Below are 57,671 nucleotides of genomic sequence, written 5' to 3' on the forward strand. Positions count from 1 at the left end.
GGTGGGGGCGGCATGGCTGGCCATGGTCAACTCCCTGCTCCAGTCCCTGGTCTTCCGGCTGCTCTTCAGCCTCCTGCTGGAGCGGGGCCTCAGTCTGGGCCGCCTGGGGCTCTACTGGGCGGAGTGCCTCTCCCCCATCGTCCCGGCCGTCATCGGCGGCGTCTTTTTCTACAGCGGCTACTGGCGCCGCCACCGGCTCCTCCCCCGCTGAGCATCCACATTCCGTTGTCCCCATGTGTACAAGAGAGCCCCGCATCGTCTGATGCGGGGCTCTTTGCCGTCTATCAGTTGGACTCGGCGCTGTGTTTTTCCTCCGCCGGGGGCGGGGGTGTGACCGGCTCGTCATGCTCAAAGACCTCGAAGTAGTCCTCGTCCTGGAGCACCGGCCTGCGCCGCCGGAAGACGGCGGTGATGACCGGGAAGAGCACGATGGCGATGAGGCCGCCGGAAAAGCCGTTGTTGTAGAGGTTCATCCCCGCCACGGGGATGCCCGCATGGAGCACCACCGACGCGTGGAGGAACCCGGCCAGGAGGCCCACCGGCCACCCGAAATAGCCGGAGATGGGGGCCAGCGTAGTACAGAAGAGGCCCGCAAGCTGGAGGGACGGGGTGTTGACCTGCCCGCCCATCACCAATCCGCCCAGCAGCACACCCGCCATGATGGGCAGGATGTTCCGCGCGTGCTTGCCGAAGGCGGAGAACCCCATGATGGTGAGGATGCCCCCCAGCGTGGGGCCGTTCAGGTCCCCTCCGGTGAGCAGGATATAGGCCGTGGCGATGAGGCCGTTGACCCCGGTGTTGATGAGCACCGGCGCGGCCCCGAACATCCGCAGGTAGTCCTCCGGCGCCCGGCCGGAGGTCTGGAGGAGGCGGCGGTACCCGGCCCAGGCCGCCCAGACGGGGCGGTTGCCGAAGAGGAGTCCGGCGGCGATGAGCACAACACACAGCAGCGTCAGAATACAGGTGAAGAAGAGGTTATACCCGGTGGCCCAGAAGTGGACCTTCTCGGGCACTTTGCCCAGGGAGTTCATCACCGGCACCAGCAGCATGGCCACCAGCCCGCAGGCGAAGCCCATGTTGTAGAGGTTCATGCCGTTTTGGATGCGGAAGGTGTACCCCGAGAGGGGCGGCAGGATGAAGCCGATGGATACCCCCACCAGCACCGCCGCAGGCAGACTGGCCCAGTGTCCCCCCAGGCCCACGAAGCTCACCACCGGGGCCAGGGCGGTGGACAGGAGGGCCACCCCCGCATACTTGCTGAAGGGCTCCCTTTTCAGTCTGGCATAGAGCCAGGTGCCTAGAATGATGGGCCAGATATTGACAAAATTCTTGCCGAAGAGGGCAAACCCGGACATGAGGCCGATGTCGACAATGGTATAGCCGTTGGGCGGGTCCTTGGCAAAGTAGAGGATGGCGATGGAGATGTAGGTGACGATGGCGGCGTTTACAAAGGCGGGCCCCAGACCCGCCAACTGAATGTAGTCGGTGATGAGGGTATCCTCATTGATAATGATGGTCCACAGCCCCGGCAGCAGCTCCCGGATGTCCCCGCTCAAAAGCCCCAGCAGGAGCAGGGCGGCGGCGTAGATCAGCAGTATTCCGTACGTCTTTTTGTATCGTATCGTCTCCACCTCCAGGGCACGGCGCACGCCGAGCTGCAAAACGCCCCTATGTTCGGGCTGGAATAAAACAAATTATACCATACCAAAATTTCCGTTACAACAAAAATACGCCGCGCTTCGCTCACTTTTTATACCGAAAAGGCCGCAGGCCGGGAAATTCCCCGGCCTGCGGCCTTTTATGGCAAAACAATGCGGAGAGCTGGCAGCCGTCTCACCCGGAAAGCCCGGCCGCTCCCCGGGTCAGTCCTGCATATTTGCCACCAGCTCCGCCAGCGCGTCCACGGCCTCCCGCTCGTCCTCGCCCTCAGCGGACAGCGTGGCGGTCTCCCCCTGCGCAAGCCCCATCGTCATCAGCATGATCATGGACTTTGCGTTGTACTGCGTCTCCTCCCCGGCGCGCTGAAGCTGAATTCTGGATTGATATCTCCCGGCAAGGGTCACGAACTCCGAGGCAGGCCGGGCGTGCAGGCCTGTGGCGTTGACAACGGTAATCTCTCTCCTGTACATCCAAACGCTCCTTTTTTATATGATGCCCTTTTCTTGCGCAAATGCCTGCAGGCGGGCGCGGATTTCCCCGTGGGTCCCCAGCTGCAATACTTCCGCCGCCAGCGCCCTCGCCTCCGAAAGTCTCATGGCGCGGACAACCCGCTTCGCCCCCGCCAGGGACGCGGCTCCCATGGAGAGCCGACAAATCCCCATGCCCGCCAGCGCGGGAATGGCCAGCGGATCGCCGCCCAGCTCGCCGCACACGCTGATGTCCTTACCGGCGCGGCGGCAGACCTCCGCCAGATGCGCCAGCAGGCGGAAGACGGCCGGGTGATACTCCTGATAGTACTGCCGGACCGCGGAATTCATGCGGTCCGCGGCGCACAGGTACTGGGTAAGGTCGTTGGTCCCCACGCTGATAAAGTCCACTTCCCTGACCGCGATATCCGCAATCAGGGCGATGGAGGGGACCTCCACCATAATTCCAAGCGCAAGCCCGTGGTCCCAGGGGATGCCCGCCGCGTCCAGCGCGCTCCCCTCCTCGTCAAATACCGTCCTGGCCGCGCGCACCTCGTCCAGTCCGCCCACCATGGGCATCATAATTTTCAGGTTCCCATAGGCCGAGGCCCGGAGGGCGGCCCGTACCTGGGTGCGAAACAGGTCCATGCGCCCAAGGGACAGCCGCAGGCCCCGGACGCCCAGAAACGGGTTGGACTCTCTGGGCAGATCCAGTGCGGGAAGCTGCTTGTCTCCGCCAATGTCCATGGTGCGCAACACCACCGGCTTTGTGCCAAAGGCCTCCAGCACCTTTCGATAGGCCTCAAACTGCTCTTTCTCACCGGGCAGATGGTCGCCGTTCAGATAGAGAAATTCCGTGCGGAACAGGCCGCATCCATCGGCATATGCCGCGCCGGAGAGCTCGTGCCCGGTGGCCGCCGCCACATTGAGGCGGATCTCCAGCCGAACGCCGTCCAGGGTCACCGGCTCCGTGTCCAGACAGATTTTCTCCGCCTGCAGCCGGGCGGCCGACTGCACCGCCCCGGCCCGATAAGCGGCCATTTCCTCCGCCGACGGCTCCGTCACGACCACGCCCTCCACGGCATCCAGAATGACCGTCTGCCCATCCGCCAGCTCCTCCATGGCCCCGGCCACGCCCAGAACCGCGGGGATACCGTAGCTGCGGGCAATGATGGCGGTGTGGGAGGTGGCGCCGCCCACCTGCGTGATGAGGCCCTGCACATGGGTGCGGTCCAGCGCCGCCGTATCCGACGGATACAGATCGTCCGCCGCCACGATGACCGGCCCGGGCAGCGCGGAGAGCGTCCGTTCCGGCGCCCCGGCCCAGCAGCGCAGCAGCCGGGCCCTGACGTCCAGCAGGTCGGACGCCCGCTCGCGCATCAGCTCGTTTTTGGATTTGGCCAGTATGTCCGCATAGGCGCCGTAAACCCGGTCTGCGGCCGCGTCCGGGCTCAGCTTCAGGCCGCTCACCAGCTCCCGGATTTCCTGGTCCATCGCCGGGTCCAGTAATATGTCCCGGTGGGCGGCAATGATTTTGGCCTTGTCCTTGTCCGTGTTCCTCAGCCGCGCCTCCAGCACATCCAGCTCGGCCTGAGCGCGCCTTCTCGCCTCTTCATACCGTGCCAGGGCCTTGGGGACGTCCCCGGCCGGGATTGGCGACTCCCTGATCTGGGGGCAGAACGGCTCGTACCGCATCACCCGGCCAATGACAATGCCCCGTGAGACGGGATTTCCAACTAATTTCACACCATTCACCTCAAAGCCGATTTGTCATCCGGGCGTCTCCGGTCAGAAGGCGCTCCAACTCACCGGCGGTATGCACCACCGCAGCGGCGCCGGCCCTGCTGAGCTCCCCCGGATCGGCGTAGCCGCAGAACTCAACGCCCACGCAGGGTATCCCGCATTCCCGTGCGCCGCAGACATCCACCGCCCGGTCTCCAATCATGAGCGCCGTCCCGGCGTCCGCATCCAGGAGTCGCAGCGCCTCCCGGATGACGGCGGCCTTCTCCTCCGGCACCCCGTTGTGGCAGCTGCCGGCCACCGCCTCAAAGCAGTCGGAAAAGCCGCACAGCTCCAGGGTAGGCCCGCAGTAGGCCCAGGGCTTGCAGGTGGCGATGGCCAGCCGGAAGCCGGCGGCCTTCAGGCGGGCAGTCAGCTCCGTCATGCCCGGAACCGGGAGGGTCGCGCGCAGGCCGTGGTCGCGGTAGTGGGCCATGTAATGCTCCCGCACCCGGAGCGCCGTCCCCTCATCGCAGCCAAACCGCTTTTGCAGGACTTCCTCCAGGGGCGCGCCCAGGAAGTGGCGCACCTCGCTGCGCAAAAGCTCCGGACCGCCCACGGCTTCCAAGGCGCAGCGCAGGGAGCGGTAAATTCCCTCCGCCGAGTCGACCAGAGTGCCGTCCATGTCGAACAGCAGCGTTTGATACATGATGGCTCTCCTCACCTATTCAATGGTGGCGTACAGGTAATCATCGATCCAGCCGCCCACATGGTCGATGAGCAGATCTTCCGCCCGCAGAGGAATCTTTCCCGCGCGGACGCGCTGAAATTGGGCGGGCAGATATTGGCTGAGCAGCGCCAGGGGAATACCCTCCCGATCCAGGTTGGCCAGCAGCGTGGACGCGGCCGCGGAGACGCGGGGGACGGGGAGATAGTAGCGCGCCCGGTCAGAGAAGCTGAACGCCCTGGCGTAGCACCGGTCCGCCTCATGGCCGTGATAGTAGCCGCCCCAGTATTTATGATCCCGCTGCATCGCCCACTCCAGGGTGGCGCGGAAGCCGCTGGCGGGAAAGGGCCGCAGCTTCAGCAGCTCGGCCTCGATGCGCTCCAACGCGAATAGCCCCTCCCGGAGCGCGAACGTGAGGGCGGGCCCCACCTTGAGAATGGCGATGCCGTCCTCCGCCATCTCCCGCAGCTGCTCTCTGGGCTGATAGTCGGTGGAATGCCCCTCAAACACCAGGCCGGGCCAGCGCTCCAGGCAGGCGGTGAGGGGGCGCGCGGCGGCGCGGTCGTATTTTACCACGCTCTCATCGGCGAACTCCACGCCCGGCTGGACCACAAGGGCGACCACACGGCCCCATGCCCTGTCCAGCCCACGGGCCGCGAACGCGGCCCGGAAGGCCTCCAGGGTGGCGCGGCAGTCCTCCGGCCTGGTTACGGCCACGCAGTCCTCATTCTCCAGCGCGCCGCCGGGGATGGGCACCTCGCTGCCGATGACGTAGACCGGGGCGCTCGCGCCGGGATGGGCGGCGGTGTATGCGGTGAAGGCGTCCTCGGCGGCGGCGCAGAGCTCCGCTCCCCTCCGGGCGATGACCTCATCCGGCAGGCGGCTCTGCCCGTCGTCGTCCGCCAGGCGCATGCTGGTATCGATATGGATTTTTATAAAGCCCGCAAGCACATAGCTGCGCACAAGGGTCAGCGCCCTGGGCATGGCCTCTGCCTCGGGCAGATTCCGCCAGGTGAGCGGGCCCAAGTGGTCTCCCCCGCAAAACACCCGCTCCCGGGGCATCCCCTCCTCCGCCGCCAGGCGGTCCAGGAACGCGCGGAAATCCGTCGGGGTCATACCGGTATAGCCCCCGTCCTGGTTCACCTGATTGGCGGTCGCCTCCACCAGGACCACGGTATTCCGTTCCCTGGCCCGGCGGATGGCGGCGCGGACAACATACTCGTTGGCGCTGCAGCAGGCGTAAATCCCCTTTTGCCGGCCCCTGCCCCGCCCCTGCAGCAGCGTCTGCACGGGATTTGCGTTTAAAGACTGATCCATGGGTCCAATCCCTCCGGTTCGTCCGGGTTGACCCCCCGGACAATGGCGTGGCGTAAGCAGAGCAGCTGGATACAGTACAGCGCGAATACAGCCCTGAGATCATCTGAAGCGCAGTCGGGCAGCGCCACCGGTATGCCGGGCAGCGCCCCGCCCTGCCCGGCCGCGCAGTCCAGTGTCAGAAGATGCTCCGTCTTTTCTCCGATATCCTTCAGCAGGGCCCGCTGCAGCTCCCGGTCCCCCGAGGAGCACACCGCTATCACCAGCGTGTCCGCGCCGATCTGCACCATTGGTCCGTGGCGCACGTCCAGCAGATGGTAATGGTTGGAGTCCCTGCGGCAGATCTCCTTGAAGGCCAGCGCCCCCTCCTCCATAAGGCCCGCCATGCCGCTGTCGGCCAGAACCACCGCCTTGGTCCAGGAGCCGGCGGCCAGCGCGCTAAGCGGCTCCTCCAGTCCGGGGCAGAAGCGCGCGGCCTGCTCCTCCAGCGTGTCCAGCCCGGCCAGACCCATCTCGTCCCCGCCGGCAATGCAGGCAAGTCCCAGGGCGGCCGCGTAGAGGTTGGTGACGGTGCGGGTCTGGCAGACGGCAGCGTCAAACGCCCACGGAAGCGTGAGGCTCCAATCGGCAAGGGCCTCCACAGGCGCGCCCTCCCGGGCGCAGATGGAAAGAAGTGGGCAGCCCAGCTCGTCTTTGCAGCGTGCCGCCGCCCGGATTACCTCACTGGTGGAGCCCGACCGGGAGAGCAGGAGCACCGTGGCGTCCCGGAGCATTTTTTCATAGGCGGGGAAGTTCACCAGCAGGTCGCCGGCGGCCAGGGCCCATGCGGGGATGCCGGTGTGCTGCGAGAACTGGGTGGCGGCGGATTTGGCAAGGCTGAAGCTGGAGCCGCAGCCCAGAACGCAGAGGGAGCGGACGCCGGAGAGGGCCGCCTCGGCGCCGTCGCGGCCGGAGCGCAGCGCCTCTGCCGTGCGGCTCAACGCCTCAAACTGGCCTTTCAGTTCCTGTTCCGTCAGATACATAGTTCGTTCCTTCCTGTCGATGACTCAGTTCGTGATTTGGGGGGCGGAGGGCGGCCAGCCGCACTCCGCCCCCCTCCATCGTTGTTTACTTGCCCCCGGCCAGCTTCTTCTGGTACCGCACCTCCAGCACGGATAGGAGGACAAACGCGCCCACGATGATGATAATGCCGGCGATGGGGCTCTTCATGATGGACATGAGCGCCATCGCGTCGATGCAGTCATGTCCGGTGCCCTCGGCGCCCACGGCGGCGAAATGGTCGAAGAGCTTATAAGTAAAGCCGGAGAACAAAATGAGCTCCACGCCGTAGACAAAGCCGGAGACCATGGCCCCGATGCGCCCGCCCAGGGCGTTGCCCATGATACCGGCTACGCCGCCGGTAAAGAAGGCGCCGATGATGGAGACCAGGGGCACCACACCGAACAGGGCGGAGGAGATGAACATGGCCACGATCATGCCCAGGGTGGCGAAGATAAAGCCCAGCATCAGCGAATTGGGGGCGAAGCCGAAGAGGGCGGGGACGTCCAGCGCGGGAACCGCGTTGGGCACCAGCTTGTCGGAGATGCCCTTGAACGCGGGAACCAGCTCGCCCAGCAGCATCCGGACGCCCTGCAGGAGGACCAGCACGCCCGCGGTAAAGCCCAGGGCCTTCAAAAGGCCGTAGATGATGTAGTTCGTCCCACCGGAGTAAGCGCCCACGGCCTCCGGTCCGGCCATGAGGACCACCAACATATAGAAAATGAACATGACGATGGCGATGGACATGGAGGTGTCCTTAAAGAATTTCAGCCCCTCGGGGAGCTTCATGTCCTCGGCGCTCTTGCTGTTGCGTCCCACCAGCTTGCCCACATAGGCGGAGGAGACGGTGCCCAGCGTGGTGAGGTGTGCGATTGCAATGTCGTTTCCGCCGGTGATCTTGCGGACGATTGGCTGCGCAATGGCGGGCAGAAGGGTCAGAATCGCGCCCTGGATGACACTGCCAACGCCGATGATCACGCCGCTGCTGAAGCCGGCCTCATAGAGCGAGAACGCAACGGCGACGGAGCTGATCCACATCATATGGCCGGTGAGGAAAATGTACTTGAGGGGCGTGAACCGGGCCAGGACGATGTTGACCAGGAAGCCCACGCCCATAATGATGGCGGAGGTGGAGGCGATGACAGGCACCGACTGCTGAATGGCGCCCACGATGATCTCGGACCCGGTTGCGAAGCCGCTGAGCTGGAAGACCTCCTGGAACAGCCCGACAAACGGGAGAATTTCGGTGACGAGAAGGCTGGAGCCTGCCGAGAGCACCAGGTAGCCCAGTGCTGTCTTCACCGTGCCGGAGAGGACGTCTGGGAACCTCTTGCGCTGGGCAATGAGGCCGATGAGGGCCACCACTGCCAGGATGACGGCGGGGGTCTGCAGCAGCTCTAGGAAAAAATTCAAGACTTGCATTTGTACTTCTCCCTCCTCTTTACGATTACATCAGATGGTTCTCTTCCAGGTACCCTTTCAGTTTCTCCCTCACCTCCCCGGTATTGACCACATTGTTGACGAAGATGACGTTTTTCCGCCCGGCAAAGCGATCGGTAAAGTCGGCAGAGGTGACGATGAGATCGGCGGCCCTGCTGTCCACCGTCCCCGCGTCCCAGTGCTCAATCTCATGGCCGGTGGCGCCCAGCTCCTTGAGCGCCTTGTCCACCGTCATTTTCAGAATCAGGCTGGAACCCATGCCCAATCCGCACACACAGACGATATGCATCGTTACCTCCCTCTCGCGCCGGCGGCGGTCAGCTCCCGCCGCGCGCCGCGTCTGCCGTCCTTACGGCGACGGCTGCCGAATTTAAGGGCCCTGTACGGGTGTTACAGGCAGGATATCAGCTTGTTGTACTTTCTGATGTGCTCGTCATTGATGGCGTCGCCCTTGTCCAGGTTGGAGCTGACGTAAATCGGCGGGGTGTATCCCGCCTTCACACAGTTCTCCACGGTCTGCGCGATGATGGACTCCATCACGGACATCCCCAGCACCGTGGACGTGCCGCAGAAGTGGGGCTCCAGCCCCTCCATCTCCAGCGCCGCGTCGCCGCTGACGCACTTGATATCGATGGCCACATCAGCTACGTCCATCAAATTCTTGCCGCTGGAATGGCGGGAGGAGGTGGTGCCGGCGAACTGCTTTGACACCAGCGCAACCACCGTCATGCCGATTTTTTTGGCCTCCAGCGCCATGTCGACCACGCCGGCGTTGCGCCCGGAGATGGACACGATAATCATGGTGTCCCGGGGGTCCACGTCCTCCAGCTCCAGATAATTCCCGGTAAAGCCCTCCACCCGCTCCTGAAGGGTGCTCAGCTTGGCCTTGGGGAAGAGCGCCAGATGGGGAATCAGCAGCGCGTTGACGGGGACCAGCCCGCCGGCCCGGTAAAATACCTCCATGGCGAACATTTGGGAATGTCCGCAGCCAAACACATGGATGACCCGGCCGCTGCACACGGAAGCCGCGCAGTATTCCGCAGCCTTCTCAATATTGGCGGCCTCCTCGTCGAATTGCTGCTCCAACTGCCGGGTGATGACCCCCTGATACTCTCTAAACTTCACGCTATGTCCGCTCCTTCTTGTATTTTTTTCAGGATATCGCTCTTCCTGCCGTGATTGCGGAGCAGGAACAGAAATTCCTCGTCCTGGAGCAACGCCCCCAGCTCCCGCATCAGTTCCAAATGGCTCTTGCTGTCCACCGCCGCAAACACGATGGCCGCCTTGATCCGCTTATCGTTCAGGTAGACCGGTTCTCTGAGCACCGCCATGCTCATGGAAAGCTTTTTTACGCCCGCCTCCGGGCGTCCGTGAAAAAAGGCCAGATCCTCCACCACAACCATGTAGGAGCCAAACTCATGCACCGTGTCCTTAATCGACTGCAGGAACCGCGGTTCCACCGCCCCCTGTTTTACAAGCGGGCCTCCCCCGATATCCACCAGCTCTTCCCATGTTTCACATACGACGTCATCCAGATAGGTCTCATCTGTAATCAGGTCTTTTATCATACCATTGTCCTCCCTTCTTACGGGGCCATTTTGTCATATTGCAATAATAAAGACAATAGCTTTTCTTCATTTATGTCCAATCTGATGAAGGTACGCAAACCGGATACATACCAATTCACCACTTATCTCCTTTTGCTTGACTGCAAGTGGTTCTATTGTTATAATCCAAGTGAAAAGAGGGTGACATCACATGAACGAGTTTCCTCTCTACCGCCAGATCTACCTCGACCTGCAGGAAAAAATCGAAAACGGGTTTTACTCGGAGAATACCGCTCTCCCGGCGGAGCGGGTTCTGTGCGAGATGTACCATGTGAGCCGCTCCACCATCCGGCGCACGCTGGACGATCTGCAGCAGAACGGCTATATCGTTAAGGCACAGGGGAACGGGAATTTTGTGAAGCCCAAGATGTTTGACCAGGGCCTGACCAAATTTCACTCCTTTGCCGGAAACTTAAAGGCGCAGGGCATCCTGATCAAAAATAAAATCCTGGGCTATGAGCTGATTGAGACCGACAGATACCTCAGCTCCCTGGATATCGTCAAGCGCGACACGCCCCCCGGCTCCCGGTGGCATAAGCTCACCCGCCTGCGCTCCGCCGAGACCTATCCGCTGATGATTGAGACCAGCTATCTGCTCCAGAGCCGTTTTCTATCGCTGAAGATGGACGTGCTCCGGGAGGGGTCCCTCTATGCCTATCTGGAGAATTTCTACGGTATGGAGATCACCGACGCCTATGAGACCCTCTCTCCCCTGACTCCAAACGTCAACGAGCGAATGCTTCTGCAGATTCAAACCCATGTCTCCTGTATGCTGTGCGAACGGTTTTGCCATGAGCGGGAATACCTGATTGCAATCCACCGCACCGTGGTCCGCGGGGACAAGTTCAAGTTCAAAGTCGCCTACTATGTGGATGAGGCAATTACCTGAAGCCCTTCACCTACTGAAGCTATTTGAGGTATATTTATGCAGATTATCAACGGCGCGGTATTTAGTGATGACGGCGCGTTCCACCGTCTGAGCCTTGCCACAAACGGCGAGCTCATTGGATCGCTGGGGGCGGTTTCCCCCGCCGCCGGCCCCGACGTGCTGGATGCCGAGGGCTGCTATGTCGTCCCCGGGCTGGTGGACATCCATATCCACGGGGCCATGGGCGCCGACTTCAGCGACGGGACGGCGGATGCCGTTGAGACCATATCCCGCTACCTGCTGACCCAGGGCGTCACCAGCTTTCTCGGGACCTCCATGGCCCTCCCGGAGGCGCGGCTGGCCGGGATATATGCATCCGCCCGCCCCCTCATCGGCCAAACCGTCCCCGGCTGTGCGGCGCTGCGCGGCATCAATATGGAGGGCCCCTTTTTCAATCCGGAAAAGCGGGGCGCACAGAATCCCCGGTATATCATACCGCCCGATTTCGGGATGTTCTCCCGGCTGAATGAGGCCAGCGGAGGAAATATCCGCACCGTGGCCATCGCTCCGGAGCGGGAGGGCGGCCTGGAGTTCACCCGCCGGGCGAGCAAAGTCTGCAGCGTGTCCCTGGGCCACTCCTGCGCCGATTATGAGACCGCCCGCGAGGCGCTCTCCTGCGGCGCCAGCCATATCACCCACCTGTTCAACGGCATGCCGCCCTTCCACCACCGTGACCCCGGCATCGTGGGGGCCGCTGCGGATTCCGGCGCCTATGCGGAGCTCATCTGCGACGGCCTGCATCTCCACCCGGCCATGGTCCGCTCCGTATTCCGCCTGTTCGGCGATGACCGCGTGTGCCTCATCAGCGACTCCATGCGGGCCTGCGGAATGCCCGACGGCCGATATGACCTGGGCGGCCAGGCCGTCACCGTGGCGGGCGGAGCGGCCACTATACCGGGCGGCTCCCTGGCCGGCAGCGTCACCGTGCTGACGGACTGTATGCGCAGGGCCGTCCAATTCGGCGTTCCTCTGGAGTCCGCCCTGAAGGCCTCCACCGTCAATCCCGCCAAATCAGTCGGGCTGGATGCGGCGGTGGGAAGCCTCACCCCGGGAAAACGGGCCGATATTGTCATTTTTAATCGGGATCTCTCCATCAGACGCATTCTATTCGGCGGCCGGATCGTGGCTTAATATACTGATATTGTGCATAAAAAACAACGTTCGCATGGGGTGGCTGTCCCCATGCGAACGTTGTTTTCTGGTCTTATTTCCGTCTCTTAAAATCACGCAGGGGATGGCCGCCGAAAAGGCGGCCATCCCCTGCGCTTAGGAGGAAAAAAAGGATATTGGGAAGCCGGGCGATGGAACGCCCCGCATTCTCACTTGCTCAGCAGATCTACAAAGCCGGTCAGTATGACGGCCACCTCCGCCCGCGTGGCGGTATCCCCAGGCCTCAGCGCGCCGCCGCTTATCAGCCCCTTCTCCACAGCCCAGGCCACGGAGGATTCCGCCCAGGTGCTCACCTGGGCGCTGTCCGTGAAGGGTGCCAGAGCATCCTCCTGAGCGTCCGTATCCAGGCCGAGCAGGGCCGCATAGCGGCACAGGACCGTAATCAGCATCTCGCGGCTGATCTCCTCCTCCGGCGCAAACAGGCCGCTGCCCACGCCCCGGACGATGCCGTTCTCCGCGGCCCAATCCACAGCTCCGGCGTACCATGCGCCGCTGTCCACATCGGAGAATTGCCCGGACTGCTCCGCCTCCACACCGCCGGAGAGCCGGTGCAGCACGGTGACAATCATGCCTCTGGTCATGCCCGCATCCCCTGTAAAGGTGTGCTCGGACGTGCCTTCAAAGAGGCCCAGGGCGGACACCGTATCCACACCCCTTCTGGCCCAGTGTTCCGCGCCGATATCCTCAAATGCCTTCGCCGCAGGCAGCTCCGCGGGAATTACCACCCGGGCCGCCGTCTTGCCGCCCGCCGCCTTGACGGTGATGGTGCAGCTCTCGCCGGGGAGGATTCCGGTCTTCACCTCGCTGCCGTCAGGTCTGGTCACGGTCTGCGCGATGGCGCCGTCCGTCCCGGTCGCCCTCACCCGCCTGGTCCCGTCGGGGTACTCGGTGGTCTGCGTCACATTGCCCTTCGCGTCGGTGACGGTGGTCGTTTTGCTTCCGTCGGCGTTGGTCTCGGTCTTGGTCTTCGGCGGCGCCGACGGCCTGCCGGAAGAGCTGGAACCGCCTGTGGACGGGCGGTTTAACAGATCTTGATAGGCCTTCTCCGCGTCCACCAGCTTTTGATAATTACTCACCAGGGCTTTCTGTTCGTCGGTCAGGGCGTCGTACTTGGCTCTGGCACCCTCAATGGCGGCGCCGCTCCCCGTGGTCACCTCGCCAATGGCGTCAATAGCGTCAATGACCGGCGTAATGATATCCCCCGCGGCTTTCAGCCCGATGGTGACGCTGGTCGTCCCCACGGGAAGGATTACGGTTCCGCTTCCGCTGTCAAAGGTACAGTTTCCGGAGACGTAGGCGATATTGTCCTTCAATACCGGCAGCTCCAGGCTCACCGGATGTTCCGGCCTGTCTCCGGTGAGGGTGAAGTCAATCATTTTTTCCGTGCTCTCCATGGTATAGCCGATCCGCTGGCCGCTGTTGCAGAGATAGTTGTCAATCTGGACGCGCTCTCCCGGCGCATTGAATGCTGTGGGCAGTCCCCGCCCGGCGATGAGGGTCCCGTCCGCCCGCTCCGCCAGGAAGGCATCCAGCAGCATCTGGGCGTTTGCTATCTGCCCCGACACATGGGGACAGCCGCCGGTGCCGCCGGGGACACAGACGTCGTTCAGCAGGAAGGAGTCCGTGGACTGAAACCCATTCTCCCACCAGCCGTAAGGCGCGCTCATTGAATGTTCGATCATGTTCAGATAGGCGTCAATGCCGCTGCTGCGATACGCCTCTCCGATGAGCGCGCCTGTAAAGCATCCCGCCTCGCCGGAGTAGATGCCGCCCGAGTCATGGGGGGCATCCTGCAGTATTGCTTCGTAAGTCTGGTCCACAAGCTCCCACAGCCGACCGTTCCCCTCTGCACCGAAAAGATAGCCGTTCCAGCTGCTATGGCCGGGCAGAAAGCTGCCCTTACCTCCTCCGACGTTCTGTCCGCCAATCGCGGCAGGCAGGACCTCGGCATCCGCCAAAACAGCCTCCAGACTCTCCAGCAGGCTTTCGTACTCTGTAGCGGCCCAATCCCGCTCAGTCTCATATGTCTCTTCACCGGTCTCGACGTAGAGCTGCTCACAGATATATCGGTATGCCAGCAGACCGTTAAGCGCCGTCAGGTTATCCGCAGTCCAGTAGTTCATCAAGCCCTGTGAGTCGGTCTGTTTCATAATCCTGGCCGCTGATCCGTCTTCCAGCACGGCTCCGGCATATTCCACCCGGTCCGCTGCAATCCTATGGGCGCTGGTCCGCAGGCCGGTTACTTTTCCGGTGTCTTCAAAGAATCCGATTACGGTAGGGTAATCCCACGTTTTCTGAAGGTAGATGGCAAAGGGTTGGGCTGCCTGCCATGCGCCCCTGGACGAGGTGAGCTTTCTCAGCGTGGTCTGGGCATAGTCGGCAAAGCCGTCTGTATGCCCCAGCTGGACCAGCGCCGTCAACATTTCCAGCGCCGCTGTATCAACCAGCTGTTCGTATGCAGTCACCCGCTCGCCGGCATGGAGTTCACTCCCGTCCGCTGCGATAAGCAGGTCGATGTAAGCCGCCTTATATGCCTCTGTCACTCTCGCGTATTCGCTGGGCATATCCTGAATATCCACAATACCCGACAGGCGTTCGTCCCAGTAGCCCTTCATATGGTCAAAATGTATATCAAACGTATCTATCTGTTCCACCAGAACTGTATCCGAGGGAAATGTGTACTGTCCGTTAAAGCGGTCGGCAAAAACACAGTAATCCCGTACCACTGTCCCGCCGCCGGGCACAGTGGTCTCATTTTTCGCATCTTCGTTGATGGGAATCAGCTTGCTGCTGACCTGGGGAAGAGTCTTGGCGTCGTCGGTTGTGTTTGTGGTCGTCATCCGGGAGAAGACCACCTCATATCTTCTCTCGTTGATAAATACTTCATCGGCAAAGCTCTCGACGGTATGCTGCATACCCAGTTTATCATACTGACTGATGAGGCAAGGGAGATACCCTTCGGCGCGGCTCCACTCCACCGAGCCGTCGGGGAGGTCGGACACGCCGAAATTGATTATGGCGTTCCCGTTGCCGGGAAGCTGGTAAGAGCCGTCCGCCCAGGCCAGAGGCGCGCCAGCGTCCCCCTCCCAGCCGAAGAAGGCAGTCAGCCCCGGGGCGTAGCTGTTGGCGTAGTATCCTGTACCGGGATCTGCCTCCAATGTAGCCAGGAACTTGGTGATAAAGTAGCAGGACATCGCTGCGTCTTCATCGGTCAAATCAGGGCGTTCAAGGAGGGCTTCCGCCGTGGCCAGAGTGCTTTTCAGGGTGGCGTATTTCTCACGGCCCAAGTCTACTTCCTCAAGCCATCGGTTCCCTTCCTGTATGGCTCCGCCCAGCTTCTCAACCGCTCCCTCAGTCTCCAATTCCAGCGTGGAGAGGGTCGCGGCGAAGAGGCAGATCATCTCACACCCCACGCCGGTGTCTTTCAATTTTCCGCGGACCTCAAGAGCGACCCCGGGTTCTGCGGTAACGGTATACACCCAGGTATGCCTGTTCTGCTCCGTGTCATAGTGATAATTGTTGTCTACATAGACCAGCTCGCCGTCGGCGTACACCGAGACCTCCAGTCCGGCCCAAAGCGCGCCCGAATAGAGCGTCAGGATTTGTGTCTCTTCAGCGGCCGGAATGGTTACGCTCCACCCCACCTCGGTGCCGTCGGGGAATACACCGCCCTCGCTCCACCACGATCCATAGGCGTCGTAGAGCAGGCAGGCCCCGTCGGTCTCCGTGGCGCTCGTGTTGTTGACGCCGTCAGTCCAGGTATAGGTGGACTTTATGTCGTTCTGGTCGCCCAGCAGAGTTCCGCCCAGCCAGGTCATGGTGTCTTTCATCTGCCCGTACTGGATGATATCCACCGCCTCGCCAGACGCGGCCTTTTTCTGATCCTGAGGGGAGGGATTCTCCATCTTATCCTTTTGGTTTCCCACAAAAATCCAGTCTACCGTACCTTCGGCAGTGAGGTCGAAGACACCATCCGGGAGATCCTCCAGCTCCACCAGCACCAGGGGGTCCATATTCAGTCCCCCACCGTCAACCGCAAATGCCGACACCGGCAGCAACGCGCTTATCACCAGCGCCGCCATCAGAACGAAAGACAACGCTTTCTTAATCTTTTTCATGGAATGCTCCTCCTTTCTTCCGTACCTCCGGATCAGGCCGTCGCCTTCACAAACCGCTCCAGCATGGCGGCCACCTCGGCCCGGCTGGCGCTCCCCCCGGGCTCAAGGGCTTTGCCGTCCTTTCCGTTGATAATCCCCTGCTCCACCGCCCAGCAAAGGGGCGTCTCGGCGTAGGCGTTCACCGTGTCCGCATCGGAAAAGTCCTTCAGGCTCCCCTTGGTCCCCGGCTTTCCGGCATAGCGGTAGAGCATGATGGCAAGCTCCTCCCGGGTGATGTTCACCTCCGGGTTTTCCCCGTTGGAGACGCCCCTGGCGGCGGCCCAGGCAACGCCCTTCTCGTACCATATTGCGCCTCCGGCGGTATCCGCCCCGTCCAGTCTGGCCAGCACGGTCATCAGCATCCCCCGGGTCATGGGCGCGGCGGGGGAGAAGTTCTTGCCGCCGGTGCCCTGAAACAGCTCCCGGCTGCTCACGAAGGCCACCGCGTCCGCCGCCCAGTTGCCCTCCGCCACGTCGTCGAACGGCTTGGCGTTTTCCACGAATTTCAGCTTCACATCGCCGGTGACAGGGATGGCTATGCCGTCCTCCGTGACCACGGAGTTTCTCACAAGCTCCTCTGTGCCGTCGGCCTTCACCAGCACCGCAGCCATTCCGGCGGTCGCACCCTTGACGGGTATGGTGACCGTGGCGGCGTCCCTGCCCTTGGGCAGCGTCACCGTGGCGGTGGTGACGCCCGCCGCCGTAGTCTCGGCCACAGCCTTCACGCCGTCCGGGTAGGTGACAGTGGTCGTCACGGTGCCGGTGGTCTTGTCGGTGGCCGTCCTGACTGTGGCGCCGTCCCCGGTCTTGTTTCCGCTGCTGCCGGAGCCTCCGCCCGAACCGCCGCCGTAGTAGGGAGCGGTGACCGTCAGCTTTCCGTCGTGATAGATTATCTCATTGTAGTTTCCGGCGGTTCTCCGGGGCAGCGCCCCGCCGGACGCTGAGATGACATAGGTTCCCGCGCTGCTCATATTCACCCCCCGGCCCTTGACAGCCGGCTCCTGGGCCAGCTTCTCCCCATCGACGAGTCCGGTCACTGTGTACGTATAGGCGGGCTCCGCCTGTCCCACGTCGGCAGTCTTATCATCCGCAGAAATCTCCACCGTTGCTTTGGTGATATCAACGGGTATCGTCAGTTCATCCCAGAATAAATGATCTCCGATGACATCCAGCGATACCTTCAGCAGGTAGTTTCCTGCATTCTTGGGCGCATATCCGAGCGCCCTGCCGGGCTCTTCCGCGTCATACCAGTTGTACGTCACCTGATCTACCAGCGCTTCTGTGAGGTCGGTTTCGTCCTCAACCGAGGTGATGACCAGGCCGGAGGTGTCCAGCGCTATGGCTTGACCATCATAAGTCTTTCCGCTCACGTCGATGCCGGAGATGGAAACCGTAGGTTCGGTTTTCTCCATAGCCGGATCGTCGGCAGAGCCCTTGGGTACATACAGCGTCAGATCGCTGAATTCCGCCGTACCGGCGTAGAAGTTGATGTGGGGAATACCGAAGTAGAAATAATCGGGGTAAACTTCATCTTCCGGCCAGGTCTCTTCCATTACGTTCATATAATCGATTTTACTGTTGGGCGGAATTAAATTCTGCAGTTCTTCCAGCGTTTGGTTGAAATGATAGGTCCAGCTGTTCAAATTGCCGTCGCCGCCGATATGCGCTTTGGTATGGCGGTAGGTGGTATTTCCGCCATAGTAGAAGTCGCCGCTCACCTCCAGAGTGTAGCTCTCCGGGGTCCGCTCCACCGCGAAGGTATAGGATTCGCCGGGTTTGTACTTGTCCACCATTGTGGCACCCATCTCAGGCCCCTGGGAGGTGAGGCTGTAGAACTCGCCGCCGCTGCCCAGAAAGTCACCCTTGTTCGCCTTGGCGTCGATCCACAGCATGGAGATGTAGCGGGAGCCGTCCTGATTTCTGTTCCCCTCATTATCATAAACATAGGACCAGGTACCGCCGCCGTCAGGATTTCCATTCCAGTTGTTATCTGTGTCGATGGCGACCTTCCGGTGGTGGTGGATAAATGTGTTATTATGGGGCTGGGGATTTCCGTAGTCCACGATGCTCAGGAAGTACATCCCGTTCTGGCTCATGGCATTGCCCCCCTGCGTCCAGGGGCCTGTGTCCAGACGGGAGAGATCGTCCTGAAAATAGCCGTTGACACGCTCCCCCTCATAGTCCACATAGGGGTTGGGGCTTTCCATGGACCAGTCCTTCCATGAATTGGTATAGACATCCCTGCCGTTCTCGTCCAGGTCTCTGCCGCCCACGTCGATATTCGACACGGTAACCTCCAGCCGGTAGGTGGAGGGCAGGGGATTGGTGGAGCCGATGATGGCCGCGTCGGTGTGGGACTCGCAGACCATGACCGCCTTGCCGTCGCCGTTGATGATGAAGCGGCCGCCTGTCTCCGGCGGCGTCTCCGAATCCGCGCCGCGGCCGTAAGTCTCCACCGTGAGCCAGTTATCCTCGCCGAAGGAGTAGGACTTGCGGTAGGCGGAAAAGTCCCCCAGCTCCTGCAGCAGATTCTCATTTCTGGTCTGCATGGCATAGCCGCTGTCACCGTAGAAAATGTCGTACTCTTCGTTTTCGTATGTGTCCTCCACCCAATCCTCCGGTTCAAGCACCTTGTCATCAAAGGTCTCCCGGTACTTGACCACCCATTCGATGTCGTCCGGGTCACCGCTCTGGGCCGCCCGGGCCCCGCCGCCCGCGGCAAACGCCGTCCCGCTGGCCAGCATAGCCAGGATGAGGCCGACGGCTGCAAGAGCATTCAATCTCCGCTTCATTCTCCCTTGTCCTCCTTAACCATATATTTTGGTGGTGTGGATTTTGCGGCGCAGGTTTGATGTCGCCTAAATTTTATTGTATTTATACAAAAATGTCATCACTTTATGTCGTTTTTTGTCCAATATGTTTATTGGTATCTAACTGTTATGTATACCAATTTTTCATTGGAAATGCCGGGGTGCCTCTCCGCCGTTTTTGCCGGGATCGGAAGCGGTATTCGTCCCGGCGCTATGAGTTACTTCAGCTGAAAGGGGGCGGGGAGACGCCGTCCGTCTCCCCGCCCGTTCTGCGCCTTATTTCAGATTGAGTCGGCAGCCCGTGGCAAAAGGAGCCCACGGAGCAATTTGCTCCGTGGGCTCCTCTTTCCGCTGTTGTCCGGCACATTCAGTCCCGTTATTTTGCCGGCTGTTCCACAAACCGCATGAGGATGGCTGCCACCTCGGCGCGGCTGGCTGTGCCCGTGGGATTGAGCTCGCCCACGCCGTTGCCGGTGAGTATGCCGCTATCCACGGCCCAGCTCATGGCCTCAACCGCCCAGTCGGACACCTTGCCCGCGTCGGGGAACGCGCTGAAGGATGCGCCGTCAGCAGCCTCCGCCTTTGCATAGCGGTAGAGCATGACCACCAGACTCTCGCGGGTAATGTCGGCCTCGGGTGCAGTCCCATCTGAGATGCCCTGCTCCACAGCCCAGGCCATGCCGGCAGAATACCAGGTTTCACCAGCCGCAGTATCCTGCCCGGCCAGACGCGCCAGAACCGTCATCAGCATACCGCGGGTCATATTCTCCGTCGGCGAGAATGTACTGGCGCTGGTACCGTGAAAGAGCTCCCGGCTGGCGGCAAACTGTACTGCCCCGGCGGCCCAGTAGCCCTCTGCCACATCCGTAAAGCGCTTGCTGTTGTCGATGATTTTGACGGTAGCGTTCTTGCTCAGGGTGATGCGCATTCCGTCGTCGGTTGCGACGGAGGTCTTGACGACCTCTGTGGTTCCGTCAGAATTGACGATGACAGCCACCTCGCCGGGCGCAGGTTTCCGGTCGGTGGGAATGGTTACGGTGACGCTGTCTTTATTCTTGGGAACCGTGACTACGCTCACGGACGCGCCGTCCTTCGGCGTGGTCGTCACAATTTTTGTCCCGTCAGGATACGTGGTAGTCGCAGTAACCTCGCCTGTTTTCTTGTCGGTAACGGTCTTCGTGGTGGACCCGTCCGGGTTTTTGGTTGTCTCGGTGGCGGTGCTGCCGCCGCCGGAGGATCCGCCGCCGGAACTGCCGCCGGTGCTGATAAAGGTCGCCGTCACGGTGGTGTTGAAGCCGGGCATGAGGAAGGTCCTGGTGCTGCCGGTGCCGGTCAGCGCCACGGCCTTGCCGCCCCCCGTCTTGACTGCGGTGATGGTATCCAGCTTGTAGCCGGAGTCCGGGGTGATGGTCAGAGTCATCTCCGTGCCCATCTTGGCGCTGGCGGGGTCGATGCTTACCGTACCGTTTCCAACCTCGACAATCGTTACGCCGTAAGTAACGTTCGCAATGGCAGCCTCCAGGCTGGCGGTGACGCCCGTTACAGATGCGGCGCTGGCGCTCTCATCCGCATAGATGGTCCTGGCATTCTCAAGTGCGGCAGCCGCCGCGGGATATTCCGTCAGGTCCATGGCCATGGCCCGTTGAATCACCTGGTCCAGCGCCAGTTTTTCAGGGCTGATGTTGCGGGTGATGACCAGGTTGTCCATTGTAAAGTTGCCGGTGTCCGTGTTGGTGCCGCCGTCGTAGTAGAAGTTCCAGCTATCGGTGATTAAGAGGCCGATCCAGGTCTGGCCGGACTCGTCGCCGGTAATGGTACCCCTGAAATGCTCAGAAGGGGCGGTTTTGGGATACCCGCTCGTGTCCTTCAGCTCATACCGGGTGAGTTCTCCCTTGGCGGCCGCGTCGTGGGCGTAATCGTAGGCGCCGTCGCCCTTGACCAGGACAAAGTGATCGGAACCCATCTCATAGTCAAATTCCACGGTGTACTCCACGCCGGGCTCAAAGCGGAAGTTCTGGGGGACGGACTGGAATACCAGATAGGAGTAAATATAGTTGTACCCCGGATACATACCGCCGCCGTTGACCTTGAGGGACCAGTCTCCGTCGATCACGTCGTCCATTACCTTGCCCTCCCAGCCCTTCTGGGTATAGGGCTCGTGGCGCTTGGCCAGGTGCTGGCGGTTGTCCTCCACATTTTCAACGGGTCCAACCACGAAGGGGTACTCGCCCTGGACCACGTTTTCAAAGTCCTGCTCAAATTTGATGACCCTGCCCAGGCTGTCCTTGGTGACGTTGCGGGCGCTGTCCTCCACCACGCGCACATCGTCAAAATAGGTGTTGCCCGTGCCCGCCCCGCGGCTCAGCTCCAGGGTGACGGGGACGCCCTGCGCAGGGGCGGTAAAGTACACATACATATTCTGGAAGTTGCTGGTGTTGTCCTCGACGGGCATCTTGTAGTGGTGCGTGTAGCCGCTGATATGGTTTCTGGCGATGGACCGCTCCGTATAGTTGGCGTCCACCGTCTCGCCGTCCACCTTGACGCTGACGAACGCCTTTGCGTCGGTGCTGCGGTTATCCACACCCACATACACAGCGTAGTCCTGGCCGGGGACGAGGTCGGTCATCTCCTGGCTGACGGCGACCTCGCCGGTCAGCTTCAGCATGGGGACCTGGCGCTCGGTGGCGAATCGCTCTGCCGTGCCGCTGCCGGTAACGGTCCAATGATCGGTGATGGCGGCGGAGTTGAAGGACACGTCGGCCAGGTGCATATGGGTGCTCCACTCCACCTGGGGGCCGACGGCGGCGGTATTGCCGGGGACGACCACATAGGGGACCTTGGGCTCTGCGGTCAACGTAATCTGATGGTTTGCAACGTTGACGGTCCGCTCGTTGACACGGCCGGTATCGGTGAGCTTATAGACCTTGACGGAGGTGACGTTGGCCCAGCTGTCGGGCAGCTCCCAGGTGCTCTCGCCGCCCAGGTCGTTGCGGTGGTAGAGCTTCTGAGCGGCCAGGGCGAGGTCCCCGCCCTCGTTGTCCCAGAACCAGGGAATCAGGTACTTCTGATTGGCCAGCCCCCTCAGGATATCGGTATCACGGTCGTTGATCCCGGCCAGCGCCTGCCCGGACACGGGGGTGGCGGGCACCGGCGCGCCGGTCAGGATGACCTTGCCGTTCAGGGTAATGACGCGGGAGCGGTACTCCTGCTTGTCGCTGTCGGTGCCGCCGCCGTAGACAAAGGCCTTGGTGGCAGCCTCGTCGGGGTCGGTGCCGCGGGTGACCACCACATCGCCCCATTTCTCGTCCTCAAGCTCAATCCGGACCTCGGGAATCCACTGGGTATCGGACTGCCCCTTATTATAATCCGTGGCATAGGGCATGGTCACACTGGTCTCACTGTCTATCCAGTCCATAATATCAAAATGCTGGAGGAACTTGCCGGGGATCAGGTGCTCGAAGGTGGCCTCAATATGCTCGTCGTACTCGCCGTCCTTCTGCCAGCCCTCAAACCCCTGCATCACCGCACCGCCCAGCAGGGGCGCGTTGGCGGAGCCGCCCAGGTGAGAGTAGTCGGGGGCGAAGACATCCTTGGTGCTGTTGAACAGCATACGGTAGATATCGCTGTTGTAGTAGCCCTTATAGGAGTAATCTCCATAGGTATAGTCGCTGATCCAGTGGGAGAAGGTGGTCTCGGGCTCATTGGCGTAGCACCACTCCTGAACCATGCGCCAGCCGTTATCCCGGAGCATATTGGAGAGCTTGCTGGTCTGCCATGCGTCCTCAGCGCCGCTGGTCCGGTTGCCCCACACGTCGGTGTAGACAAAGTCCATGTTGTCGCCCACAAGTTTCTTGAGTTTGGCGAGGCGTTCCTCGCGGTTGCCGGTAGCCAGGTCGTAGACGCCGTTGATGCCCACGCCCTGGTCCAGCCACTCCCAGCCCCACTTCAGGCTGCCGTCGGAAAAAACACGCAGCATGGGGTCGTCAAAGGCGTCGGCCTCGGGGTAGAACTCGCTGGTGTTGATGTGGATGCCGAATCGTGCGCCGTACTCCCGGCCCTCCTCCATCATGGTGTTCATGTCCTCGGCGCCGCCCATGCGCTCACCGATGTCGTAGAAATCGGGGTGGCCGGAGTCGTGGCCCTCGCTGGCATAGCCCTTGAGGAGAACTGCCTGGCCCAGGCCGTCGGTATTCAGCGCCACCCGCTTCACGTTATCCAGAGTGGCGAGGAAGGGGTTCTGGGCCTGGGAGCCGAAGTTCAGGGCGATGCGGGTGCTGATGAGCTCGGGCACCTCCTCGCTCTTAAAGGGCTTATGGATGACGCCGTCGTCCCGCGCGGCAATCACGCCATCCTTCCAGTCGGTGACGCCGTCGCTGTTGCGGTCCTCGGTAATGACGACCCTGACATAGGGCATCTCTTCCTCGCTGGGCCCGATAATACGTTCTTCCGCGGTCAGGTTCTCCACCGCATAGGGGTTTCTGACCCATGCCGTATTGTCCGAGGTCCTTTCGATGCAGGAGGCCACATCTCTGTCGTAATACCAGAGGGCGCTGCGCAGGCCCACGCTCTTCACGCCGTCGGCGCTCTCGCTGGCGTCCGCGAGGATACGGTAGTTATCGCGGGTGGCCACGTCGTAGCCGATGGTGGCGTTGCTGGCGATACCGGCACTCAGTCCGTCGGCGGAGACGAAGGCATAGAAGGATCCCTTCCCCACCCCCAGGGAGAAGGCGTCGCTGCTGAGGTTCATCTCATCGTTCACGTCTATATAGGTGTCCCTGCGGGTGACCGTGTTGCCGCTCCCCCTGGTGCCTGCGAAGGCGGCTCCTTCCTGGGTGCTGTTCACGGACACAAGGCTGTGGCGGGGGATCTCAATGGACTGGAGCGGATGCTCGATGCGGTCGCCGTCGGGATAGGCCACATCAGTGACGGCAAAGGTGAGCACATTTTTCTCCACGGACAGCACGGCCGTAATCACCGCGTGAGTGCCGTCCTCCCCGTTCACCTCCATTTTATAGGTGACCTCGCTCTCACTCGTCTGCTCGGCGGTTACCTTGGGTCGGACCGCCTCCCCCTCACCCAGCACAGAGTCTATCCCGGGATTGCTCTTATTGATAATGATGGTGTTCAGTTCCTCGGTCTGGCCATAAATTATCTTCCCGTTCATCTCGTACTGAATGACCCGGGGGAACTCCAAATCCACCTTCACGTCCATCTCAGGCGTGGAGAGCGTCGCGATGGAAGCCGTGGTAAGCTCCGCGTCCTGGCCGGTCAACGGGCCGCTGCCGCGGGGGATGGCAACCTCCCTGCTGCCGCTCCGATATCCGTCCTTGGTAAAGGTCAGGGTGTACTCCCCCGCCAGTATCCGGGGCAGGGTGTAAGCGCCGTCCGCGTCCGTGGCGGCGGAGACGCCGCCGCCCACGACCTTCGCGCCGGAGACGGGGGCGCCCGTCTCCCCGTCGGTCACCTTGCCGGACACATCGCTGTAGGTATAGGCCTCCAGCTCCAGATCCTTGGTGATATCCGCGCCGGAGATCGCCACGTCGACTGCCTCGGGGGACCAGTAGCCCTCCATGGAGACGATGAGGGAATAGGTCCCGTCCTGGAGGCCGGGCACCCTATACGCCCCGCGCGCGTCGGTCTTGACGGTCTCGCTCCCCAGCGTGATGGCGGCGCCCTCGACGGGCTCGTCCGTCACAGAGTCGGTCACGACGCCCGATACGTCCCAGGCAGTCGTCGTAGCCTGGCCGGTATAGTGGATATCGGAGCAGATAAGCTCGGTCGCATTGTGCCAATTTCCCGTCATGAGGGCAAGGCTGTCCGCCGCGGGCACGGAGCTGATGTCGATGGAGGTATCTCCCGCCTGATTAAACTGGACCTCCTTCCCGTCTATGGTTAGGGCTGTGAGCTCATCATCGGTCCAGTGAACTTCCAGTTCGTAGGTGGTCCCGACGCCCGGAATCTGAATGCCGGCAAGCGGTATATCCGTCGAGGCCTCGCCGGTATTGAGCGCAATAAACCAGCCTCCCTTATGAAACGAGTAGCCGATCAGTACGTTCTGGTCCACCTTTGTGTAGTTGAGTGCCACGCCGAAACACATGGGACTGCCTTTCGGAGTAAAGGTCATGGAAAACGTCTTTTCCCCATCTCCGGCCGCCGCCAGCGCAGCGTCCAGATTCGCGCTGGTAAACATGGACGGGTATTTTTTGCCGCCGGTCCAGTCGTACTCGTTCTGGCTGCCCGCCGCCAGGCGGAGCTTGCCCTCAGCTGTCTGCTCCGCCACGGCGTCGGCCGTACCTACCACCGAGGATGCCTCCTGGGTCCAGGTATCCCCGGCGCCGTCGTTGGGAATTTCGGTGCTGTAGGGCGCCGCCGCCGGCTCCTCCTCAAGCTCTCCGGCCAGCGCCGCTGACGGCAGGAGCGACATCAGCAGTGCCAGTGCCAGCAGCACGGCCGCCGGCTTTTTGCAGGTGCGCATTTTCATCGTGTTATCCTTCCTTTCTCCTTTTGCTCCGCGCGACCAGCGCCCTTTATGGTTTCATGCATGAAACCATAAAATGACCATGGTCATTTTCGTTTGCCTTTCAGGCAGTTTATATTTCATACTATACATCAATCTCTTTTTCCTTGTCTTATAAAAATCCCCCATTTTTTCCATCCACGTATAAAATACGGAACAATTTTTAATTGCGGGCGTTGACTTTTTCCGCTTTGCCCTATAGACTTTTGAGCGTTCCCCGCCAGATTCCCCCACTTTGTGACAGAAGGGTGCGAGGCCATATGGACATCACTGAGATGCTCTACCGCCAAAAGTCAGGCATCATCTACAACGCCCTCTCCCGGACGCTGCAGCCGGGATATTTTTTTGGCCCTCACTGCCATAAAAATGTGGAGCTGTGCGTCATGAAGGAGGGTGAGTGCGACATCACGGTGAACAGTGAGGTCATCACCGTCCGCGGGGGAGAATTAATGGTCATCTTTTCCCACATGGTACACACCTTTCATATGCGGTCCACCCGCCCGGCGGTCTTTTTACAGATGCACTTCGACCCGGAGAGCTTTCTGCATGTCTCGCCCACCGTCGTTGAAAATGTGGGTTTTCTGCACTCCATGGCCGACGAGCACAGCTCCTATCTGCATCAGCCCTGCTCTCCGGATCTGGTCGGCTGCATGGAGCGCGTCTGCCGGGAGATGCGCTCCCCAGACGAGGCGTTCAGCGGCCCGCTCTCCCAGCTCTATATCCACGAGCTGATCTTTCTCCTCTCCCGCGAAACCGACCAGAGCTACCGCCAGGTATTCAGCATCGGCAATCCCCTGGCCATCTCGGCCATTCAGTTCATCAGCGACAGGATGGACCAGCGCATATCCCTCCAGGACGTCGCCAGGCACTGCAAGGTGACGGTACGGCACCTGTCGGGCGTATTTAAAACCGCCGTCAACATCACTGTCAACGACTATATCAATATCGCCAAAATCGACCGCGCCATGCGCTATATTCTGGAGACGGACAACGATATGACCACCATCGCCTCAAAGCTCGGTTTTTCCAGCGCGCAGTATTTCTCCACAATTTTTAAAAAATACACCCACGTCACCCCCACCGAATTCCGCAATATGAGCGATAAGGATATCTGATTTACCCTCCCCGCCCGCGCTTCCACGAGAGAACTCATAGACCGCAAAAGGCGCCCCCGCCGTCATCGGCGGGGGCGCCTTTTGCTCAGTACAGTCCATAGAGATACCGCAGAACCAGCCGCTGATACCATTTCTGTGACAAATCCGTCTCTCTTGCCAGTTTCTCCGTCTGGGCGCGGACAAACTCCCGCTCCTCCCCGGTCAGAATGTGCTGACTGAATTTGGCCTTCTTGGCCAGCTCCTCCGCCCGCTCGTCCGCCTTCCGTCCGGGGGCAAAGGCCAGCAGCCGCTCCATATAGACGTACATCTCAATGACCGCCCGGTTGGCGTCTTCGTCCGCGAAGCGCCGGCCCCGGCTCCGCGCGGCGAGCTTCCGCCGCAGAACCAGCGCCACGGCCAGCAGCAGGAGGGCCGCCGGAACCGTCAGCCACCAGAGCCAGCTCCAGTCCGCCTTCGCCTTTCCGGGCTGATTGGCGCTGTGGGTGGGCTGGGGCGCGGAGGGCGTGGGGCTGGGGTCGGGTGTGGGCGTGGCGGAGGCGCTGGGGCTGGGGGGCGCGGTCTCGTCCGGGTCCCGCTCCCAGGGGAAGTCGCCGTTAAAGCCGGGTGTGACCTCCACGCTCTGCCAGCCGTACCCGTCGCAGTAGACCTCCACCCAGGCGTGGGCGTTGTAGTCGGGCACGTCCACCCGCTCCCCCGCCACCGTGTCGGCCACGTAGCCGGAGACATAGCGGGCGGGCACACCCAGGGTCCGCAGCATCAGGGCGGCGGCGCTGGCGTAGTGCATGCAGTAGCCCCGGCAGCTCTCCGTGAGGAAATAGGACACAAAGTCCTCTCCCGCCGGGGTGAGGGGGGTGTCCGGGTCGTACTCCGTGAGGCCGGCGAGGAACTGCGCCACCTGCCGGGCCAGCTCCAGCCGCTCCTCGGCGGTTATATTAACGCGCACCGTGAGGGACGACCCGTAGTAGATGGTCCCCTTGTCAAACTCGCTGATATGAATCGGCTCTTCCTGGCTCCGGACCGTGCCGCCGATCCCCGACTCCGCCAGCAGGCTGCCCAAGGTCTCCTGCAGGTCCTCGGGCACCTGGAGGTAGTGCTCCCGCACAAAAAGGCGGTAGTTCTGCTCCGCCTCGGCGTCCTCGCCGGTGAGGACCGCCCCGCTGAGGGGATTGGCCTCGTCCCTGGCATAGAGCACATGCTTCCATACGCCGGTACCCCGGGCCAGATAGGCGTCTCCGATGAACTCCGCCCCGGTCATGCGCTCGGGGGTGGTGAGGAGCTGATAGGGCGTATAGACCACCGCCGTGGATCCGGCCAGGTTTTCAATGATATACCGCTTGGCGTTCACCTGGGGGTGTGTGCTCCGGTCCGCCAGGGCTGGGAAATTGATGGGCTGGTAGTCCCCGATGCCGGGGACGGGCACGTCCACGTAGCGCGCGGCGTCCGGCTGGAACTGGGAGCTTGTCAACGCATCCAGGTTCATCTCCTGCCGCATCCAGCCGCTTTTCAGCTCCTCATAGGCCTCGTCGGGGAGCTGCTCCCAGCCCTCCCCGGTGTAGACGGCGGCGGACAGCCCCCGGAGGTAGATATGCCCGGTGGTGTCGGCCTCCACCCGGAGGGCGGTGCTGCCGTCGTAGTTCAGGGGGCCGGCCTTGGTGAGGTCCACCTCGGTGGAGCCGCCGCCCAGGCCCAGGTTTCCGTCCCCACTGACCATCTCACGCCCCGCCATGGTCACCCAGTCGGTGAGCTGGAGGCGCAGGCGCTCAATCTGATCGGAGCGCTGGTAGCCCTCGCCGGGCAGGAGCACCATCAGACCCGCCAGCAGGGCCGCCGCCAGGGGCAGGACGCACAGGGTGGTCTTGGCCGCCCCGTAGGGGTCCCGCTTGTTTGGCAGGCGGGTGAGCACGCCCATGCCCCAGAAGAGCACCAGCAGCAGCAGGGGCGTCCATGCCGGGGTGATGGTGACGCTCAGAGGCACCAGCAGCAGCGGGAAGGAGCCCCAGAAGGTCAGCCAGAAGGACCGCACCCGGACAAAGAGCCACCCCAGCCACAGCCCCATGGCCCCGGCGAACACCTGGCAGAGAAGGGTGCTGGTCTGCACCTCCCGCAGGAAGGAGAGCGTCCCCACCCACGCTGAGATGTCCAGCTCAGCCGAGGTGCCCAGGCTCCACCCGAAGGTGGCCACCACCTGCCGGGCGCAGACCAGCGCGCCGACGCGCAGCTGCCCGTACTCCCAGACGACCACGCCCGCAAGCGCCGCGAGAGCCGCCAGAACCAGGAGCAACCGCACCCCCAGGCGGGGGACGGAGAAGACGATCAGCGCCGCCGCGGCCGCCGCCAGACAGGTCAGGGTCAGCTTCCCTCCATCCACGGGGAGCTGGAACGCCGTGACCAGGCAGAAGATGCTTCCGTAAACGCCCAGAAACAGCATCAGCCCGTCGGCCAGGAGGACCACGGAGCGCCGCTGGACGCCTAATTTCTCATAATTTACGTGGTTCACCGCGCCTCCCCCTCTCCCGTTGGAGTCATGTGGAGGCGGCGGATGGGCCCGTCCACGCCGTCGATGTGGACCCCCACGTCCCGCAGGGAGCGTCCCTCCATGGGCGCGGGGGTGGAGAACATCTCCCACTGGAGGGCGCGCAGCTCCTTGATGTCGGAGACATAGCGGGTGCGCACCTCGAGGGTGCCCGGCTGAATCCACTGGACATAGTGGCCCCGCTCGGCCTCAATGAGCCCCCGGGACACCGCGTCCAGCCGGTCGAAGGCCCGGTCCAGGACCTCGGCCGGGCCGTAGAGGTCGAAGGTGAGCAGAATGGCGGTCTTACGCGGCTCCAGGGTCTCCCGCACCACCAGATCGTCCACCTTGGAGGAGAGCTTCCAGTGGACGGAGCGGAGAGGGTCGCCGGGCCGGTAGGGCCGCAGGTCGTAGTCCTCGCCGGGGCCGCCGCCGGGCCGGGGCTTCATGACCGGGTTCTTGTCCTCCATGCCCATAAGCCCCTTCACGCCCTCGGCGGGCAGGTTCAGGGGCAGCACCAGCACACGGGCGGCCTGGGGTACGGCCCGTCGGATGGAGAAGATGCCCAGCAGGTCGCACACCCGCACCCGCCTCACCTCCCACCGGAGGCAGCCGCAGTGGCTGGTGTCCAGCGGCTCCCGGAAGTCCATGCCCAGGGAGCCGCCCGCCCCCTTCCGCCGGACGGTTCCGGTCTGGCCGGTCATCACGTTCCGGCAGCTCAGGTCCACCGCCACCCGCCCCACCGGGAGCCCCCAGCGGTTCTCAACGCGCAGCCCGGCCTCGTGCCCGCTCCCCCGGCGCACCGCTCCCCCGGGCGCGTCAAGGCTGACCCTGCACCCCAGCATCCCCGGCAGGCTCACCGCCAGGGAGAAGAAGGGGAACACCAGGGCCAGCACCAGGATATAGAAGGAGAACCAGTCGGAGAAGGAGACGAAGAACAGCCCCGCCGCCGCCAGGGCCATCAGATAGCCAATCCGGCACCGCGCCATATTACCGCACCTTGGGCGCGGGGACGGCGCGGAGCACCGCCTGGACAGGCGGGAGCTTGCCCGCCTCCGCCTTGGGGGAGAGGAGAAGCCGGTGGGCCACCGTGTCGGGGAACACCAGGCGCACATCCTCGGGGAGGACGTAGTCCCGGTCCTGGACAAAGGCCGCGGCCTTGGCCATGGCGGTCACCGCCAGGGAGGCCCGGGGGCTCGCTCCCTGCTCGATCATCGGGTGGCGGCGCGTGGCGCCGATGAGGGCCACGATGTACTCCAGCACCTCGTCGGAGACGTGGACGGCCTCCACCCGATCCTGGAGGGCCAGCAGCCCCCCGTGGTCCAGGACCTGGCCCACCCGCTCCAGGGGATTGCCCCCCTGCTTGCGGCGGAGGAGGTCCTTCTCGTCGTTCGGCTCCGGGTAGCCGATGGACAGCCGCACCATGAAGCGGTCCATCTGGGAGTCGGGCAGGAGCTGGGTGCCCGAGGCCCCCGCCGGGTTCTGAGTGGCGATGACCACAAAGGGCTTGGGCACCGGGTGGCTCACGCCGTCCACCGTCACCTGTCCCTCCTCCATGGCCTCCAGCAGGGCCGACTGGGTGCGTGAGGTGGCCCTGTTCAGCTCGTCCGCCAGGAAGAGGTTGCACAGCGCCGCGCCGCTCTGGTACTCCATCTGCCCGGTGGCCTTGTTGTAGAGAGAGAAGCCCGTGATGTCCGAGGGCATCACGTCCGGGGTAAACTGCACCCGGTTGTAGTCCAGCGAGAGCGCCCGGGAAAAGGCCAGGGCCATGGTGGTTTTGCCCACGCCGGGAATGTCCTCCAGCAGGATGTGGCCTCTCGCCAGCAGCGCCAGCAGCGCCCGGGCCAGCACGTCGTCCTTGCCCACCACGGCCTTCTTTACCTCGTTTAAAATACGGATTGCCTCGTTCATATCCCCGGTTCCTCCCTGTCAGACACGTTTCTTCTATTGTAGCAGACACGGTGCTTATGTCAACTAAAAAAGGTTACAATCCGGCTGCCCGCCGCCAGAGGTAACGCGCTTATTTCCACCCGCAGGGACTTGGCGCTCCTGTTGAGGGGAAAGCCGCCAAAGCCGGGGCGCCTCCATCCCCTGTGGGCTCCGGCCCGCTCCCCCGGAGAGCAGGTTTACCACCCGCAGCCTGCGCCATATAACATATATGGCCTGCCGCCGCCGGAATGTTGCACCGCGCCGAAAATTGCCGCTTCCGCCCCAACTTACACTTTTTATCACATTCTTTGCCAGTGCAATCGCAAGTGCCAAATGTTTATGTTATAATATTGCCCACTGAACATCAAACCCGCTGCGCCGCGGACGGCCGTCTGGAGGAGAACGCCATGCCCATTGTGAACAGCGCGAATATCAGCGTCCTGGTACAGCGCACCCTCAACCTCGTGGACCCCCGCCTGGTGGACCACGGACTGCGGGTGGCCTATCTGGTCTCCCGCCTGCTGGAGGTCCAGGGCAGGTATACCGGCCGGGATTTTCAGGACCTTTGCTTTCTGGCCATGCTCCACGACGTGGGCGCCTACAAGACCGACGAGATCGACAGGATGGTCCAGTTCGAGTCGGAGAACATCTGGGAGCACTCCATCTACGGGTACCTCTTTCTCCGCAGGCTCTCGCCGCTGGGGAAATGGGCGGACGGCGTGCTGTTCCACCATATCGGCGCGCCCCTCCTGAACGCTCTGGACGCCCCCTGCCGGGATGTGGCCCAGATCATCAACCTGGCCGACCGGGTGGACGTCTTCGTGAGCGACCACGGCCCGGACCGCCCCGGGCTGTCCGCCTATCTGGAGCGGTCCAGGGGCGGGCGTTTCGGCGGGGAGTTTGTGGACCTCTTTTATGCGGCCGACGCCCGCTTCGATCTGACCGGGCGGCTGGCCGGCGGGGAGGCCGTCGCCTTCACCGACATCCTCCCCAGGGTTTCCCTGTCCGACGGCGATATCGACACCTATCTCTGGATGCTGGTCTACACCATCGACTTCCGCAGCCAGCACACCGTCACCCACACCATTACCACCACCCGGATCAGCGACGCCGTGGCCCGGCTGATGGGCATGGGCCCGGAGGAGGCCCTGCACATCCACTACGGGGCCATGCTCCACGATCTGGGCAAAATCGGCATCCCCGTGGAAATTCTGGAGTATCCGGGCAGGCTCAGCCCCCAGGCCATGGCGGTGATGCGCACCCACGTGTCCCTCACCGGCGAAATCCTGGGCGGCGCCGTGGACAGCGTCACCACCCAAATCGCCCTGCGCCACCACGAGAAGCTGGACGGCTCCGGCTATCCCGCCGGGCTCTGCGGGGCGGAGCTGACCCTCAGTCAGCGGATCGTGGTGGTGGCGGACATCGTCAGCGCCCTGCTGGGTACCCGCAGCTACAAGGACGCCTACCCCAAGGAGAAGACCCTCTCCATTCTCCGGGAACAGACCGCCCGGGGCCTTATCGACCCCGCCGTGGTGGAGGTGATCGCCCTCCATTTCGACGAAATTCTCTCCGAGGTCCGGGAGCACTGCACCCCCGTTCTGGCGGCCTACCGCGGCATCACCGCCGAGTACGGCGAGCTGCTGCGGACCTATTCGGCCCTCGGCACAGAGAAGCGCTCCCCCTCCGGTCCGCAGTATCATTAAGGGAAGCAATCCCCCCACGGCCCTGTCATTCAAAGCCGTGCTGCGCAGCGGCGGGCCGAAGGGAACCGCGCGGCCAACGGGAGCGCGGCCTCTCGGACCGGCGCGCCCCAGGGCGGTTTCTCCTGTCCCTTCGGGACAATTCACCTTCTGGAATCCCCATCAACAGGAGTACCAGCCCCTGAATAGGGAATTTTTCGCCAATGACATTGCTCCGGCCCGGCGGCGTCCCGGCAGGCCGGGCTCCCGCCCCCCGCGTCTCCCGTGCAGACCGAAAAATCCCCCTTCTGAGGCATAACGCCTCAGAAGGGGGATTTCCTGTGTACGGCCCTGCGCACCCCGCGCCGTCAGCGGTGAAAGACGTCCTGCTCCCGCTTCTTCTGGTATCTCGCCTCCCTGCGGCAGTGCTCCTCCCGGAATGCATCCAAAATCAGCAGCCAGTAGCCGCAGTCCCTGGCGGTCTGCTCGTCACCCTCCGCCTCCGCCCGCGCGAGGAGGGCGAGACGCCGGCGGGCCTCCTCCGCAAAGCGCAGCTCCTCCCGCCGCTTGCGGCGGCGGGCCAGGCCGTAGGTGAGGGTGTGGGCGGCCATGCCGAAGAGGGCGCAGGAAAAATAGCCCCACCGCCCCCAGGAGACCTGATACTCCCACTCTGCCCAGGTAAAGGCGCTTACCGCCGCGAAGCAGGCCAGAAACCACCCCCCGCCGTAGCGGAGCAGCCAGTACTCCCAGGCGTCAAAGAGGATGCAGCTATAGTCCAACGCGCGCTTGTCAGGCTGTCCGGTCATCCTGTGCCCCATCCTTTTTTCTCTCGGCTTCCGCCAGGCCCCGACTAATTAATTGCCTATACATTTCAGCATAGGACGTATCTTTAAATAATCTATCTTTTATTTTTTCTGCTTTCTCTTCCAGCTCTGGCTGTATCGCAACCTTCAACCGCTTTTGTTCCATTATAGTATCCTCCCATTTCTGGTGAAGTGGTGAACTGTCCTCGCAATTATTATAGTGGTGAACTGGTGAAATGTCAATAGCTGTCCAGTGAACCTTTACATCTCTGGTGAACCTATGTATAATATTAGCGAGGTGATTATATGGCTACCGAACGGCCCAGATTCACGATTACAGTCTCAGAAGAAATGCTGAAGCAAATTGACGATTATCGTTTTACAAATCGTATTGGCAATCGCACACAAGCCGTCAACGCATTGATTCGTCTCGGCCTTGAGGCCCTGGAGAAAGAAAAAGCCGCCTCCGCTGAGGAGCCGGATTCCTGATTTGCCTCGTCCTGAAGCCAAAACGAGCGGACAGCTTAACGCTGTCCGCTCGTTTTATTGCGGCGTGCGCCGCCGGGCCCGGGGCCTTTTTACATCTCACGGCCCCGGAAGTACGCCCTGGTCTCCTCCGCGTTGCGCATGATCTCCTCCCGCAGGGCCTCCAGGGTGGGAAACTTCCGCTCTCCCCGCAGATACCGGTAGAACTCCATGCGGACGGTCTGGCCGTAGAGGTCGCCGTCGAAGTCCAGGATGAAGCCCTCCACGTTGACCTCTCCGTGGCTGTCCACCGTGGGGCGCACACCCACGTTGGTGACCGCGCATCGGCTCTCCCCGTTCTCAAACCACACCCTGGCGGCGTACACGCCCCGGGCCGGAATGAGCACGCCGGGCTGAAAGCGCAGGTTGACCGTGGGAAAGCCCAGGGTGGAGCCCAGCTTTTTACCGTGGTGCACCGTGTCGGTGAGGGTGTGGGGGTGGCCCAGGAAGTAATTGGCCCGCTCGATCTCGCCCTGGGCCAGCAGGGTGCGGATATAGGTGGAGGAGATGGTGATTCCATCCAGTTCCACTTTAGGGATGATATCGCAGCCCACGCCCAGCCGGGCGCACTTCTCCCGCAGCCGGTCGGGGTTGCCCTCCCCCTTGTAGCCGAAGTGGAAGTCATGCCCCGCCACCAGATGGACCGCGCCGTGCTCCCTCACCAAAAACTCGGTGATGAAGTCCTCCCAGGGCATGTGCATCATCCGGTCGTCGAAGTGGGCCACAATGACCTCCCGGATGCCGTAGTAACGGCGCATCAGCTCCGCCCGGTCCAGGGGGGAGTTGATCAGAGGCATGGGGCTGCCGAAAATCAGGTTCTCCGGGTGGGTGTCGAAGGTGACGGCGGCGGGGGCGGCTCCCAGCTCCGCCGCCTTACCGGCCACCCGGCTCAGCAGGGCCCCGTGGCCCCTGTGCACCCCGTCGAAAAAGCCCAGGGCGATAACTCGTTTTTGTTCGTTCAATGTAAACTGCTCCTCGTGCGCGGGGCGGCTGAAGCGCCGCCGCCAACAGGGTGATGTCTCCAGGATGCCGCAAGCGCAAAGCGCCTCATGGCCGCGCCGCGGCTACGATACCTCAAAAAAGCTCTTGATAAACCGCAGCGACCCGTCCTTCGCTCCGCCCAGGCCTAAAAACGCCCCGCCCTCGCCGTAGACCCGGAAGGTCCCGTCCCCGCAGGGGGCGGGAACGGCCATGCCGTTGCGCAGCTTCTTCTCCGCGCCGCCCCCCACCCTCAGCTCGGGGTAGCGGGCAAAATAGGCGTCCACGGGGAGGAGCAGCTTTTCGGCCCCGCCCCGCTCCCCCGCCGCCACGACCTCCTCCAGGGTGACCGCCTGGGCCAGCGTAAAGCCCGCCGCCTCGGTCCGGCGGAGGGCGGACATGCACCCGCCGCAGCCCAAGGCCTGTCCGATATCGTGGCAGAGGGTGCGCACATAGGTCCCCTTGGAGCACTTGACGCGCAGCTTCCAGTCCGCGCAGCCGTCTCCGCCGGCCCCGGCGGGCCGCTCCTCCGTCCCCTCCAGCAGTTCCAGCTCATAGATCGTCACCGACCTGGCCTTGCGCTCCACCTCTTTGCCCTTTCGGGCCAGCTCGTAGAGCTTTTTTCCCCCGATTTTGACGGCTGAGTACATGGGCGGCACCTGGAGAATCTCTCCCCGGAACCGGTCCAATGCGGCCTCCAGCTCCTCCCGCGTCACCCGGACGGGGCGCTCCTCCTGCACGTTCCCGGTGGTGTCCTGGGTGTCGGTGACGACGCCCAGCCTCAGCCCGGCGACGTACTCCTTCCCGCCCTCCGAGGCAAATTCCACCGCCCGGGTGGCCCGGCCCACGAACACAGGGAGCACCCCGGTGGCCATGGGGTCCAGGGTCCCGGCGTGGCCCACCCGCTTCTCCCGCAGCACGCCGCGCAGCTTGGCGCACACGTCCATGCTGGTCCATCCGGCGCTTTTGTCAATGACGATAATTCCGTTGGGCATAAAGGCCTCCTTGCGCCAAGCATCGGCTCTGAATGACAGCTCTAGGGTAGCGCCCACGCTGAATGCCTTCACTTTATGACATTGGGCGGCGCCCCCGGCGCTTTTTAAGAATCACTTTTTACTTTCTCAATGGCCTCCAGTATCGCCCGCTTGGCCTCCTCCACGCTGCCGTGGACGGTGCAGCCGGACGCGGCGGCGTGGCCGCCTCCACCCAGCAGGGCGCAGACGGCGGAGGCGTTGAGCCCGGCGGAGGTGCGGACGGAGAGCTTGCACTCGTCCGGCCGCAGCTCCCGGATGGTGACGGCGGTCTGCACCCCCTCCACCTGCCCGGCGAAGGCGGACACGTCCTCCGCGTCCTCCTCCCTGGCGTCCAGGACCGCCATCATCTCCAGAGTCACGGCGGCGACGGCGATTCTGCCGCCGTCAAAGAGCTCCATATTCTGGCACAGCATGCTCTCCAGGCGCAGCCGCTTGAAGCTCTTGGTGCGGAAGTGGCGCTTGTTGACCCCCCGGTAATCGATGCCTGTCTCCATCAGTGCGGCGGCCACCCGGTGGGTGCCGGGGGTGGTATTGCCGTAGACGAAGCAGCCCGTGTCGGTGGAGACCGCCACGTAGAGCGGCAGGGCAATGGCCGCGTCAATTTCCCCCCACTCCCGCACCAGATCGAAAATCAGCTCGCCGCAGGCGGCCCGTCCGGCGTCCACACAGTTCTCCCGGCCGAAGCCCTCGTTGGAGGGGTGGTGGTCGATGGCCAGATCCACGCCCCGCTCCAGCCAGACCTTCGCGTTCTCGGGGAAGAGGCTCCGGCCCGCAATGTCCACGCTCACCACAAAGCGGGGCGCAAACTCCCCGGGGGCCAGGCATCCCTCCAGATAGGGGGTGAAGAGGCTGGTGGCGTCGGCATTGGGGAGCACCCAGGCGGTCTTGCCCAGCTTCCGCAGCGCGGCGCATAGGCCCACGGCGCAGCCGATGGTGTCCCCGTCGGGCCGCTTGTGGGTGAGGATTAAAATATCGTTCTGCTCAGCCAGCAGAGCGGCGGCCTCTCTGTAGTCCATAGTGACCTCCCATTAAAAGAAAACGGAAACGTAAAGCGTGAAAAACCGCGCGCTCAGCTCTGCCCGCTTTTTCATTTTTCGCTTTTCACTTATCCAGCTTTTCGATGAGCTCCAGGATATGCGCGCCCTCGGCCATGGAGTCGTCCCGCTGGAACATCAGCTCCGGGGTATACCGCAGGGAGAGCTTGCCTCCCAGCTCCCGCCGGAGGTATCCCCCGGCGGATTTGAGGCCCTTGACCACCTCGTTCACGTCGCTCTGGTCCAGAACGCTGACGAACACCTTGGCATACCGCAGGTCCGGAGTGGTCTCCACGGCGGTTATGGACACCAGCCCGTGGACCCTGGGGTCCTTCACGGTGCGGATCAGGTTCGCCAGCTCCCGCTGAATCTCCTCATTGATGCGTCCGATTCTGTTGCTTGCCATATTTTTCTCCTTATTTGCGGGCGGCGGCCGCCGCCTCTGCGTGAAAAGACGGGAGCCGCGGACCGCCCCGCTGTTTTGTGTCCCGGCCCGCAACGACAGCGGTGGGAAACGTCTCCGCAGCCACCGTCTTTGCGAGCCGGTGCGCACACCGGCGTGGCAATCCGTACTCCCGTCCCAACTATTATCTATTAACTGTTCACGATGAAATCATACGGCGAATTCGCCCGGCATCAAGGTTTTGGCCCTGCGGGGGGCCAAAACGCTTGGTACTCGTGCGGCATTACACCTGGATCTGCTCCATGATGAAGGCCTCAATCACGTCTCCGATTTTCACGTCCCCGAACTTTTCAATGGTAATGCCGCACTCGTAGCCCTGCGCGACCTCCTTGACGTCGTCCTTGAAGCGCTTGAGGGTGGCGATCACGCCCTCGTGGTGGACAATATTGTCCCGCATGAGGCGCAGCTGGGCGCCGCGCTGAATCTTGCCCTCGGTGACGTAGCAGCCGGCCACGATGCCCGCGCCGGTGATCTTGAACACCTCGCGGACCTGGGCCTGGCCCAGGGAGACCTCCTTGAACTTGGGGGCCAGCATACCCTTCATGGCGGTCTCGATCTCCTCAATGGCGTCGTAGATCACGCGGTACATCCGCATATCCACGCCCAGCCGGGCGGCGTTGTCCCGGGCGTTGTTGTCCGGGCGGACGTTAAAGCCCACAATGATGGCGTTGGAGGTGGAGGCCAGCATCACGTCGCTCTCGCTGATGGCGCCCACCGCGCAGTGGATGACCCGCACCCGGACCTCCTCGTTGGTGAGCTTCTCCAGAGAGGAGCGGACCGCCTCGGCGGAGCCCTGGACGTCGGCCTTCACGATGATGTTCAGATCCTTGAGCTCGCCCTCCTGGATTTGGCTGAACAGATCCTCCAGGCTGACCTTCTGCTTGGCCGGAGCGGACGCGGCGGTCTTCTGCTCGTGCTTGCGCTGCTCCACCAGCTCCCGGGCCATGCGCTCGTCGGCCACGGCGTGGAAGTCGTCGCCCGCGCCGGGGACCTCGCCCATGCCGATGATCTCCACAGGCACGGAGGGGCCCGCCGCCTCGACCTTCTCGCCCTGGGCGTTGGTCATGGCGCGGACGCGGCCCACGGCGGTGCCGGCGATGATCACGTCGCCCTGCTTCAGGGTGCCGTTCTGCACCAGCAGGGTGGCCACGGGGCCGCGGCCCTTGTCCAGCTTGGCCTCGATGACCGCGCCGTGGGCGGTGCGGTTGGGGTTGGCCTTCAGCTCCCGCATCTCGGCGGTGAGGGTGACCATCTCCAGCAGGTTGTCAATGCCCTCGCCGGTCTTGGCGGAGATGGGGCAGATGATGGTGTCGCCGCCCCAGGCCTCGCTCACCAGGCCGTACTCGGTGAGCTGCTGCGTGATGCGGTCGGGGTTGGCGGTGGGCTTATCCATCTTGTTAATGGCCACGATAATGGGAATTTCGGCGGCCTTGGCGTGGTTGATGGACTCCACGGTCTGAGGCATGATGCCGTCGTCCGCGGCCACCACCAGAATGGCGATATCGGTAATCATGGCGCCGCGGGCGCGCATGGCGGTAAACGCCTCGTGGCCGGGGGTGTCCAGGAAGGTGATGGTGCTGCCGTTGACCTCCACCTGGTAGGCGCCGATGTGCTGGGTGATGCCGCCCGCCTCGCGGTCCACCACGTTGGATTCACGGATGCGGTCCAGCAGACTGGTCTTGCCGTGGTCGACGTGGCCCATGACCACGACCACCGGGGCGCGCTCCACCAGATCCTCTTCCTTGTCCACGGCGGTGTCGATGAGTTTCTCCTCGATGGTGACGATAACTTCCTTCTCCACCTTGCAGCCAAGCTCCTCAGCGATGATGGCCGCGGTGTCGAAGTCGATAATTTCGCTGAGAGAGGCCATGACGCCGTTCTTCATCAGGCACTTCACGACCTCGGCGCCGGTCTTCTTCATCCGGGAGGCCAGCTCGCCCACGCCGATCTCGTCGGGAATTTTGACCACCAGGGGGTGCTTCTTTGCGATCTCGGCCTGGAGGCGGCGCATCTTCTCCTGCTCCTCCTGGCGGCGCTTGTTGCCCTGGAAGCCGCCGCCCCGGCGGTTGTTGTTGCGGCCCTGGAACTTCTGCTTGCCGGCCTGCATCTGGTTGGTCTTGCCGGCGGCCAGGGTCTCCAGCTTCTCGTCATACTTGGCCAGGTTCACGTCGCCGCCCTTGCGGGTGTCGACCACCTTCTTCTCCGGCACGCGGGTGGCGGGCCGGCTGACGTTCTGCTGCGCGGCGCTCTGGGGCTGGCCCCCCTGCTGGGGCGCCGCCTTGGGCGCCTGGGGCTGCTGGCCGTGGGGCGCGGGCGCGCCCCTCTGGGCGGGCGCCGCCTGCCGGGACGCCGTGGGAGCGGCGGGCGCGGTCTTGGGCGCCTCCGGGGCCTTGGGCTCGTGGTAGACGTCGGCGTAGATGCTCTCCACGCTCTGCACCTGGTTGTGCTGGGTCAGATAGTCAAAGATGATGGACAGCTCCTTCTCCTCCAGAACCTGCATATGGTTCTTGGGGGTCTGGGCGTATTTGGTCAGGATATCAGCCACGTCGTTGGACTTCATGCCAAAGTCCTTGGCCACCTCGTGTACACGGTATTTATTCAGCAAATGTGCCACCTCCATAAAGCAAGGGCAGTGGATGCCTGCACCAATAGGAAAACGCAAGCTCATGCTTTCCCCGGCCCGCCGCTCCCCTGCGGGACACGGCGGGTCTCTTGCGCTTTCTTATTGGAACAAGCGGCTGCTCCAATAACGGATACGTTCTATGTGTTCAAGCCGCATACGCGGCGTTATCTGTCTTTTCATGCGGGCTTGTCGGGGCCGGGGGGAAGCTTCCCCTTGATTTTCACCCTGCCCTTGAGGGCGATGCGGGCCTGTGCGCCCGGTGCGGCGGTCTCAGGCCGCTTTCCCTTTCCGCCGTCCTTTTTCCCGCCCGTCCCGCTCTCTCTGGGCGGCGGGGCCCAGGGCTTGTGCTTGCCCTCCTTCAGGTTCCTCTCGTGACGGCGCTGCTCCTTCTGCCGCTGGAGTGCCTTCTGCGCCCTGGTATCCAGGGCGGCGGCGGTCTCGCCGTAGCGCTCCGGGTCGGCGGCCGCCAGCTTGGAGACCAGGGAGGCCGCGAAGCCCGCGTCGGTAATGGCCGCCATGGCGCAGGAGGTCCGGCCCATCATGGCGCCCATCTCCGCCTTGGTGAAGGGAACGTCCACCCAGGGGACCCCGCCCGCCTCGGCGAAATGAGAGGCCCGCCGCCGGGAATTCTCCGCCGCGTCGCCGGCCACCAGAATCAGCTTGGCCTGCCGGGCGCGGGCGCAGGCGCCCACCGGCTCCTCCCCAATCTCCAGCCGCCCCGCCTTCTTGATAAGGCCCAGCAGGGGGAGGACACTGCTACTCATCCCGATCACCCTCCTTCATCTGGTGTTCCAGGCCCTCGTACACCTCAGGCGGCAAAGGCGCGGAAAAGGCCCGCTCCAGGGCCTTGGACTTGCGCGAGCGCTTGAGGCACTCGCCGTTGGGACACAGGTACGCGCCCCGACCCGGCTTCTTGCCCTTAAAGTCCAGGGAGACCTCCCCCTCGGGGGACTTAACCACCCGGATCAGCTCTTTCTTGGGCTTCATCTCCCGGCAGCCCACGCACTGGCGCAGGGGTATTTTCTTCGGCACGGCTTGCACCTCCTTATCGTTCAGCGAACGGAATCTGTCTTGCGCCTGTGCGGCGCTTATGAAAGCCGCGGCTCCGCCTTACTCCTCGTCTGCGCCCGCGTCCTCTGCGATGGCCGCATCCTCCTTCGGCTCGTCCGGGCCGGGGTTGGACGCGGGCTTGATGTCAATCTTGAACCCGGTCAGCTTCGCGGCCAGCCGGGCGTTCTGCCCCGCCCCACCCGGCTGGCGCCGTGCGGGGACCCCATTCTTTTCATCTGCTCGGGGCAAATAAATTGCCCCGGCATCAAGGTTTTGGCCCGCCAAGTCTCCTGTCATTCAGAGCCAGTGCGCACACTGGCGAAGAATCCCCTTCGATGGAACATACCATGGCCAAAACGCTTGTACGGCGCTTATCGCGCCGCCCCGCCCTGCGGGGCCCCGTCGGGCCCGTCCGCCGCTTACTCCTCGTCCGCGCCCGCGTCCTCTGCCACGACCGCATCCTCCTTCGGCTCGTCGGGGCCGGGGTTGGACGCGGGCTTGATGTCAATCTTGAATCCGGTCAGCTTCGCGGCCAGCCGGGCGTTCTGGCCCTCCTTGCCGATGGCCAGGGAGAGCTGTTCGTCGGGCACCACCACCCGGCAGCTCTTGCCGTCGTCCAGGGTGTCCACGCTGATGACGTCGGCGGGGGACAGGGCGGCGGCCACGTACTCGGCGGGGTCCTCGGAGAATTTGATGATGTCCACCTTCTCGCCCTTGAGCTCGTCGACAATGTTGTTCACGCGCTGGCCCCGGGGACCGACGCAGGCGCCGATGGGGTCCACGTTGGAATCTGCGGACCAGACGGCCAGCTTGGTGCGGCTGCCCGCCTCCCGGGCGATGGACTTGACCTCCACGGTGCCGTCGTAGATCTCCGGCACCTCCAGCTCAAAGAGCCGCTTTACCAGGCCCGGATGGGTCCGGGAGATGAGCACCTGGGGCCCCTTGGTGGACCGGCGGACCTCCACCACGTAGACCTTCAGGCGGTCGCCCTCGCGGTAGGACTCGCCCCGGACCTGCTCGCCCGCGGCCAGGAAGGCCTCAGTTGCCTCGTTGCCGGAGCCGATGCGGAGATTCACTGCGCCGGAGCGGGGGTCCACGCGGGTGACCACACCGGTGAGAAGCTCGTGCTCCTTGGAGGAGAACTCATCGTATATCATGCCACGCTCGGCCTCGCGCATACCCTGAATGATGACCTGCCGGGCGGTCTGGGCGGCGATGCGGCCGAAGTCCCGGGTCTTGACCTCAATGCGGATAACGTCGCCCAGCTCGGCGTGGGGCAGCTTCAGCCGGGCCTCGTCCAGGCTCATCTCCGTGAACTCGTTGTCGACGGTCTCCACCACGTCCTTTTTGACGAACATGCGGACCTCGCCCCGCTCCTCGTTGGCGTCCACGGTGATGTTGTCCCCCGCGCCCTCGTGGTCCCGCTTGTAGGCGGTGATCAGGGCCTGGGTGATTTTTTCCACCATGTAGCTCTTGGGGATGCCCTTTTCCTTCTCGATCATGTCAATGGCGGCAAAGAACTCCTTGCCGTCCAGCTCGTTGGTCTTCTGGGGTTTTGCATTTCTCTTGGCCATGTCACGTATCTCCTTACATCGTCACGGCGCGGCGCATTCACCGCCAGCGTCCGTAGGGCCCGATGCCGCATCGGGCCGCTTTCCTGTCGCGCCCGCCCTCTTAAAAGCGGACGTAAAGCCGCACCTGGGCCACGTCTTTCTTCTCAAATGTGGTCTCCGTCCCGGCGAGCCCGACGGTCACATTCCCGCCGTCGTACGCCATGAGGACGCCCACGTGGTCCTTCCGCCCCTCCACCGGACGGTAGAGCTTCACCTCCACCTCGCTTCCGATGAACTGCGCGAAGTGCTCAGGCTTTTTGAGGACCCGGTCGATGCCCGCGGAGGAGACCTCCAGCGTGTAGGAGCCCTCGATTGGGTCCACCTCGTCCAGCTTGTCGCTCAGCGGTCGGGAGACCGCCTCGCAGTGGTTGATGTCCACGCCGCCCTCGTGGTCGATAAAGACCCGCAGGAACCAGGTCCCCGCCTCGCGGACATACTCCACATCCCAGATGGTGCAGCCGTTTTCGGCCGCGATGGGTTCGGCCAGGGCGCGGGCCACTTCGGTGACTTTCGCCATAGGGTTCCCTCCTTCAAAAGCAGCTTCCAAAAAATTACTCAGCCAATTTTTTCAATAAGAAAGAGCGGAGCGAAGCCCCACTCTCACCATACTACCTTTACTATCATGTGAAGTATATCACGCAGGCCCAGGAAATGCAAGGCTTTTCCGCGTTTTTTCCGTCTCCGCCGGCGCCGATACGCCGAGCATGCGCGGCCAAATGCCGCGCACGCTCGGCGTATCGGTAAAGTCACCGCCATACAGTGCCCCTGCCGGACGAAACCGGCGTCCCTCCGACAGGCCGCCAAGCTCAGTTCGCCTGCACCATATGGGTCATATCCAGGGTCACGTCGGTGGTATAGGGGTTGAGCATGGTGTTGATAATCTCCAGGGACGCCTCCCTGTCGTACTCCCAGCACCATTTGTTTCCCTTGTAGGTCACGTCCCCCGCGCCGGGGAAGATGGCGGTGCTCATGCCGGTGTCCATCTTGAAGGCCACCGCCTGGGAGGCGAAGTAGGCCATGTCCGTCCCGCTCAGATTGGTTTTGACGTTGCGCTGAAGGATATCCACGAAGCTGTTAATCTTTGTGAGACTCCCCCAGGAGAGCAGCTTCTTGGCGATGGCCACCATCAGGCCCCGCTGGGTCTCCTCCCGGTTGGTGCCCGATCCGGCGTAGGCATCGTAAACGTCATAGTTCACCGCGTCATACCAGACGCTGTTCTTCCGGCAGCGGGCGATCTCCAGCACCTGCTGGCCGGTGAGTCCGGTGTGCTGGCCTTGATTGTAGTGGATGTGGAGATCCTGGTCGGGCGCGTCGTAGTTCATGTCGATGGGCACGTAGAAGTCCACGCCCCCCACTGCGTCCACCACCTCCACGAAGGCCTTCAGGTCCACGGTGACGTAGAAATCGATGGGGATGCCCAGCATCTCGGTGACGGCCTCCTTCAGCTCGTCTATCCCGCCGAAGGCGTAGGCGCCGTTGATTTTATAGTAGTGGTTTTTCCCATGGGTCCGGTCCACCAGGGTGTCCCGTGGGATGGAGACCAGGCTCACCTTCTGGTTGGGCACGTCGTAGGACGCTATCATAATTGTGTCCGCGTTGCCGCTGACCTGGTCGCCGGCAGCCAGGAGGAAGGTATAGTAGCGGTCCTTCCGGTTCAGCGTCTGTCCGACAGCCGGCGTGGTCTGGCTCTCGTCGATGTCCGGGGTGTCCGGGTCGTCCACCGGGGGCTTCGCATCCTGAGTGGGGATGGGCGGCGCCTCCACCGCGGGCGGCCGGATGGTGAGGTTCCAGACAACAAAGGTGGTCACGATAACCGCCGAGATGATGACAAGGGTGCGGTAAAATAATTTCATAGCCCGCCGTCCGGCATTGGCCTTCTTTTTCTTTCTTCTGCTCCGTTTCCCGGCCAAGGGGTCCACCTCCGGTCTTCCTTTGTATTATGTCAACGGTCCCTAGTATATTTCATTTATTGCCCGTCCGCAAGCAAAAGTTACATTCTTCACTTTATTTTAAGAAACCCCTCTGCGCAGCGCAGCCGCAAGCAGGAGGATTCACGCCGCAAAAAATGGAAACGTGAAAAATACAAAAGCGGGGCGGGCCGCGTGGTAAACGGAAGTCAAGCGTCCCGGGCGGCCGGCTTCCACCGATGCCTTGCCGGCGGACCTATCCGGCCCCCGCAAACCTCCTTATTACCTGCAGAAACCCGCCTCCGCTTTCTCATTTTTCACGTTTCAACTTTGCCCTCCCCCGTTTTTCCCGCCGCTAATCCCGCTGTCTCGTGGACAGCATCGCCGCCGTCAGCGCGTTGACCGCCCCCAGCAGATCACACAGGAGCTGGTTTTGCGCACAGGACAGTTCCACCAGCTGCTCCAGCAGGGACTGGGTCTCCTCCCCCTGGCAGGGTGCGCAGATGCCGCAGCCGGCGGTGCCCGGCACGGCGTTTGGGCTTATGTAGCGTCTCATGGGGACGTCCTCTTCCATGGTCTCCATGCTGGTGCGGACTTCAAGGGTGGCCTCCCGAATCGCGGCGGCCATAGCCGCAGGGTCTCTCTGCCGGGAGGCACGCCTACAATTTGCCATAACATCATCTCCAATCTTTGCCCCATTCTATGCGCGGACGTTCTGCCGCGTCACCGTGGCGCGGCAAAATATTCCTATAAAACAACTTGACTTTTATCGGAAAAGCGTTTAAGCTCAATCTGTCTCATTTGATACAGTTTTTAAGGAGGGATGTCCATGGCCCAGTTGAACCCGGAGGAGCTGACGCTGCTGCGGGGTGTGTTTCTCTTTCAGGGGGCGGAGGCCCTGGCCGACGCCGCAGCAGCGGATCCCCGCTGCCAAATCGCCGTGGCCGGGCGGGGGCAGATCATCTACGCCCCCCACCAGTTCCAGCACAGCCTGGGGGTCCTTCTCTCCGGCCGGGTCCAGGTGAGCAAGGGGGAGCTGCTGGTGAGCAGCCTGGGCCCGGGGGATCTCTTCGGCGCGGCCGCCCTCTTCAACGACCGGGAGGACTATGCCACCACCCTCACAGCCCGTGCCTCCTGCCGCCTCCTCTTCTTCCCCCAGGAGCAGGTGGCCGGTCTGCTGGAGGCCCACCCCGGGCTGGCCCGGAACTATATCCGCTATCTCTCCGGACGCATCCGATTTCTCGACCGGAAGATCGAGGGTCTCATTGCGGGCAGCGCCGAGCGCAGACTGGCCCAATATCTGCTGGAGCGGCAGGCGGACGGCGCGGTGGTCCTGGACTGCTCGGTGACCGGCCTGGCCGGGCGGCTCAACGTGAGCCGCGCCTCCCTCTACCGGGCGCTGGACTCCCTGGCCGCCGCCGGCGCCATCGAGAAAAATGGCCGCACTGTCCGAATTTTGGACAGTGCCGGGCTGGACAGCCTCCCCCACTGACTGCGCCGGGGCAGAGCCCGCCCCTCCCGCCCTTCCCCCGCCGGAGGAGGGCGTTCCCCGTCCCATTTTAAATTCTACTCAGGAAGGACTTGACCACCATGAAAAAATCCCGTCTTCTCGCCCTTGGCCTGGCGCTGGCTCTCACACTGTCCATCGCAGGCTGCACCAAGACGCCCACCCCCTCTCCCAGCGCCTCCGCAAACCCCGCTCCGACCGGGAGCGTCTCCCCCAGCCCCACTCCCACCCCCACGCCGACGCCCTCCGCCACACCGGACGATACCGCCGACCGCCCCGCGGTCAATCTGGCCGTCCTCAAGGGCAATACCGGCATGAGTGCCGTGAAGCTCCTCGCCGATAACGAGGCCGGGACCACCGTCAACGACTATGCCGTGACCCTGGCCGCCGACCCCACCGAGGTGAACAGCAAGCTCATCAACGGCGACATCGATATTGCCGCCCTGCCCACCAACGTGGCCGCCACCCTGTTCAACAAGACCGAGGGCGGCGTGCAGATAATCGCGCTGTGCGGCCTGGGCGTGCTCTATATGCTGGAAAACGGCGATACCGTCCACTCCTTCGCCGACCTGGCGGGCAAGACCATCTATGCTCCCGCCAACGCCCAAGGCGCCAATCCCGAGTATGTCCTCAACTATCTGCTGGAGCAAAACGGCCTCACCCCCGGCGCCGACGTGACCGTCGAGTGGAAGGACAGCGACGAGCTCAGCGCCCTTCTGGCCTCCGGGGACGTGGACCTCGCCATGATGCCCGTCCCCGCCGCCACCGCCGTGACCATCAAAAACCCCGACGTGCGCTTCGCCCTGGACTTCACAGCGGAGTGGAAGGCCGTCAACTCCGACAGCCAGCTCACCATGAGCTGCCTGGTGGTCCGCACGGAGTTCGCCCGGGAGCACCCCCAGGTGGTGGACGATTTTCTCACCGAGTACGCCGCCTCCATCGACTACGTGAAGAACAACGTGGACGCCGCCGCCGAGCTGGTGGCCCAGTACGGCATCACCCCCAGCGCCGCGGTCGCCAAGGCGGCCATTCCCCAGATCAACCTGGTGTACATCTCCGGGGCCGACATCCGGGATACCATCAACGGCTATTTCGACGTGCTCTGGCAGGCGAACCCGAAATCGATTGGAGGCTTCGTCCCTGATGACTCCTTCTACTACATCCCCTGAGCATCCGAATACCAAGGGCAATCCCGCCCCGCATAAATTACTGCGGGTATTGCTCCCCATGGCCTTCTGGCTGCTGATATGGCAGTTGGGGGCCATGTGGGTGGGCCGCGCCGCCATCCGTTCCGCCTGGGCCGCGGGGGACTCCGCCGCACTGCTGGACGCGGTGCTCCGGGGCAAGGAGCTCTTTCTCCCCGGACCCGCCGCCGTCCTGCGCTCCCTGGGCACGCTGGCGGGCACCGCCTTCTTCTGGCAGTCGGCCCTCCTCTCCCTGGAGCGCATCTTCGCCGGCTTCCTGGCCGGGGCGGTCCTGGGGGCTGTTCTGGCGGTGTTCTGCGCAGCCTTCCGCTGGGCGGACGCGCTTCTCTCACCCGCTGTGGCGGTCATCCGCGCCACCCCCGTGGCCTCCTTTATCATTCTGCTCCTCCTGTGGGTTGCCACGAACCGGGTCCCCACCGTCTGCTCCGCCCTGATGGTCCTCCCGGTGGTGTGGGGCAATGTGCGCAAGGGCGTCGGCGAGACCGACCCCCTCCTGCTGGAGGCCGCCCGGGCCTACCGTTTTACGGCCTGGAAGACGGTCCGGCTGGTCTATGTCCCCTCAGTTCTGCCCTACTTCGCCAGCGGCTGCTCCACCGCCCTGGGCCTGGCCTGGAAGGCGGGGATCGCCGCCGAGGTGCTGTGCCTGCCCAAGACCGCCATCGGAACCCAGATTTTTAATTCCAAGCGCTACCTGGAGACCCCTGACCTCTTCGCCTGGACCCTGGTGGTCCTCCTGCTCAGCTTTCTGCTGGACCGGGTCTTCGGCGCGCTCTTTCACCGTATGGAGAGGGGGCGGCGCGGATGACCCTTGCCGTTGAGAATCTGACCGTCCGCTTCGGAGAGAAGACCGTACTGGACCGCTTTTCCCTCTCGCTCCCCCTCAGCGGCGTCACTGCCCTCTCCGCCCCCTCCGGCTCGGGCAAGACCACTCTGCTGCGGGTGCTGGGCGGCCTTCAGGCGGGCGGCGGCGTGGTGGAGGGCGTCGCCCCCGGCCGCACCGCCTTCCTCTTTCAGGAGGACCGGCTCCTCCCCTGGCGCACCGTGGGGGAGCACATCTCCGACGTTCTCCCCAGGGAGCGGCGCACCGAGGTCTCCCGCTGGCTGGAGCTGGCGGAGCTGGAGGGCGAGGCGGACTCCTGGCCCGCCGCCCTCTCAGGCGGCATGGGCCGGCGGCTGGCTCTGGCCCGGGTCCTGGCCCTGGGCGGGGAGCTCTATTTGCTGGACGAGCCCTTCGCCGGGGTGGACGCCCCCCGGGCCGAGCGGATCTTAAAGCGCATCCGCGCCCTGGGCGTCCCCGTCCTCCTGGCCAGCCATGAGGCGCATATCCTCTCTCTGGCCGACCGGGTGGTCCGTCTGGACGGCCCGCCCCTCCGGGTCATATAGCGCAAAAGCGCGGCCCGCACGAGAGATCGTGCGGGCCGCGCTTTTGCCTTTCTTTGCCTTCCCCGTAAAGGGAGGCGGGGCGGTCCACAGGCCGGCCGCCCTACACCCCCAGATAGGAGAAATGCATGTAGTCCCTGTTGGTCGGCCAGGCGTTCCCGCCCCAGGAGTACCCATAGGAACGAAAAATCCGCACCACGCTGCCGTCCTCGGGGATGGACCAGGGGTCCTCCCCGGGGGTCCAGTGGCTCCCGGCTCCCACCCGTCCGTCGGGGTAGACCTGATAGTTCTCATTTGCGTTGATGTCAACGGCCGTACCGCAGTTATGCTCCCCGGTGGCGGAGGCCCCGCGCCAGGCGTACCCTTCAACGGAGTAGATGGGGAACTGCTCCGGGTCGTTGTAGATCTCCGTAAAAACCGCCGTCATATCGTCGGCAATCGCGGCGTGCACGGTAAAGGTAATCGTGCTCCCCGTCTTCTCCCCGGTCTCCCGGCTGAGCTTCCAAACCGGCACGGTGACCTGCGTCATATTGGCACCGGCCTCCTCCTCCGTGGCGTAGCGGCTCTGCTGCGCGGTGCCGAAGAGCCGCGTCAGCTTCTCGTCGTTGCTTCCCAGCTCCCGCAGGCCGTCCCCCGGCTGAACGCTTACCGGCGGCAGCTCGCCGCTCTGGCCCCACGCCCCGGAATTCTCCGGCGCGGTCTGTCCGGTCCCTGTCTCCGTCCGGTCCAGGGCCCGCATGAGGAGCACCGCCCCCGCGCCCCGGGTCAGGCTCTCCCCGCCGCCGAAGCTGCCGTCCTCCCTGCCCGTCACGATCCCACGGGCGTAGCACTGGAGCACCGGCCCCCGGTAGGTCTCCGGCATGTCGTCCAAATCGGAGATCTCCGCCAGATCGACGTCCACCTTCGTCAGGCTCAGCCCCTTTACATTCCTCAGCACGCGGTCCAGCAGCACGGCCGTCTCCTGCCGGGTGACGGGGCGGTCCAGGCTCCCCCCGGTCACGCTCAGGAAATCCCCCTGCTGCACCACGCCCACCGCCTCCGCGCCCCGCAGGGCCCCTGCGGCCCAGTGCTCGGCGTCGGAGGAGGTCTGGAGGGCGCCGGGGTAGAAGGCCCGGCCCATCAGTGTGAGCCACTCCCCCCAGGAGAGGGGCGCGTCAGGCCGCATGGAGCCGTCGGGCAGGCCGGTCATCAGTTTGCATTCCACCGCCCGGCTCATGTCGGCATAGGCCCAGTGCCCGCTCGGCAGGTCGGTATATGCGGCGGCAAACGGGGTCGTTCCCGCCAGAAAGAGCAGGAGCAGCAGGACGGATGCGGCTTTCTTCACGGCGGGGGCCCCCTTTTCGCCTCATTTTCCCCATTGTACCGCAATTTTCACGCTTTTGGAACGGTTTTCTCAGTTATTTTACAAAAAGCGGAGCGCGGCGTGTTATTTTCACGCCGCGCCCCGTCCCTATTTTTCCAGCTCCGGTTTCACCGCTTTTTCCGCCGGCACACCAGCGGAATCAAAACGGCGGTGCCCGCCACCACCAGTACCACCAGGGCCGCCGCCACCCAGGGGATAACGTTCGCCGGCGCGGGTATCTCCTCCGCCGTGGGCACCAGCCCCGTGACGGGCAGGACCGTCTCATCGGCAGCCAGCTCTGTGTTGGCGGGGTCGCTGAGGCAGATCCAGACGTTGCGGCTGCCCATCACATAGCCCGTAAAGCCCCAGAACAGGCCCGCGCCGTCCACATAGCACTTCTGAAAAGCCTCCGCGGGGGTGACGTTGTTGGTAAACCAGTTGGCCGGGCACGCATCGTAGTCCATTTCGCCGGAGCCGGGGAAGGTCCACAAAACCACTGTCTCCAGGCCGTCGAAGGCGTGGTCGTAGGCGCTGTCGTAGGGGACGAACTCATCCCCATGAGCCTCCTCGAAGGAGAGGTAGTCGGGCACCACCACGGTCTCGCTCACCCTGAACCAGCCCCAGTCCCCTTCGTACTCCGCGCCGCCCCAGAGTACGCCGCCGGGGGCGGTGTAGAGCCAGGTGCAGCCCAGGACCTCGCCGTTGGGCAGATTGACCACCTGGGCCGTGGAGCCGGGGGCTTTCCACAGCGTCAGATACCCGTCCGGGCCGTTGGCCGTGTACCGGCGGAAGAGATACTCGCACTCCTCCCGGTGGGACTCGTAGAAGCTGTCCCCCTGAGGCTCCCAGATCACGTCGGCCGTCGCCGCCGGAACCAGCAGGGCGGCGCAGCAGAGGAGCGCGCACAGCAGACGAAGGGTCTTTTTCATTTTGGTTTCCTCCTTACAATACTGATTGGCCGCTAAAAAAGCAGATTCAGCAGAACACCGGCCGAGTAGGACAGTAAATTGGCCGCCAGGGCCAGGGCCCAGGGCCTGCGGATGTCCGCGCCGAAGCGGCTGTAGTAGAAGCCCTCCGCCCCGACGGCGGCGGCCTCCAGCGCAGCGGTGAGCCAGACCGCCGGGAACAGGGTGTGGAGAAGGACCACGGCGGGGTTGGTGAGCAGATTCACCAGCACGCACAGCAGCAGATCCCGCCGCCGCAGCCCCCAGCAAAAGGCCACCGGCACCTCAACCGCCAGGGTGAGCGCCAGGGAGATTGCCAGTATGGAAATCACGGCTTCACCCTCCCCAGGCCGAAGAGGAGCGGCGGCAGGGAGACCAGCGCACCCAGGGCGTAGAGGTATTTCCCCGCCAGGGGGAGTGATATGCCCAGGAAGACGGGCAGGAAGCCCAGAAACAGCCCGAAGGTGAGCAGGCCGAAGGCAAATCCCTTGGCTCCGGGCAGAAGTCCGGCCGCCCCCCAGAGGGTGAGTGGCATGGTCATGTTGAAGAGAAAGACCCCCGCGATTCCGGCGGCGGGCACGTCGGCCAGGAGGAACAGGAGCGCCGCCGTCCCCAGGGAAACCGCCGCCGTCCGGCGCAGGCCGAAGCGGTCGGCCAGCAGGCCGCCCAGGGCCTTGCCCAGCACCAGGGCGGCCACAAGGGGGACGGCGTAGCCGGCCTTCCAGGGGAACTGGGCCGCGAGCCCCAGGTAGGAGCGCAGAACCACCACCAGCGCCAGGCATATAAGGGCGGCGGGCGCGGCGGAACGGCCGGAGAGCGCCAGGGAGACCGGGGCGTTTCCCGATGCCCTGCAAAGGCGGAAGATGAGCCCGCCCGCCAGGAGGACGCCCCCCGCAGCCAGTGCGGACGTCGCCGCGCCGCCGCCCGCCAGCAGGCCCCCCAGGAAGATGCCAAGCGCCCCGGGAGAGACGAAAATACCCAGCGCGCCGCAGCGGGAGGCGCTGCGGTTTAAGGTATCCAGCCCACCGCCCACATGGAAGAGGGCGTTGCCCACCCCGGCACAGACCGCGCCGCCGAGGCCGGGAATCAGCCAGGCCAGGGCGCAGGCGCCGCAGCCCAGGGCGGCGACGGCGTGGTTTTTGTCCAGCCGGTCGGCCAGCAGGCCCACGGGCATCTGGAGGGCGAAGGCGCAGAAATTATAGAGGAGCAGGCACAGCAGCGCGTCCCCCGGGCCGGGACGGATGCGCCCCAGGAGGAGGAGCGCACAGGAGAAGTCCACCGCGAAATGGGCGGCGGAGTAGATGAAAAGCCGTGTCCGGGCCATACCGTTCCCCTCCCTTGTTTTGTTCTTTAGACGGCGCAGGTGGGAAAAGGTTCCTGGTGGACGGATCTTTTACGGGGTATCATGTCAGCGGCTCCGCCGAACGCAGACCACCCCCGGCGGAGGATACCGCCGGGGGTGGTCTGAACGTTATGCCGTTACGCCGCGGGGCGGGTGAAGGACAGGTGGAACCGGGCGCCGGGGTCGCCGATGAAGACGATGTAGCCCCCCTCGGGGAGGGCGACCGAGGCGTCTCCGTACATGACGGAGGAGGCGGCCACGCTGCCGTCGGCGTGATAGACGTAGAACCCGGCCTCTTCGGGCAGGGTGACGGACATGGTCATACCGGCGGCGGCCCCCACCTCATACCAGCGGGCATAGCCGTCCGCCTGGATGGTGGAGTAGGCCCCCTCGCCGGCGAAGACGGGCTTCACCTGGGCGGCGTCCATAAGAAGCTGACTGGGGGTGGCGATGTAAGTCACGCCGTCCTTTTCATAGATGGTCATGTCCTGGCTGTCCCGGCCGCCGCCGTTGGGCACCTGGAGCTCGCCGCGGGCATTGGCCCCGTCCACGATGCGCAGGGCGAGGTAATAGCCGGGGACCATCTTGGGCATCTCGGTCATGCCGTTGGAGCTGAAGAGGGCGGGCCAGAGCTGGGAGGTGTACTTCTCGCTCAGCAAAACCACGCCCATCGTCCCCATTCTGTCCCAGGACGCCTGCGCCTCAGCGCTGACGGAATTCTCAGGCATCTTCTGAGCCGCATAGTTGGACACAGGCATGAGCCCCAGCCCCGGCAGGCTGGCGCAGGCCTTCTGGTAGAGGTAGGTCACGCCGTTGGTCTCTTCCACAAATTTCATCATGGCAGCGCCAGCGGCGTCCCGGAAGGAGCCGTCACTGAAGTAGGCGAAGGTCTGGGCGGGGGTGCTTGGATAGGTCAGGGAGTGGATGGTGAGGACGCCGTCGGCGGTGACGTCAACTTTCATCTGCTGGGCGTTGGAGCCGTAGTACCCGGAGTAATCCGCCAGCTCGGCGGGCATGTCGGCGCTCTCGGCGGCGGGGAGGGCGGGGAGGGTCTCGTCCACGCTCACGCCCTTCTCGGCCAGGGCGTCGATGAGCATCCGGGACGCGGCCATCTCGTTATAGGTGGAGACGCCGCCGGAGGAGAGGACCGCCGCAGCCATGTTGTACTCGGGTATGACCACCAGCCCGGCGTGGTAGTAGAGGGTGTCGCCGCCCTTGGCCAGGGCCTGGATATCGCTCCAGGCAAAGGGGTAGTACTTCACGGCGTCCCAGCCCAGTCCGTAGGTGACTTGGTCCTCGTCGTCCTCGGCCCAGACGCCGTTTTTGTACTCGGGGGCGGCCATGGCCTTGAGGGACTTCTCGGAGAGCAGGCCCTTTCCGGTCAGCGCGCCGCCGAAGGCGGCCAGGTCGGAGGCGCTGGAATAGATGCCGCCGGTGCCCACCGTGCCCAGGCAGTCCTGGGGCAGAGCGCGGGTATCCGCGCCCTGGTAGATCCTCACCAGACGGGAGGCGTCGAACTCGTCCTGGGGGGCAAAGGTGTTTTGAAGGCCCGCCGGCTCAAAAATCTCTGTGCGCAGGTACGCGGGGAAGCTCTTTCCGGAGACCGCCTCCACCACCAGCTCGGCCAGGGTGAAGCCGTCGTTGCAGTAGACGCTGAACGCGCCGGGGTCGGCCTTCAGGCGCTGGGTGGACAGCCGCTCCAGCAGGTCCTCAGCGGCGGAGCGGTCGTCGTCCGCGAAGAGCATGAAGTTCTGGTTGGAGGTACCCATCAGTCCGGAGGAGTGGTTGAGGAGCATTCGCACAGTGATGTCCTTGTACCGCTCGTCGGCCATCTTGAAGTCGGGCAGGTACTTGGTGACGGGACTGTCCAGATTGATCTTTCCGTCCTCCACCAGCTGCATGACGGCAACGGTGGTGTAAATTTTGCTGACGGAGCCGACGCCGTAGAGGTCGTCGTCCAGAATGGCGCGGTTCTCAGTCTTGGAGTAGACCCCCGCGTGGCCTGAGAGGGTGATCTCCCCATCCTCCCACACGGCGTAGGAGATGGCGCTGGCCCCGCCGTACTGGGCGGCATAGGCCGCTGCCTGGGCGGCGGACTCCTCCCGGGTCAGGGGGGCGGTCTCCGCCGGGGCCGTATCCTCCGCGGCCAGGGCGGGGACGGCCAGGCTCAGCGCCAATGCCGCGCTCAGCGCCAGGGCGCCCAAACGTTTTTTCCACATAAGTCTCTCTTCCTTTCTCAATCGGGCCTGTTTGTTTTGAGGCTCAAACTTATTGTATCGCACGCGGAGGCAAAGTCAACTTAAAAATGCATTAAGAATTCACCCTCCTGTTGTTCCACCATATACCTTCCACCTGGTGAAAGGTCAAGGGCTGCAAAAAATTTTTGAACTTTTTCTGCTTTAGTGTAACAAATCGTCCCTCCAAATCGTCTATATAATAGAAGCCCCGCTTCGGAAAGGACACCTGGGACGCGGCCCGCAGCCGCCCCGAGAGGAGGATCGCCCCGTGAGAAAGGAACAGCAGCTCTACCGGAAGTACGCCCCGGCGCGTTTTTGCGTCCTGTGCCTGTGCTGCGGCCTTGCCGCGTTCTGGCTTGCGCGTACTCTGGGTATCGATCCCCGGCTCCTGCTCCCCCTCGTCCTGGCCGTGCCGGCAGCGTCCCTTCCCTACTATGCCATCTCCTGGACCTACCGCTGTGAGGGAGACCAGCTTCTGGTCTTCCAGGGGCGGGGCGGACACGAGCGGCCCTGCCTCGCCATCTCCTCCGGGGACATTCTCTCCTGCGGCGTTTACCTCCCCGGCCAGCTCTCCGCGAGGCAGGCCAGCCGGGTGACCAGGGCCCACCTGTTCCTGGACCCAAGGAGCAAGCGCTATCTGCTCTACCGACTGAGCGGCGGCGGCACCGGTATCCTGATCTTCTCCCCGGACAGGGCCATGCAGGAGTCCTTTATTCAGGAGTGCTGGATTTTCCGGGCGTCCGCCTAGTCCCGCCCCCCCCGGTCATAAAAACTTCACAAATTCTTTTGATTTTTTCTCTTGTTTCCAATGTAAAATCGGGGTATTCTTTCAGTCGCCCCCACGTAATATGGAGGTTGAAGAATCCGCTTCATCTGCCGTTCGGCGGCAGTCAAAATTCCGGGGGCGGCGCCGCCGCCCCCTCGCTTTGTTTTAAAGAGGATATGGAATGGAAAAATTAGCGCCTTTTCGCAGTACGCGAACCACCGCCGGACGGGGCGCCCTCCCCGGCTGGCTCTGGAAGCGCGGCCTGATTCTGGCCGCGATAATCTTTGCCGCCGCCTGGGCGGGGCTCACCGCTTTCGGCTTCGTCTGGTGGCAGGCGGGACTCTGGGCCGCCGCGCTGGCCCTGCCCGTCCCGGTCCGGCTCCGGCTGGGCGGGGGGGTGGGCGCAATCCTATCCCGGGCCTTCTGGGCCGCGGGGCCCTTCCTGGGCTACTGCCTGGTGGAGGTCCTCAATTGGAACAACCCCTTTACCAGCTTTACCCCCCTTCAGGTGTGCCTGAATCTGGCGTTTTACTATCTGGCGGCCTTTCTCATCTGGCTGATATGCGGGCGGCGGAACCTGAGCTGCGGCATTGCGGCCGCCCTCTTCTGGATGCTGGGCATGGCCAACCACTATGTCATCAACTTCCGGGGCCGCACCATCTTTCCCGGGGACCTGCTGACCCTGGGCACCGCGGCCAACGTGGCCTCCAACTACCGCTATGATTTCGACAGGACCCAGATGCTCACCTGCCTGGTGCTGGCAATTTTTCTGCTGGTGCTGCTGGCCCTGCCCCGGCAGGAGCGCCGCGCCCGGCCCCGGCTCCGCTCCGCGCTTCCGGCGGGGCTGGCGGGAGCCGCCTTCCTGGCGGTCTTCTTCGGCACTCCCTTCCTCTCCACTGTCGGGGTGGAGCCGTCCATGTGGACCACCCGGGGCAACGGCTTCGTGCTCAACTTCTCGGTCTGCCTGCGGTACAGCAGTGTGGGCGAGCCGGATGGGTACTCCCAGGAGGCGCTCAGCCGGATTGCCGGCGGCGTGGACGCCGCCGGCGTGCCCACGGTGGGCACGGGGACGGGGACGGACGACACCCAGCCGGTAAACGTCATCGTGATTATGAACGAGTCCCTCTCCGACCTGACGGAGACCTTTGGCCTGGAGACTAACCAGGACCCCATGCCCTTTATCCACTCCCTCACCGAGAACACCGTCAAGGGCACGGCCTACGCCTCGGTCTTCGGCGGCACCACCGCCAACTCGGAGTATGAGTTCCTCACCGGGAATACCACCGCCTTCCTCCCCGCCGGGACGGTGCCCTACCACCTCTACGTCAAGGAGGGGTCCGAATCCCTGGTCGCCCAGATGAACGCGCTGGGGTATACCAGCGTCGCCATGCACCCCTACTACTCCTCCGGCTGGAACCGGGTGGCGGTCTATGGGGATTTGGGGTTCGACCGCTGGCTCTTTCTGGACGACTTTACCGACCGGGAGACCTATCGCGGGTATGTGACCGACCGGTCCAACTATGAAAATCTCATCCGCCTCTACGAGGAGAAGGACGAGGGCGAGCCCCTCTTTCTCTTCAACGTCACCATGCAGAACCACAGCGGTTACTCCGTGCCCTGGACCACGCTGCCCAGGGAGGTCTGGCTCACGGGGGACATGAAGGGGCGCTTTTCCACCGTGGACCAGTACCTGAGCCTGGTGTACCAGAGCGACAGGGCCTTCGAGTACTTGGTGGACTACTTCTCCCGGGTGGAGGAGCCCACCATGATTCTCATGTACGGCGACCACCAGCCCCAGGTGGCCACCAATTTCTACACCGAGCTGCTGGGGTCCTCCCCCACGGCGGCTCAGGCCCAGAAAAAGCAGGCGGTGCCCTTTGTCCTGTGGGCCAATTACGATATCCCGGAGCAGGAGGGTGTGGAGACCTCCATCAACTACCTCTCCTCCCTGCTTATGGAGACGGCGCGCCTGCCCATGACCGGCTATCAGCAGTTTCTGAGCGGGCTCAGCGAGACCGTCCCCGCCGTCAACGCGGTGGGGTATATGGACACCGACGGGAGCTGGCACGAAAACCTCTCGGAGCTGTCCCAGACGGCCCGGGATGCCCTGGGGAAATATCAGATTTTACA

47 protein-coding genes (2 of these 47 only partly in view) are annotated in these 57,671 nt (G+C 63.4%); 12 read left to right on the forward strand and 35 right to left on the reverse strand.

From position 1 onward, the window contains the following. Positions 1–211: the final stretch of an MATE family efflux transporter gene (locus tag H8S62_RS01580; protein ID WP_186918265.1), read on the forward strand. The gene continues 1,136 nt to the left of window position 1, outside the view; only the last 211 of its 1,347 coding nucleotides appear in the window; the start codon falls outside the window, past its left edge; the stop codon is at positions 209–211. A 73-nt stretch (positions 212–284) separates the two neighbouring features. Here H8S62_RS01580 and H8S62_RS01585 read toward each other — a convergent pair whose 3' ends face one another. From H8S62_RS01585 to H8S62_RS01630, 10 genes are all read right to left on the reverse strand, one after another. After that, positions 285–1,661, reverse strand: a complete 1,377-nt coding sequence (locus tag H8S62_RS01585) for a DUF1576 domain-containing protein (RefSeq protein WP_243255237.1) — start codon at positions 1,659–1,661, stop codon at positions 285–287. A 201-nt stretch (positions 1,662–1,862) separates the two neighbouring features. Further along, on the reverse strand, positions 1,863–2,129 hold the full coding sequence (locus H8S62_RS01590) for an HPr family phosphocarrier protein (RefSeq protein WP_155144946.1): 267 nt from the start codon (positions 2,127–2,129) through the stop codon (positions 1,863–1,865). A gap of 15 nt (positions 2,130–2,144) precedes the next feature. Continuing rightward, positions 2,145–3,872: a phosphoenolpyruvate--protein phosphotransferase gene (ptsP, locus tag H8S62_RS01595; protein WP_186918266.1), complete on the reverse strand. Its 1,728-nt coding sequence runs from the start codon at positions 3,870–3,872 to the stop codon at positions 2,145–2,147. Positions 3,873–3,882: 10 nt separating this feature from the next. Next, positions 3,883–4,554, reverse strand: coding sequence for an HAD hydrolase-like protein (locus H8S62_RS01600; RefSeq protein WP_186918267.1), 672 nt, complete (start codon positions 4,552–4,554; stop codon positions 3,883–3,885). Positions 4,555–4,569: 15 nt separating this feature from the next. Next, a complete protein-coding gene (locus H8S62_RS01605; RefSeq protein WP_186918268.1) occupies positions 4,570–5,889 on the reverse strand; it encodes a class II D-tagatose-bisphosphate aldolase, non-catalytic subunit in 1,320 nt (439 codons plus the stop codon). Beyond that, positions 5,874–6,908 carry an SIS domain-containing protein gene (locus H8S62_RS01610; RefSeq protein ID WP_186918269.1) on the reverse strand — a complete coding sequence of 345 codons (1,035 nt, stop codon included), beginning with the start codon at positions 6,906–6,908 and terminating at the stop codon, positions 5,874–5,876. Before H8S62_RS01610 ends, H8S62_RS01605 begins: the two co-directional genes overlap by 16 nt. Before the next feature lie 85 nt (positions 6,909–6,993). Beyond that, on the reverse strand, positions 6,994–8,346 hold the full coding sequence (locus H8S62_RS01615) for a PTS ascorbate transporter subunit IIC (RefSeq protein WP_186918270.1): 1,353 nt from the start codon (positions 8,344–8,346) through the stop codon (positions 6,994–6,996). Positions 8,347–8,371: 25 nt separating this feature from the next. Continuing rightward, the gene (locus H8S62_RS01620; protein ID WP_155144934.1) at positions 8,372–8,653 is read right to left on the reverse strand and encodes a PTS sugar transporter subunit IIB; all 282 of its coding nucleotides are present in this window, start codon (positions 8,651–8,653) and stop codon (positions 8,372–8,374) included. A gap of 101 nt (positions 8,654–8,754) precedes the next feature. Further along, the gene (locus H8S62_RS01625; protein WP_155144932.1) at positions 8,755–9,489 is read right to left on the reverse strand and encodes a sugar isomerase domain-containing protein; all 735 of its coding nucleotides are present in this window, start codon (positions 9,487–9,489) and stop codon (positions 8,755–8,757) included. Next, complete coding sequence (locus H8S62_RS01630) at positions 9,486–9,932, reverse strand: PTS sugar transporter subunit IIA (protein ID WP_186918271.1); 447 nt, start codon at positions 9,930–9,932, stop codon at positions 9,486–9,488. Before H8S62_RS01630 ends, H8S62_RS01625 begins: the two co-directional genes overlap by 4 nt. Before the next feature lie 190 nt (positions 9,933–10,122). Between H8S62_RS01630 and H8S62_RS01635 the strand changes: the two genes are divergently transcribed. Next, positions 10,123–10,860: a GntR family transcriptional regulator gene (locus H8S62_RS01635; protein ID WP_155144927.1), complete on the forward strand. Its 738-nt coding sequence runs from the start codon at positions 10,123–10,125 to the stop codon at positions 10,858–10,860. A 36-nt stretch (positions 10,861–10,896) separates the two neighbouring features. Further along, complete coding sequence (nagA, locus tag H8S62_RS01640; protein WP_186918272.1) at positions 10,897–12,030, forward strand: N-acetylglucosamine-6-phosphate deacetylase; 1,134 nt, start codon at positions 10,897–10,899, stop codon at positions 12,028–12,030. Between the two features lie 188 nt (positions 12,031–12,218). On the opposite strand, the gene H8S62_RS01645 is transcribed toward nagA, so the two are convergent. From H8S62_RS01645 to H8S62_RS01655, 3 genes are all read right to left on the reverse strand, one after another. Then, a complete protein-coding gene (locus H8S62_RS01645) occupies positions 12,219–16,187 on the reverse strand; it encodes an S-layer homology domain-containing protein (protein ID WP_186918273.1) in 3,969 nt (1,322 codons plus the stop codon). Positions 16,188–16,219: 32 nt separating this feature from the next. After that, positions 16,220–19,018, reverse strand: coding sequence for an S-layer homology domain-containing protein (locus H8S62_RS01650; protein ID WP_186918274.1), 2,799 nt, complete (start codon positions 19,016–19,018; stop codon positions 16,220–16,222). 394 nt (positions 19,019–19,412) lie between these two features. Continuing rightward, entirely contained in the window at positions 19,413–25,517 is a 6,105-nt protein-coding gene (locus tag H8S62_RS01655; RefSeq protein ID WP_186918275.1) for an endo-alpha-N-acetylgalactosaminidase family protein, read from the reverse strand. Between the two features lie 296 nt (positions 25,518–25,813). Here H8S62_RS01655 and H8S62_RS01660 point away from each other — a divergent pair, with 296 nt between their 5' ends. Beyond that, entirely contained in the window at positions 25,814–26,668 is an 855-nt protein-coding gene (locus H8S62_RS01660) for an AraC family transcriptional regulator (RefSeq protein WP_155144918.1), read from the forward strand. A gap of 85 nt (positions 26,669–26,753) precedes the next feature. On the opposite strand, the gene H8S62_RS18460 is transcribed toward H8S62_RS01660, so the two are convergent. The 3 genes from H8S62_RS18460 to H8S62_RS01675 are packed head-to-tail and all read right to left on the reverse strand — an operon-like array spanning position 26,754 to position 31,091. Beyond that, positions 26,754–29,165, reverse strand: a complete 2,412-nt coding sequence (locus H8S62_RS18460) for a transglutaminase domain-containing protein (RefSeq protein WP_186918276.1) — start codon at positions 29,163–29,165, stop codon at positions 26,754–26,756. Further along, a complete protein-coding gene (locus tag H8S62_RS01670) occupies positions 29,162–30,169 on the reverse strand; it encodes a DUF58 domain-containing protein (RefSeq protein ID WP_155144913.1) in 1,008 nt (335 codons plus the stop codon). Before H8S62_RS01670 ends, H8S62_RS18460 begins: the two co-directional genes overlap by 4 nt. 1 nt (position 30,170) lies before the next feature. Next, positions 30,171–31,091, reverse strand: a complete 921-nt coding sequence (locus H8S62_RS01675; protein WP_155144911.1) for an AAA family ATPase — start codon at positions 31,089–31,091, stop codon at positions 30,171–30,173. 425 nt (positions 31,092–31,516) lie between these two features. On the opposite strand from H8S62_RS01675, the gene H8S62_RS01680 reads away from it, so the two are divergent. Further along, on the forward strand, positions 31,517–32,812 hold the full coding sequence (locus H8S62_RS01680; RefSeq protein WP_186918277.1) for an HD-GYP domain-containing protein: 1,296 nt from the start codon (positions 31,517–31,519) through the stop codon (positions 32,810–32,812). 344 nt (positions 32,813–33,156) lie between these two features. Here H8S62_RS01680 and H8S62_RS01685 read toward each other — a convergent pair whose 3' ends face one another. Both H8S62_RS01685 and H8S62_RS01690 read right to left on the reverse strand, forming a co-directional pair. Next, on the reverse strand, positions 33,157–33,594 hold the full coding sequence (locus H8S62_RS01685) for a hypothetical protein (protein ID WP_186918278.1): 438 nt from the start codon (positions 33,592–33,594) through the stop codon (positions 33,157–33,159). Further along, positions 33,578–33,757, reverse strand: a complete 180-nt coding sequence (locus tag H8S62_RS01690; protein ID WP_186918279.1) for a hypothetical protein — start codon at positions 33,755–33,757, stop codon at positions 33,578–33,580. The genes H8S62_RS01685 and H8S62_RS01690 overlap by 17 nt, the downstream gene beginning before the upstream one ends. A gap of 140 nt (positions 33,758–33,897) precedes the next feature. On the opposite strand from H8S62_RS01690, the gene H8S62_RS01695 reads away from it, so the two are divergent. Further along, positions 33,898–34,080, forward strand: coding sequence for a ribbon-helix-helix domain-containing protein (locus H8S62_RS01695; RefSeq protein ID WP_186918280.1), 183 nt, complete (start codon positions 33,898–33,900; stop codon positions 34,078–34,080). Between the two features lie 89 nt (positions 34,081–34,169). Here H8S62_RS01695 and ribF read toward each other — a convergent pair whose 3' ends face one another. The 12 genes from ribF to H8S62_RS01755 form a co-directional block, all read right to left on the reverse strand. Continuing rightward, positions 34,170–35,078: a riboflavin biosynthesis protein RibF gene (gene ribF, locus H8S62_RS01700; protein WP_186918281.1), complete on the reverse strand. Its 909-nt coding sequence runs from the start codon at positions 35,076–35,078 to the stop codon at positions 34,170–34,172. 102 nt (positions 35,079–35,180) lie between these two features. After that, complete coding sequence (truB, locus tag H8S62_RS01705; RefSeq protein ID WP_186918282.1) at positions 35,181–36,089, reverse strand: tRNA pseudouridine(55) synthase TruB; 909 nt, start codon at positions 36,087–36,089, stop codon at positions 35,181–35,183. A gap of 104 nt (positions 36,090–36,193) precedes the next feature. Continuing rightward, a complete protein-coding gene (locus H8S62_RS01710; protein ID WP_186918283.1) occupies positions 36,194–37,144 on the reverse strand; it encodes a DHH family phosphoesterase in 951 nt (316 codons plus the stop codon). Positions 37,145–37,229: 85 nt separating this feature from the next. Continuing rightward, positions 37,230–37,568 carry a 30S ribosome-binding factor RbfA gene (rbfA, locus tag H8S62_RS01715; protein WP_155144892.1) on the reverse strand — a complete coding sequence of 113 codons (339 nt, stop codon included), beginning with the start codon at positions 37,566–37,568 and terminating at the stop codon, positions 37,230–37,232. 280 nt (positions 37,569–37,848) lie between these two features. Beyond that, positions 37,849–40,245, reverse strand: coding sequence for a translation initiation factor IF-2 (gene infB, locus H8S62_RS01720; protein WP_186918338.1), 2,397 nt, complete (start codon positions 40,243–40,245; stop codon positions 37,849–37,851). A gap of 179 nt (positions 40,246–40,424) precedes the next feature. Continuing rightward, positions 40,425–41,012, reverse strand: coding sequence for a L7Ae/L30e/S12e/Gadd45 family ribosomal protein (locus tag H8S62_RS01725; RefSeq protein ID WP_186918284.1), 588 nt, complete (start codon positions 41,010–41,012; stop codon positions 40,425–40,427). Continuing rightward, the gene (rnpM, locus tag H8S62_RS01730; RefSeq protein ID WP_173023825.1) at positions 41,005–41,280 is read right to left on the reverse strand and encodes an RNase P modulator RnpM; all 276 of its coding nucleotides are present in this window, start codon (positions 41,278–41,280) and stop codon (positions 41,005–41,007) included. The genes H8S62_RS01725 and rnpM overlap by 8 nt, the downstream gene beginning before the upstream one ends. Positions 41,281–41,358: 78 nt before the next feature. Then, positions 41,359–41,547, reverse strand: coding sequence for a hypothetical protein (locus H8S62_RS01735; protein ID WP_243142217.1), 189 nt, complete (start codon positions 41,545–41,547; stop codon positions 41,359–41,361). A 170-nt stretch (positions 41,548–41,717) separates the two neighbouring features. After that, the gene (nusA, locus tag H8S62_RS01740; protein WP_186918285.1) at positions 41,718–42,872 is read right to left on the reverse strand and encodes a transcription termination factor NusA; all 1,155 of its coding nucleotides are present in this window, start codon (positions 42,870–42,872) and stop codon (positions 41,718–41,720) included. Between the two features lie 100 nt (positions 42,873–42,972). Next, positions 42,973–43,428 (reverse strand): ribosome maturation factor RimP, encoded by a 456-nt coding sequence (locus tag H8S62_RS01745; protein WP_155147032.1) that lies wholly within the window; start codon positions 43,426–43,428, stop codon positions 42,973–42,975. 289 nt (positions 43,429–43,717) lie between these two features. Next, entirely contained in the window at positions 43,718–44,764 is a 1,047-nt protein-coding gene (locus tag H8S62_RS01750; protein ID WP_186918286.1) for an LCP family protein, read from the reverse strand. Positions 44,765–45,173: 409 nt separating this feature from the next. Continuing rightward, a complete protein-coding gene (locus H8S62_RS01755) occupies positions 45,174–45,491 on the reverse strand; it encodes a hypothetical protein (RefSeq protein WP_155147028.1) in 318 nt (105 codons plus the stop codon). A gap of 156 nt (positions 45,492–45,647) precedes the next feature. Here H8S62_RS01755 and H8S62_RS01760 point away from each other — a divergent pair, with 156 nt between their 5' ends. The 4 genes from H8S62_RS01760 to H8S62_RS01775 all read left to right on the forward strand — a co-directional run bounded on the left by H8S62_RS01760 (position 45,648) and on the right by H8S62_RS01775 (position 48,913). Next, the gene (locus tag H8S62_RS01760; protein ID WP_155147026.1) at positions 45,648–46,310 is read left to right on the forward strand and encodes a Crp/Fnr family transcriptional regulator; all 663 of its coding nucleotides are present in this window, start codon (positions 45,648–45,650) and stop codon (positions 46,308–46,310) included. A 98-nt stretch (positions 46,311–46,408) separates the two neighbouring features. Next, entirely contained in the window at positions 46,409–47,494 is a 1,086-nt protein-coding gene (locus H8S62_RS01765; RefSeq protein WP_186918287.1) for an ABC transporter substrate-binding protein, read from the forward strand. A 58-nt stretch (positions 47,495–47,552) separates the two neighbouring features. Beyond that, the gene (locus tag H8S62_RS01770; RefSeq protein WP_243142372.1) at positions 47,553–48,335 is read left to right on the forward strand and encodes an ABC transporter permease; all 783 of its coding nucleotides are present in this window, start codon (positions 47,553–47,555) and stop codon (positions 48,333–48,335) included. After that, positions 48,332–48,913 carry an ATP-binding cassette domain-containing protein gene (locus tag H8S62_RS01775; RefSeq protein WP_155147022.1) on the forward strand — a complete coding sequence of 194 codons (582 nt, stop codon included), beginning with the start codon at positions 48,332–48,334 and terminating at the stop codon, positions 48,911–48,913. Before H8S62_RS01770 ends, H8S62_RS01775 begins: the two co-directional genes overlap by 4 nt. A gap of 100 nt (positions 48,914–49,013) precedes the next feature. Here the strand turns inward: H8S62_RS01775 and H8S62_RS01780 are convergent, their stop codons facing one another. From H8S62_RS01780 to H8S62_RS01800, 5 genes are all read right to left on the reverse strand, one after another. After that, complete coding sequence (locus tag H8S62_RS01780) at positions 49,014–50,234, reverse strand: S-layer homology domain-containing protein (protein WP_155147020.1); 1,221 nt, start codon at positions 50,232–50,234, stop codon at positions 49,014–49,016. Positions 50,235–50,380: 146 nt separating this feature from the next. Further along, positions 50,381–51,181, reverse strand: coding sequence for a hypothetical protein (locus H8S62_RS01785; RefSeq protein WP_155147018.1), 801 nt, complete (start codon positions 51,179–51,181; stop codon positions 50,381–50,383). 32 nt (positions 51,182–51,213) lie between these two features. After that, complete coding sequence (locus tag H8S62_RS01790) at positions 51,214–51,528, reverse strand: hypothetical protein (RefSeq protein WP_155147016.1); 315 nt, start codon at positions 51,526–51,528, stop codon at positions 51,214–51,216. Next, complete coding sequence (locus H8S62_RS01795; RefSeq protein WP_186918288.1) at positions 51,525–52,520, reverse strand: MFS transporter; 996 nt, start codon at positions 52,518–52,520, stop codon at positions 51,525–51,527. The genes H8S62_RS01790 and H8S62_RS01795 overlap by 4 nt, the downstream gene beginning before the upstream one ends. A 155-nt stretch (positions 52,521–52,675) precedes the next feature. After that, positions 52,676–54,757 (reverse strand): serine hydrolase domain-containing protein, encoded by a 2,082-nt coding sequence (locus H8S62_RS01800; protein ID WP_186918289.1) that lies wholly within the window; start codon positions 54,755–54,757, stop codon positions 52,676–52,678. 286 nt (positions 54,758–55,043) lie between these two features. Here H8S62_RS01800 and H8S62_RS01805 point away from each other — a divergent pair, with 286 nt between their 5' ends. Both H8S62_RS01805 and H8S62_RS01810 read left to right on the forward strand, forming a co-directional pair. After that, entirely contained in the window at positions 55,044–55,523 is a 480-nt protein-coding gene (locus H8S62_RS01805) for a hypothetical protein (RefSeq protein WP_155147009.1), read from the forward strand. A gap of 199 nt (positions 55,524–55,722) precedes the next feature. Next, positions 55,723–57,671: the 5' portion of an LTA synthase family protein gene (locus H8S62_RS01810; RefSeq protein WP_186918290.1), read on the forward strand. 70 nt of this gene lie beyond the right edge of the window; the window shows 1,949 of its 2,019 coding nt (coding positions 1–1,949); it begins with the start codon at positions 55,723–55,725; its stop codon lies off the right edge, out of view.

It is taken from the genome of Lawsonibacter faecis (assembly GCF_014287675.1).
GTDB classification, from domain to species: Bacteria; Bacillota; Clostridia; order Oscillospirales; family Oscillospiraceae; genus Pseudoflavonifractor; species Pseudoflavonifractor faecis.

Excerpts from the sequence above, each read along its gene's own strand:
- H8S62_RS01695 (WP_186918280.1), top strand. The coding sequence starts at position 33,898 with ATGGCTACCGAACGGCCCAGATTCACGATTACAGTCTCAGAAGAAATG.
- H8S62_RS01675 (WP_155144911.1), bottom strand. The coding sequence starts at position 31,091 with ATGAACGAGGCAATCCGTATTTTAAACGAGGTAAAGAAGGCCGTGGTG.
- H8S62_RS01710 (WP_186918283.1), bottom strand. The coding sequence starts at position 37,144 with ATGGACTACAGAGAGGCCGCCGCTCTGCTGGCTGAGCAGAACGATATT.
- nagA (WP_186918272.1), top strand. The coding sequence starts at position 10,897 with ATGCAGATTATCAACGGCGCGGTATTTAGTGATGACGGCGCGTTCCAC.
- H8S62_RS01655 (WP_186918275.1), bottom strand. The coding sequence starts at position 25,517 with ATGAAAATGCGCACCTGCAAAAAGCCGGCGGCCGTGCTGCTGGCACTG.
- H8S62_RS01635 (WP_155144927.1), top strand. The coding sequence starts at position 10,123 with ATGAACGAGTTTCCTCTCTACCGCCAGATCTACCTCGACCTGCAGGAA.
- H8S62_RS01630 (WP_186918271.1), bottom strand. The coding sequence starts at position 9,932 with ATGATAAAAGACCTGATTACAGATGAGACCTATCTGGATGACGTCGTA.
- H8S62_RS01800 (WP_186918289.1), bottom strand. The coding sequence starts at position 54,757 with ATGTGGAAAAAACGTTTGGGCGCCCTGGCGCTGAGCGCGGCATTGGCG.
- H8S62_RS01755 (WP_155147028.1), bottom strand. The coding sequence starts at position 45,491 with ATGGCAAATTGTAGGCGTGCCTCCCGGCAGAGAGACCCTGCGGCTATG.
- H8S62_RS01610 (WP_186918269.1), bottom strand. The coding sequence starts at position 6,908 with ATGTATCTGACGGAACAGGAACTGAAAGGCCAGTTTGAGGCGTTGAGC.
- infB (WP_186918338.1), bottom strand. The coding sequence starts at position 40,245 with ATGGAGGTGGCACATTTGCTGAATAAATACCGTGTACACGAGGTGGCC.
- rbfA (WP_155144892.1), bottom strand. The coding sequence starts at position 37,568 with ATGGCAAGCAACAGAATCGGACGCATCAATGAGGAGATTCAGCGGGAG.
- H8S62_RS01745 (WP_155147032.1), bottom strand. The coding sequence starts at position 43,428 with ATGGCGAAAGTCACCGAAGTGGCCCGCGCCCTGGCCGAACCCATCGCG.
- H8S62_RS01670 (WP_155144913.1), bottom strand. The coding sequence starts at position 30,169 with ATGGCGCGGTGCCGGATTGGCTATCTGATGGCCCTGGCGGCGGCGGGG.
- H8S62_RS01620 (WP_155144934.1), bottom strand. The coding sequence starts at position 8,653 with ATGCATATCGTCTGTGTGTGCGGATTGGGCATGGGTTCCAGCCTGATT.
- H8S62_RS01770 (WP_243142372.1), top strand. The coding sequence starts at position 47,553 with ATGGCCTTCTGGCTGCTGATATGGCAGTTGGGGGCCATGTGGGTGGGC.
- H8S62_RS01600 (WP_186918267.1), bottom strand. The coding sequence starts at position 4,554 with ATGTATCAAACGCTGCTGTTCGACATGGACGGCACTCTGGTCGACTCG.
- H8S62_RS01725 (WP_186918284.1), bottom strand. The coding sequence starts at position 41,012 with ATGAGTAGCAGTGTCCTCCCCCTGCTGGGCCTTATCAAGAAGGCGGGG.
- H8S62_RS01605 (WP_186918268.1), bottom strand. The coding sequence starts at position 5,889 with ATGGATCAGTCTTTAAACGCAAATCCCGTGCAGACGCTGCTGCAGGGG.
- H8S62_RS01795 (WP_186918288.1), bottom strand. The coding sequence starts at position 52,520 with ATGGCCCGGACACGGCTTTTCATCTACTCCGCCGCCCATTTCGCGGTG.
- H8S62_RS01680 (WP_186918277.1), top strand. The coding sequence starts at position 31,517 with ATGCCCATTGTGAACAGCGCGAATATCAGCGTCCTGGTACAGCGCACC.
- H8S62_RS01785 (WP_155147018.1), bottom strand. The coding sequence starts at position 51,181 with ATGAAAAAGACCCTTCGTCTGCTGTGCGCGCTCCTCTGCTGCGCCGCC.
- H8S62_RS01760 (WP_155147026.1), top strand. The coding sequence starts at position 45,648 with ATGGCCCAGTTGAACCCGGAGGAGCTGACGCTGCTGCGGGGTGTGTTT.
- H8S62_RS01645 (WP_186918273.1), bottom strand. The coding sequence starts at position 16,187 with ATGAAAAAGATTAAGAAAGCGTTGTCTTTCGTTCTGATGGCGGCGCTG.
- H8S62_RS01650 (WP_186918274.1), bottom strand. The coding sequence starts at position 19,018 with ATGAAGCGGAGATTGAATGCTCTTGCAGCCGTCGGCCTCATCCTGGCT.
- H8S62_RS01775 (WP_155147022.1), top strand. The coding sequence starts at position 48,332 with ATGACCCTTGCCGTTGAGAATCTGACCGTCCGCTTCGGAGAGAAGACC.
- H8S62_RS01615 (WP_186918270.1), bottom strand. The coding sequence starts at position 8,346 with ATGCAAGTCTTGAATTTTTTCCTAGAGCTGCTGCAGACCCCCGCCGTC.
- H8S62_RS01750 (WP_186918286.1), bottom strand. The coding sequence starts at position 44,764 with ATGAAATTATTTTACCGCACCCTTGTCATCATCTCGGCGGTTATCGTG.
- truB (WP_186918282.1), bottom strand. The coding sequence starts at position 36,089 with ATGCCCAACGGAATTATCGTCATTGACAAAAGCGCCGGATGGACCAGC.
- nusA (WP_186918285.1), bottom strand. The coding sequence starts at position 42,872 with ATGGCCAAGAGAAATGCAAAACCCCAGAAGACCAACGAGCTGGACGGC.
- H8S62_RS01660 (WP_155144918.1), top strand. The coding sequence starts at position 25,814 with ATGGACATCACTGAGATGCTCTACCGCCAAAAGTCAGGCATCATCTAC.
- H8S62_RS01690 (WP_186918279.1), bottom strand. The coding sequence starts at position 33,757 with ATGGAACAAAAGCGGTTGAAGGTTGCGATACAGCCAGAGCTGGAAGAG.
- H8S62_RS01685 (WP_186918278.1), bottom strand. The coding sequence starts at position 33,594 with ATGACCGGACAGCCTGACAAGCGCGCGTTGGACTATAGCTGCATCCTC.
- H8S62_RS01590 (WP_155144946.1), bottom strand. The coding sequence starts at position 2,129 with ATGTACAGGAGAGAGATTACCGTTGTCAACGCCACAGGCCTGCACGCC.
- H8S62_RS01765 (WP_186918287.1), top strand. The coding sequence starts at position 46,409 with ATGAAAAAATCCCGTCTTCTCGCCCTTGGCCTGGCGCTGGCTCTCACA.